This is a genomic window from Croceicoccus estronivorus, from assembly GCF_001625325.1.
In the GTDB taxonomy this organism is placed as follows: domain Bacteria; phylum Pseudomonadota; class Alphaproteobacteria; order Sphingomonadales; family Sphingomonadaceae; genus Caenibius; species Caenibius estronivorus.
Map to the genome: position 1 here is coordinate 1 of NZ_JRQQ01000001.1, position 57671 is coordinate 57671.

The 57671-nt window shown below is 59.2% G+C and carries 54 protein-coding genes (1 of these 54 running past the window's edge); 34 read left to right on the forward strand and 20 right to left on the reverse strand.

Annotation, left to right across the window (positions count from 1 at the left end; genetic code table 11):
• Positions 1–123: 123 nt before the first annotated feature.
• The 4 genes from MB02_RS00005 to MB02_RS00020 all read left to right on the forward strand — a co-directional run bounded on the left by MB02_RS00005 (position 124) and on the right by MB02_RS00020 (position 3420).
• Positions 124–537: a nuclear transport factor 2 family protein gene (locus tag MB02_RS00005; protein WP_067531063.1), complete on the forward strand. Its 414-nt coding sequence runs from the start codon at positions 124–126 to the stop codon at positions 535–537.
• A gap of 72 nt (positions 538–609) precedes the next feature.
• The gene (locus MB02_RS00010; protein ID WP_067531065.1) at positions 610–2070 is read left to right on the forward strand and encodes an FAD-dependent oxidoreductase; all 1461 of its coding nucleotides are present in this window, start codon (positions 610–612) and stop codon (positions 2068–2070) included.
• Between the two features lie 38 nt (positions 2071–2108).
• Positions 2109–2879 carry an SDR family oxidoreductase gene (locus tag MB02_RS00015; protein ID WP_067531067.1) on the forward strand — a complete coding sequence of 257 codons (771 nt, stop codon included), beginning with the start codon at positions 2109–2111 and terminating at the stop codon, positions 2877–2879.
• Positions 2880–2892: 13 nt separating this feature from the next.
• Complete coding sequence (locus tag MB02_RS00020; protein ID WP_235829368.1) at positions 2893–3420, forward strand: SRPBCC domain-containing protein; 528 nt, start codon at positions 2893–2895, stop codon at positions 3418–3420.
• A gap of 140 nt (positions 3421–3560) precedes the next feature.
• On the opposite strand, the gene MB02_RS00025 is transcribed toward MB02_RS00020, so the two are convergent.
• Positions 3561–4370 (reverse strand): sugar phosphate isomerase/epimerase family protein, encoded by an 810-nt coding sequence (locus MB02_RS00025; protein ID WP_067531069.1) that lies wholly within the window; start codon positions 4368–4370, stop codon positions 3561–3563.
• A 176-nt stretch (positions 4371–4546) separates the two neighbouring features.
• Between MB02_RS00025 and MB02_RS00030 the strand changes: the two genes are divergently transcribed.
• Entirely contained in the window at positions 4547–5197 is a 651-nt protein-coding gene (locus MB02_RS00030) for a gamma carbonic anhydrase family protein (protein WP_067531071.1), read from the forward strand.
• A gap of 205 nt (positions 5198–5402) precedes the next feature.
• The gene (locus MB02_RS00035; protein ID WP_067531074.1) at positions 5403–6074 is read left to right on the forward strand and encodes a hypothetical protein; all 672 of its coding nucleotides are present in this window, start codon (positions 5403–5405) and stop codon (positions 6072–6074) included.
• Between the two features lie 240 nt (positions 6075–6314).
• Here MB02_RS00035 and MB02_RS00040 read toward each other — a convergent pair whose 3' ends face one another.
• Both MB02_RS00040 and MB02_RS00045 read right to left on the reverse strand, forming a co-directional pair.
• Positions 6315–7058, reverse strand: coding sequence for an SDR family NAD(P)-dependent oxidoreductase (locus MB02_RS00040; RefSeq protein WP_067531076.1), 744 nt, complete (start codon positions 7056–7058; stop codon positions 6315–6317).
• Between the two features lie 70 nt (positions 7059–7128).
• On the reverse strand, positions 7129–9453 hold the full coding sequence (locus tag MB02_RS00045) for a TonB-dependent receptor (protein ID WP_067531078.1): 2325 nt from the start codon (positions 9451–9453) through the stop codon (positions 7129–7131).
• 184 nt (positions 9454–9637) lie between these two features.
• Between MB02_RS00045 and MB02_RS00050 the strand changes: the two genes are divergently transcribed.
• Together MB02_RS00050 and MB02_RS00055 are read left to right on the forward strand one after the other, a co-directional pair.
• Positions 9638–11404, forward strand: a complete 1767-nt coding sequence (locus MB02_RS00050; protein ID WP_082825867.1) for an FAD-binding protein — start codon at positions 9638–9640, stop codon at positions 11402–11404.
• Between the two features lie 94 nt (positions 11405–11498).
• Positions 11499–12317: an acid phosphatase gene (locus MB02_RS00055; RefSeq protein WP_067531080.1), complete on the forward strand. Its 819-nt coding sequence runs from the start codon at positions 11499–11501 to the stop codon at positions 12315–12317.
• Positions 12318–12321: 4 nt separating this feature from the next.
• On the opposite strand, the gene MB02_RS00060 is transcribed toward MB02_RS00055, so the two are convergent.
• From MB02_RS00060 to MB02_RS00095, 8 genes are all read right to left on the reverse strand, one after another.
• Entirely contained in the window at positions 12322–13290 is a 969-nt protein-coding gene (locus MB02_RS00060) for an alpha/beta fold hydrolase (RefSeq protein WP_067531082.1), read from the reverse strand.
• A gap of 97 nt (positions 13291–13387) precedes the next feature.
• Positions 13388–15631 carry a TonB-dependent receptor gene (locus tag MB02_RS00065; RefSeq protein WP_170304588.1) on the reverse strand — a complete coding sequence of 748 codons (2244 nt, stop codon included), beginning with the start codon at positions 15629–15631 and terminating at the stop codon, positions 13388–13390.
• A 136-nt stretch (positions 15632–15767) separates the two neighbouring features.
• Positions 15768–16238 carry a hotdog family protein gene (locus MB02_RS00070; RefSeq protein WP_067531086.1) on the reverse strand — a complete coding sequence of 157 codons (471 nt, stop codon included), beginning with the start codon at positions 16236–16238 and terminating at the stop codon, positions 15768–15770.
• Complete coding sequence (locus tag MB02_RS00075) at positions 16235–16738, reverse strand: FAS1-like dehydratase domain-containing protein (protein WP_067531088.1); 504 nt, start codon at positions 16736–16738, stop codon at positions 16235–16237. The genes MB02_RS00070 and MB02_RS00075 overlap by 4 nt, the downstream gene beginning before the upstream one ends.
• A 20-nt stretch (positions 16739–16758) precedes the next feature.
• Positions 16759–17946 carry an acyl-CoA dehydrogenase family protein gene (locus tag MB02_RS00080; protein ID WP_067531090.1) on the reverse strand — a complete coding sequence of 396 codons (1188 nt, stop codon included), beginning with the start codon at positions 17944–17946 and terminating at the stop codon, positions 16759–16761.
• A gap of 8 nt (positions 17947–17954) precedes the next feature.
• On the reverse strand, positions 17955–21413 hold the full coding sequence (locus tag MB02_RS00085; protein ID WP_067531092.1) for an indolepyruvate ferredoxin oxidoreductase family protein: 3459 nt from the start codon (positions 21411–21413) through the stop codon (positions 17955–17957).
• Entirely contained in the window at positions 21410–21817 is a 408-nt protein-coding gene (locus tag MB02_RS00090; protein WP_067531094.1) for a VOC family protein, read from the reverse strand. The genes MB02_RS00085 and MB02_RS00090 overlap by 4 nt, the downstream gene beginning before the upstream one ends.
• Positions 21817–22749 carry a VOC family protein gene (locus MB02_RS00095; protein ID WP_067531096.1) on the reverse strand — a complete coding sequence of 311 codons (933 nt, stop codon included), beginning with the start codon at positions 22747–22749 and terminating at the stop codon, positions 21817–21819. The genes MB02_RS00090 and MB02_RS00095 overlap by 1 nt, the downstream gene beginning before the upstream one ends.
• A 189-nt stretch (positions 22750–22938) precedes the next feature.
• On the opposite strand from MB02_RS00095, the gene MB02_RS00100 reads away from it, so the two are divergent.
• Genes MB02_RS00100 through MB02_RS00145 form a run of 10 tightly spaced genes read left to right on the forward strand, consistent with a single transcriptional unit; the run spans position 22939 to position 32261 of the window.
• Positions 22939–24069, forward strand: coding sequence for an acyl-CoA dehydrogenase family protein (locus tag MB02_RS00100; RefSeq protein WP_170304589.1), 1131 nt, complete (start codon positions 22939–22941; stop codon positions 24067–24069).
• Positions 24066–24965, forward strand: a complete 900-nt coding sequence (locus MB02_RS00105; RefSeq protein ID WP_067531100.1) for an SDR family NAD(P)-dependent oxidoreductase — start codon at positions 24066–24068, stop codon at positions 24963–24965. The genes MB02_RS00100 and MB02_RS00105 overlap by 4 nt, the downstream gene beginning before the upstream one ends.
• A 1-nt stretch (position 24966) precedes the next feature.
• Entirely contained in the window at positions 24967–26373 is a 1407-nt protein-coding gene (locus tag MB02_RS00110; RefSeq protein WP_067531102.1) for a 3-oxoacyl-[acyl-carrier-protein] synthase III C-terminal domain-containing protein, read from the forward strand.
• A complete protein-coding gene (locus tag MB02_RS00115; RefSeq protein ID WP_067531104.1) occupies positions 26370–27515 on the forward strand; it encodes an acetyl-CoA acetyltransferase in 1146 nt (381 codons plus the stop codon). The genes MB02_RS00110 and MB02_RS00115 overlap by 4 nt, the downstream gene beginning before the upstream one ends.
• Positions 27512–28318, forward strand: a complete 807-nt coding sequence (locus MB02_RS00120) for an enoyl-CoA hydratase/isomerase family protein (RefSeq protein ID WP_067531105.1) — start codon at positions 27512–27514, stop codon at positions 28316–28318. The genes MB02_RS00115 and MB02_RS00120 overlap by 4 nt, the downstream gene beginning before the upstream one ends.
• Positions 28315–29040 carry an enoyl-CoA hydratase/isomerase family protein gene (locus tag MB02_RS00125; RefSeq protein ID WP_156495361.1) on the forward strand — a complete coding sequence of 242 codons (726 nt, stop codon included), beginning with the start codon at positions 28315–28317 and terminating at the stop codon, positions 29038–29040. Before MB02_RS00120 ends, MB02_RS00125 begins: the two co-directional genes overlap by 4 nt.
• On the forward strand, positions 29037–29471 hold the full coding sequence (locus MB02_RS00130) for a hotdog family protein (protein ID WP_067531109.1): 435 nt from the start codon (positions 29037–29039) through the stop codon (positions 29469–29471). The genes MB02_RS00125 and MB02_RS00130 overlap by 4 nt, the downstream gene beginning before the upstream one ends.
• The gene (locus tag MB02_RS00135; protein ID WP_067531111.1) at positions 29468–30622 is read left to right on the forward strand and encodes a thiolase C-terminal domain-containing protein; all 1155 of its coding nucleotides are present in this window, start codon (positions 29468–29470) and stop codon (positions 30620–30622) included. Before MB02_RS00130 ends, MB02_RS00135 begins: the two co-directional genes overlap by 4 nt.
• Positions 30619–31047 (forward strand): Zn-ribbon domain-containing OB-fold protein, encoded by a 429-nt coding sequence (locus MB02_RS00140; protein ID WP_067531113.1) that lies wholly within the window; start codon positions 30619–30621, stop codon positions 31045–31047. The genes MB02_RS00135 and MB02_RS00140 overlap by 4 nt, the downstream gene beginning before the upstream one ends.
• Positions 31048–31070: 23 nt before the next feature.
• Positions 31071–32261: a cytochrome P450 gene (locus tag MB02_RS00145; RefSeq protein ID WP_082825869.1), complete on the forward strand. Its 1191-nt coding sequence runs from the start codon at positions 31071–31073 to the stop codon at positions 32259–32261.
• On the opposite strand, the gene MB02_RS00150 is transcribed toward MB02_RS00145, so the two are convergent.
• Positions 32242–32865 carry a TetR/AcrR family transcriptional regulator gene (locus tag MB02_RS00150; RefSeq protein WP_170304590.1) on the reverse strand — a complete coding sequence of 208 codons (624 nt, stop codon included), beginning with the start codon at positions 32863–32865 and terminating at the stop codon, positions 32242–32244. The two genes, MB02_RS00145 and MB02_RS00150, sit on opposite strands and share 20 nt — an antisense overlap.
• Before the next feature lie 259 nt (positions 32866–33124).
• Here MB02_RS00150 and MB02_RS00155 point away from each other — a divergent pair, with 259 nt between their 5' ends.
• A complete protein-coding gene (locus MB02_RS00155; protein WP_067532101.1) occupies positions 33125–34747 on the forward strand; it encodes a GMC family oxidoreductase in 1623 nt (540 codons plus the stop codon).
• A gap of 120 nt (positions 34748–34867) precedes the next feature.
• Here MB02_RS00155 and MB02_RS00160 read toward each other — a convergent pair whose 3' ends face one another.
• A complete protein-coding gene (locus MB02_RS00160; RefSeq protein WP_067531117.1) occupies positions 34868–36562 on the reverse strand; it encodes an FAD-dependent oxidoreductase in 1695 nt (564 codons plus the stop codon).
• The gene (locus MB02_RS00165) at positions 36559–37356 is read right to left on the reverse strand and encodes an SDR family oxidoreductase (RefSeq protein ID WP_067531119.1); all 798 of its coding nucleotides are present in this window, start codon (positions 37354–37356) and stop codon (positions 36559–36561) included. The genes MB02_RS00160 and MB02_RS00165 overlap by 4 nt, the downstream gene beginning before the upstream one ends.
• 207 nt (positions 37357–37563) lie before the next feature.
• On the opposite strand from MB02_RS00165, the gene MB02_RS00170 reads away from it, so the two are divergent.
• From MB02_RS00170 to MB02_RS00200, 7 genes are all read left to right on the forward strand, one after another.
• Positions 37564–38325 (forward strand): SDR family NAD(P)-dependent oxidoreductase, encoded by a 762-nt coding sequence (locus MB02_RS00170; RefSeq protein ID WP_067531121.1) that lies wholly within the window; start codon positions 37564–37566, stop codon positions 38323–38325.
• Between the two features lie 14 nt (positions 38326–38339).
• Positions 38340–39047 carry an EthD domain-containing protein gene (locus MB02_RS00175; RefSeq protein ID WP_067531123.1) on the forward strand — a complete coding sequence of 236 codons (708 nt, stop codon included), beginning with the start codon at positions 38340–38342 and terminating at the stop codon, positions 39045–39047.
• A 21-nt stretch (positions 39048–39068) separates the two neighbouring features.
• The gene (locus MB02_RS00180; protein ID WP_067531125.1) at positions 39069–39926 is read left to right on the forward strand and encodes a helix-turn-helix domain-containing protein; all 858 of its coding nucleotides are present in this window, start codon (positions 39069–39071) and stop codon (positions 39924–39926) included.
• 49 nt (positions 39927–39975) lie between these two features.
• On the forward strand, positions 39976–40848 hold the full coding sequence (locus MB02_RS00185) for an SDR family NAD(P)-dependent oxidoreductase (protein ID WP_067531127.1): 873 nt from the start codon (positions 39976–39978) through the stop codon (positions 40846–40848).
• 31 nt (positions 40849–40879) lie between these two features.
• A complete protein-coding gene (locus tag MB02_RS00190) occupies positions 40880–41170 on the forward strand; it encodes a putative quinol monooxygenase (RefSeq protein WP_067531129.1) in 291 nt (96 codons plus the stop codon).
• Between the two features lie 162 nt (positions 41171–41332).
• Positions 41333–42733 (forward strand): cytochrome P450, encoded by a 1401-nt coding sequence (locus MB02_RS00195; protein ID WP_067531131.1) that lies wholly within the window; start codon positions 41333–41335, stop codon positions 42731–42733.
• Between the two features lie 25 nt (positions 42734–42758).
• Positions 42759–43091 (forward strand): 2Fe-2S iron-sulfur cluster-binding protein, encoded by a 333-nt coding sequence (locus MB02_RS00200; RefSeq protein ID WP_067531133.1) that lies wholly within the window; start codon positions 42759–42761, stop codon positions 43089–43091.
• Positions 43092–43103: 12 nt separating this feature from the next.
• On the opposite strand, the gene MB02_RS00205 is transcribed toward MB02_RS00200, so the two are convergent.
• On the reverse strand, positions 43104–44030 hold the full coding sequence (locus MB02_RS00205; RefSeq protein ID WP_067531135.1) for a sugar phosphate isomerase/epimerase family protein: 927 nt from the start codon (positions 44028–44030) through the stop codon (positions 43104–43106).
• A 168-nt stretch (positions 44031–44198) separates the two neighbouring features.
• On the opposite strand from MB02_RS00205, the gene MB02_RS00210 reads away from it, so the two are divergent.
• The 4 genes from MB02_RS00210 to MB02_RS00225 all read left to right on the forward strand — a co-directional run bounded on the left by MB02_RS00210 (position 44199) and on the right by MB02_RS00225 (position 48055).
• A complete protein-coding gene (locus MB02_RS00210; RefSeq protein ID WP_067531137.1) occupies positions 44199–45944 on the forward strand; it encodes an N-acyl-D-amino-acid deacylase family protein in 1746 nt (581 codons plus the stop codon).
• 5 nt (positions 45945–45949) lie between these two features.
• Positions 45950–46837 (forward strand): Coq4 family protein, encoded by an 888-nt coding sequence (locus MB02_RS00215; RefSeq protein WP_067531139.1) that lies wholly within the window; start codon positions 45950–45952, stop codon positions 46835–46837.
• A gap of 248 nt (positions 46838–47085) precedes the next feature.
• The gene (locus MB02_RS00220; RefSeq protein ID WP_067531141.1) at positions 47086–47553 is read left to right on the forward strand and encodes an Lrp/AsnC family transcriptional regulator; all 468 of its coding nucleotides are present in this window, start codon (positions 47086–47088) and stop codon (positions 47551–47553) included.
• 10 nt (positions 47554–47563) lie between these two features.
• The gene (locus MB02_RS00225) at positions 47564–48055 is read left to right on the forward strand and encodes an Lrp/AsnC family transcriptional regulator (RefSeq protein ID WP_067531143.1); all 492 of its coding nucleotides are present in this window, start codon (positions 47564–47566) and stop codon (positions 48053–48055) included.
• Between the two features lie 61 nt (positions 48056–48116).
• Here the strand turns inward: MB02_RS00225 and MB02_RS00230 are convergent, their stop codons facing one another.
• On the reverse strand, positions 48117–48872 hold the full coding sequence (locus tag MB02_RS00230; RefSeq protein ID WP_067531145.1) for an SDR family oxidoreductase: 756 nt from the start codon (positions 48870–48872) through the stop codon (positions 48117–48119).
• Positions 48873–48957: 85 nt separating this feature from the next.
• Here MB02_RS00230 and MB02_RS00235 point away from each other — a divergent pair, with 85 nt between their 5' ends.
• Positions 48958–50028, forward strand: coding sequence for an alkene reductase (locus MB02_RS00235; protein WP_067531147.1), 1071 nt, complete (start codon positions 48958–48960; stop codon positions 50026–50028).
• A 61-nt stretch (positions 50029–50089) separates the two neighbouring features.
• Here the strand turns inward: MB02_RS00235 and MB02_RS00240 are convergent, their stop codons facing one another.
• The 4 genes from MB02_RS00240 to MB02_RS00255 all read right to left on the reverse strand — a co-directional run bounded on the left by MB02_RS00240 (position 50090) and on the right by MB02_RS00255 (position 54876).
• Positions 50090–51172, reverse strand: coding sequence for a Rieske 2Fe-2S domain-containing protein (locus MB02_RS00240; protein ID WP_067531149.1), 1083 nt, complete (start codon positions 51170–51172; stop codon positions 50090–50092).
• 23 nt (positions 51173–51195) lie between these two features.
• The gene (locus MB02_RS00245) at positions 51196–52389 is read right to left on the reverse strand and encodes a flavin-dependent monooxygenase (RefSeq protein WP_082825870.1); all 1194 of its coding nucleotides are present in this window, start codon (positions 52387–52389) and stop codon (positions 51196–51198) included.
• A 15-nt stretch (positions 52390–52404) separates the two neighbouring features.
• Complete coding sequence (locus MB02_RS00250; RefSeq protein WP_206598554.1) at positions 52405–53325, reverse strand: VOC family protein; 921 nt, start codon at positions 53323–53325, stop codon at positions 52405–52407.
• Positions 53326–53592: 267 nt separating this feature from the next.
• Positions 53593–54876 (reverse strand): TetR/AcrR family transcriptional regulator, encoded by a 1284-nt coding sequence (locus tag MB02_RS00255; protein ID WP_067531153.1) that lies wholly within the window; start codon positions 54874–54876, stop codon positions 53593–53595.
• Positions 54877–54987: 111 nt separating this feature from the next.
• Between MB02_RS00255 and MB02_RS00260 the strand changes: the two genes are divergently transcribed.
• The 3 genes in view from MB02_RS00260 to MB02_RS00270 are tightly spaced (at most 12 nt apart) and all read left to right on the forward strand, a layout consistent with a single transcriptional unit that may run on beyond the window.
• A complete protein-coding gene (locus tag MB02_RS00260) occupies positions 54988–55851 on the forward strand; it encodes a TauD/TfdA dioxygenase family protein (RefSeq protein ID WP_067531155.1) in 864 nt (287 codons plus the stop codon).
• A gap of 12 nt (positions 55852–55863) precedes the next feature.
• A complete protein-coding gene (locus tag MB02_RS00265; protein WP_067531156.1) occupies positions 55864–56715 on the forward strand; it encodes a Coq4 family protein in 852 nt (283 codons plus the stop codon).
• A protein-coding gene (locus MB02_RS00270) for an N-acyl-D-amino-acid deacylase family protein (RefSeq protein ID WP_170304613.1) crosses the window boundary here: on the forward strand, positions 56715–57671 show its 5' portion. 801 nt of this gene lie beyond the right edge of the window; the window shows 957 of its 1758 coding nt (coding positions 1–957); it begins with the start codon at positions 56715–56717; its stop codon lies beyond the right edge, outside the window. The genes MB02_RS00265 and MB02_RS00270 overlap by 1 nt, the downstream gene beginning before the upstream one ends.

The following is a 57671-nucleotide window of genomic DNA, read 5'->3' on the forward strand; positions in this document are numbered from 1 at the left end:
GTCGCACTCGATATGATCAAAGAAAAAGAATCGCAGTAAGGACGCGGAAATCTTGCGGCGGGCGGACACCTTCATAACGAAGGGCGGCCTGCCGCCTGAAAGCCAATCAGGGAGAGGTGCGAAATGAGCATCGAAGAAAACATCGCCGCTGTCGAACGTTTCCTCGCAGCGACCAACGCCGCCGATGTTCCTGCGATTATCGATTCCTATGCGCCCGACGGCACATTGACAACGATGGGCAGCACATTGATTTCCGGAACCTTCGACAAGGCCGCAATCTCCGCCGCGGCAGGCCGGATTTTCGAAGCCTTTCCCAACGGAATCCGTTTTACCGTCCACGCTATCACAGCACAGGATGACAGAGTCGCGGTGGAAGCGTCTTCGCAAGGAATGCACGTTTCAGGCCGCGAATATCGCAACCAGTATCACTTTCTTGCCCGGCTTCGGGACGGAAAAATCGTGTCCTGGAAGGAATACTGCGACACCGAAGCGATAACCGACGTGTTATGCGGCGGACAGAGGCCGGAACCCGGCTGAACTGTCGCCCAAGGATCAGCAATGACATTACCCCATCCCTTCCAGGCCGGCAGGGAGACGAAAGAGGATTGAATGACCGAGGTTTCCCTGCACAAGCCCTACCCCGCCGCAGAAGTGTCGCAGTGGGATTTCGAAACCGATGTCGCGGTAGTCGGGTTCGGCGCTGCCGGAGCCTGTGCCGCGGTCGAAGCCGCAGCGTCCGGAGCGAAAGTCATGCTGTGCGAACGCAATTCGGGCAGCGGCGGGGCATCCGCCCTCTCGGGTGGTGAAATCTACATCGGCGGCAATGGTGGCACCGATGCGCAACGGGCGGCCGGTTTCGAGGATTCCACCGAAGACTTCGAAGCCTATCTCAAGGCCGCAGGCGGCCCCTATGCCGATCACGCCAAGTGTGAACTCTATGCTCGCGAAGCGCTCAATCACTACGATTGGCTCAAAGCGCAAGGCGTTCCCTATCGAGGCAACTACCTGGCCGGCAAGCACATCGAACCGACCGACGATTCCACATTGATCTTTTCCGGTAGCGAACAGGCCTACCCATTCTGCGAAATCGCCAAGCCTGCGCCCCGCGGCCATGTGATCCAGCACATGGGATGGGGCGGCGGGCGGCCGCTGGTCGATATTCTGGAACAGAAAGCTCGCGATCTGGGCGTTCAGGTAGTGGTCGATGCACGGGCTGTGGCGTTGATCCGTGATGAAGAACGGATCTGCGGCGTTATCATGCGGATCGACAATCAGAACCGGTTCATAAAGGCCAGCAAGGGAGTGGTTCTTGCAACTGGCGGCTTTGTCATGAACGAAGACATGCGCCACCGTTATTGCCCCGACACTTTCAAGATCAAGAACCCGATCGGCGACAAGGACGACGGCGTCGGGATAGAACTCGGCGTTGGCGCAGGCGGCGATGCGATCCACATGGAACAGTGGTTTACGACCTGTCCGTGGACCATGCCGGAACCGCAAGCCTACGGCGTGTTCGTCAATGAAACGGGCCAACGCTTCATCAACGAGGATTGTTATCACGGCCGCGTAAGCCGCTTCGCCGTGGATCAACTTGGTCGCCGCGTATTCCTGCTGCTCGACGTCGCGCATTTCGATCAGCCGCTTGAACTGGCAGGAATCTCTATCGCCGGAACCGGGGAAACCTGGGAAGAAGTGGAACGTGAGCTGGAGATGCCCGAAGGCACACTCAGCAAAACGATGGAATTCTACAATCGTCATGCACGCGAGGGGAACGATCCCCTGTTCGGCAAACGCACCCCGATTCTGACGCCGTTGGACCAGGGACCGTTCGTGGCGCTGGAACTCAATTTTGAACACTCCTATTTCAGTTTCTTCACACTGGGTGGTCTCCGGACTTCAACGGACGGCGAGGTACTCGACCGGACCGGCGCGCCAGTTGCAGGCCTTTTCGCAGCAGGCCGTTGTACATCCGGGCTGCCTGCCTGGGGACATGGATACAGCTCCGGGATGAGCCTTGCCGACTGCACATTCTTTGGGCGTCAGGCAGGGAGAAAGGCCGCCGCGGGATAGAGCGGAGAGCCGGATATGCGCACGGGGAGAGACGATAAGTGCTGCTGAAGGACAAGGTTGTTATCATTACCGGCACCGGCCCTGGAATGGGACAAGCCATGTGCCGGGGCGCGGCGCGCGAAGGGGCGAAAGTCGTCATCTCCGCACGCTCGGTCGATGCAATCAATGCCATCCGGAACGATATCGAAGATCAGGGAGGCGAAGCGATTGCCATACCCTGCGACGTGTCCGCCATGGACCAGTGCCGCAACCTTGCCGACCAGGCCCTGGCAAAATGGGGGCGGATCGATGGTCTCGTCAATTCCGCCTACTATCATCCGCCCTGGGGTCCCCTCCACGAAGCCGACATGGGGCGATTGGCCAAAGTGATGGACGTCATTGCCCTGGGCGGATTGCGCATGGCACAATGCGTCATCCCGACGATGAAGAAACAAGGGGCAGGAGCGATCGTCAACATTTCGACACTCGCCACTCGCCGGCCCAGTCAGGGTGAAGGCGGTTACGCCATGGGTAAGTCTGCCCTCAACCAGATGACGCGCCAACTTGCCAGCGAACTCGCGGGCACAGGAATCCGGGTCAATACAGCCCTGATGGGCTGGCTCGATGGCGTTCCCCTCGACAGTTTCTTCGCCTCAATGGGTAAAGACGGCGAAGCCCTTCGCAAACAACGTGCCTCGGAAATTCCGATCGGGCATATTCCCGTGGACGCGGATTGCGCGAAAGCCGTTTATTTTCTGCTGTCCGATTATGCGAGCGAGATCACAGGCGCTTCGCTCGACGTCAATGGCGGCGACTACATAGCGCCTTAGAGGAGATTACCTGATGGAAATGCTCGACTGGATGAAACAGTCCAAGACCCTGGCCGAAGATCCCGTCAATGGTTTCGATCCCAATGCGGTGACCGAAAGTGCGACAGTGGACATAGCTGCCCCTGCCCGGATCGTGTGGGATATCCTGTGCGATATGCCGCGCTATAACGAATGGAACCCGTTCTGCATTCGCGCGGTATCCGAGCTCAAGATGGGCTCGGCTGTTGATATGACGCTGATAAACTATGCAGCGCCTGGGCCGACGGTGCCGAACTGCGAATACATTTGCGCACTGGAGCCGGAACGGATGATCTCATGGGAGATGAAATATACTCCCGAATGGCCGTACCCCGCACGGCGTGATCAGGTCATTACGCCGACCGGTCCGGATTCCTGCCGCTATTATTCGACCGATGCCTTCCTCGGTGAAACAGGCATTCACGTTTTCCGTTTCGCAGGCCCATGGGTCAAGAGGGCTTTCGATCACAGCGCGCTGGCCCTGAAGGCCCGCGCCGAAGCCTTCTTCGCTGCCGAAAGCTAAGACACATAGGAAGCCCGGCGAAACGGCCGGGCTTCACCTTTTACGGGTAACTCTGGGCATACGCCTTGCCTGCGGCTCAAATGCTGCGCGAAAAGCCGTTGCAGCAGTTGGGCTTCCAATCGGACAGTCGCTTGATAAAGTCAGGCTTCCAGTGCCTGACGGACACTTTCGATTGCCAGACGCACACGTTCAGACACCGGAACACCTGCCTCCAGCGCCGCATTGCGTGGCAGTTCGACACTCATCGGACATCCCTCGGGCAAGGCCTCAGCAAAGCCCTTCAGATCGAATACCCCTTCCCCCGCCAGAAGGCGTTCGGACGATGCCTCGTAATCGCGTTTATCTTCCGGGCAACTTTCCGCACCGTCGCACAACTGACCATAGAGGATGTAACCTTCAGGAGCCGCTGCCAGTTCTTCAATGGTCCCTCCCGACCTCATCAGGTGCAGCAAGTCGGCATTGATACCAACTTCGCCCGGACGGCCAATCTGCTGCACCAGTTCCAGTGCCTCGGCCAGCGACCTGACCTGCGATACAGGGTAGAATTCCACGCCGACCCTTAGCCCGAAGCTTCGGGCAAGATCACAAAACTGTCCGAATGTATCAAGCTTCCGTTCCGGATTGCGGTCATACATCAGGGCATTGAGCAGTTGCGCATCCAGTTCGGCCGCACATTCCATCGCCCGCTTGAAGCCATCCACCTCGGTGCGGCCCGCAAGCGTGAAGGGGTAAGCCAGATCCAGCGCAATGCCGAGATCCTTCATTCGCTGGCCGAATTCCCTTCGCTGTCCCAAATCGCCATAAATGTCGAACTGCGGCAAATGCGGCAGAACTTCCATCGGTTCCATGAACAGGCAAATGCCGCGGCATTCTGCTGCATGAGCGGCTTCGGCAAGCTGGACGGGGGTGGTGTCAACAGCGGTGATATGATCGAGTGAAAGTGACAGCATAACAGCGCTGCCCCTATCGGAAGTTACAGCCAGTTGCCATAATGTAACGGCAGCAATTCCGCGGCGGTCCATAGCACTTGCCTTGCCGGACCAATCAATGCATCGGTCGCTCGACTGACAGACTGCCCGGCCAGTCTTCGCCGGCATCATTACATCCAGACAGGAGAACTCCCGCCATGCCTTGTTATGCTTTTCAGGGGATCGTTCCTGTGGTCGATCCGACCAGCTATGTTCACCCTCTTGCTTCGCTGATTGGCGATGTCATTGTTGGCCCAGGCTGCTTCATTGCTCCAGGCGCATCCCTCCGGGGAGATTTCGGGCGAATTGTGGTGGAAGGCGATACAAGCATTCAGGACTCGACCACGGTCCATGTCTCTTCCTTGCGCGACACAATAATCCGGCGCGGCGCGACTATCGCTCACGGCGCAATCATCCACGGTTGCGAAATCGGTGAAAACGCTTTGGTAGGAATGAACGCTGTCGTTCTGGATAATGCGATAGTGGGGGATGAGTGTCTGGTCGCGGCTTTATCACTCGTCAAATCGGACATGGTCATCCCACCACGCAGTCTTGTCGCGGGTAACCCCGCCAAGATCGTGCGAACGTTCGAACCTCATCAGGTGACGTGGAAAAATGACGGTATGGGCGAATATCAGCGACTGGCCCGCGAATCCTTGACCGACCTCATCCCAGCCGAACCGTTAAGCAAGGTGGAAGCTGATCGCCCGAGAGTCAAAGCCAAGGCCATCGCCGTGCGCATCAGTGGCGAGATCGCCCGGGAACGGGAACGGCTGATGGCAGAGAATGGCGGCAAAGGCGCAGGGTGACACGCTCGGTCCAGTAACGCCGATCACGTCTCTGGAATCGGGCATTCAATTGCACGAATTATCGTGAGAAATCCTTGGTAAGTGGCAGCTTACAACTTGCCGCCACCATGGCCGGCTGCTATTCATAATTCGCATGTTTGAGCACCGATGCAAAGGTGCTGAACCAATATCAAGCCTTCCCGAAACAAGAGAGAGGTGCATTGTTATGGCAACCGCAGCCAAGGAAACCCCCGGCCGCAGCATGGGCCATCTGGCCCTGCATTACGGCAATGCCGAAGATGGTCCGAAGGCCGCAAAATTGCTGGCCCTTCTGGGCTTGGTGGAAACGCAGGTGCTGCCCTTCCCCAACGGCAACTTTTACCGCTTCGTCGTCGATGACCAGCATTTCGCGCGTGGCGACGGGATTATGTACCTTTCCGCCTTGCCCGAACCACAGTTGAAGCTGATCGAAACCATCCATGAGGCGTTGCGCGTTGGCACCAGCGACGAACACGAAGCCGTAAAGGGTATGCGGCAGATGATGGACAACGATTTCGAGGCGAGTTTCCACTTCGGCTTCCTGCTGAATTCGCTGGAAGACCTTGAACGCATCATTCTGGATCTCAAAGATCGCGCGGAAAACGACCCTGATCTCAAGGGCCGGATCAAGATCGGGCTTAACCGCGCACGCAAAGGCAATCCGGAAATCGACGCCCGGCTTGATGCCTCCCCTCTTTATGGCGATGTCACCCGCTTCGCCTATGGCAGCAACGGGGTGCAGGCTTTCGTCGAAACAGACTTGCTCAAGGCAGGACAACTGGGCGACGCCATGGTGATCGAACTCGACTACGTTTTCCCCGGCTATGACCAACACGTCCTTTCCGTCGTGGAGATGTAAATGAATTCCCCCCTTCCCTTTCGCGTGGAGGGAAGAGGTGCTTTGAGTATCGCAAATTACAAGGAGCCCGCGCCATCCTTCAGGACAGCGCGGGCTCCTTCGTATCCAACATCCGGGAAATAGCAGACCCCAGCTTCAGATCTGTCATTTTCGATGAGTTACCTGCCCAGCCGTTATAGACAGGCGAAAATTGCACCTGTCATTGATCGGCACGTGCAGGTCAGCCGCCTGGCCTGTTCGCTATCCCGCCACTTGACCGCCATCGATGGAGAAGAGAGCTCCGGTAACTTTCCTGGCCCTGTCGCTTGCCAGGAAGGCAAACATTTCGGCCACATCGGCAGGATCGCACATCCCATCAAGCAGCTTGGGCGAATTGCGCATTACCAAAGACCAATCGACATCATCGTTTTGGGGTGGTGGCGTCGCCGCCAGCGGTGTGTCCACATGGCCCGGGCAAATCGCATTGATGCGCACACCCTTGGCGGCAAATTCAATGGCCAGCCCTTTGGTGATCGCGGCAACCGCATGCTTCGACGCGGAATAGGCAATCGTATAAGCGATACCTTGCAAAGCAGCCGCGGAGGCGGTGTTGACTATGTTACCCTTGCTTTCGATCAGATGAGGCAATGCAGCCTGGCAGAGGACGAAGATGCTGGTCGTATTGACCTTCATCACCTGCTCGAAATCCTCCACCGAAAAATCGAGCGACGGCCCCCATTTCATCATCCCTGAAATGTTGCACAGCACATCCAGCCCGTCTGTTGCAGCAGCCGCCACCAATGCCCGGCATGAATCAAAATCGCTGGCATCGTAAGGAACGACATTCGGACTGGCGGCCATCATTCCAGCTGTCTCTTCAAGCCCAGCCGCGTTGATGTCACCAATAGTGACTTGTGCCCCCGCCGCTGCAAAATGAATGGCAGTCGCCCGCCCGATACCCGAAGCAGCCCCCGTTATCAGGACCTTCTTGCCGTCGAATTCCACCACCCTCTCCAATCTTTTTCTAGCAATAGGTAAGCGGGACGGGGCTTCCCCCATCCCGCTAACACACTAACTAGAATTTCACGCCGACGGTCATGCCGTAAGTACGCGGATCCGGAAAGTAACCAACAGTCAAACCGTTAAAGCCTGCACCGAAGTCGATGAAGTTGGTCGCATCATCTTCCTTGGTGAGATTACGGACCCAGAAAGAAACCTCTCCGCTGATGTTACCGAGCGGAATTTCGGTTACATTGGCGCGAAGGTTGACGATCGTGCGTCCCTTGGATTGCGTGTCGTATGCATCCTGCTGGCCCACGTACTCGTTGGGATCAAGTGCATAGGGATAGGTGAAATACTTCGACACATAGCTCAGGTCCCCGTTAAGGTTGAGCTTGCCCCAATTCCCTTCAGCAACGCGCAAGTCCGCACCCAAGGATGCCGTGTAATGCGGCGTGTGCGGGAAAGCGCGGTTCTTGGAAACATCCGTGTCGACGCCATTCACAGCCTCAATGAAGCTCTTGTACTTGGCATCGAGGTAGGCGAACGAACCGTTGATGGTCAGCGCGTCAACCGGGCGGATGACGGTTTCCACTTCGATGCCGCGGATGCGAGCCTTGGCAGCATTGCGGACGACCGACGACGCAGCGTTATCGGCAGTGAACACCGAAAGCTGGATGTCCTTGTGTTCATCCCAGAACGCCGCAACATTGAAAATCACCTTGCCATCGAAAAGACGGGTCTTGGCACCGATTTCGTAACTGTCGACCTTTTCCGGACGATAGGGCGCGCACAGCTCGACAAGAGGGGTCGCACACTGAGCAGTCGGAGCTCCGAATGTGCCCGTTTCGCCGTTGAACCCGCCTGATTTGAAACCACGTGCCCAACGCGCGTAGAAGTTGAAATTGCGGTTCGCTTCATAGGATAACGTCACCGCAGGGCTGAAATTCTTGTATTTTGCATCCGGAACGTCGCCATAGGCAACATCTGCGGCCACAACCAGCGGAGAACCACTCGTCCCCGTCGCCAGATACCGCATGATATCTTTCTTTTCCTCGGTATACCGGCCACCGAGTGTCAGCTTGAGCGGATCGGCCAACTTAATATCCGCCTGAGCATAAATTGCCCATGCGCGCGTGTGCGAACCATAGTCGGACTGATATACTGCGTCGTTACCCGGCCCATAGGCACCAAAGAAGCGCTGCGGTCCTTTCGTCTCACCCTTTTCCTTGTAGTAGAAAAGACCGGCGACAAAATTGACGCGATCATTCCACGCCGTTCCGGTTGCCTGCAGTTCTTGGCTGAACGAATGGAACTTGGTGTCACGGCCCGTGTAGGCGATATCGAAAGGAGAGCCGTCGAGATCGAGACGGTCGTTCCACTTGAGGTTGCGGTAGGCCGTAATCGACTTGATAGTGACATCACCCACATCGACTGCAGCGGTCAGCGCATGGCCATAGGACCGCGAGCGTTCATAAAGCGGCGAAGCATCCAGGCTCGCTGTCGATTGACGCTTGGAGTTGGCGTAAAGGGAGAGCGGAACACCGTAAAAGTCCTGATCGACACTCACCAGCTGGGCATAATCAGGACGTTGATTGAACTTGGAATAGTCGAAAGTGTAATCGAGCGTCACAGTGTCTGATGGCTCTGCACGAACCTGGATCATCCCACTCTTGCTGTCGATGTCGTTGGTCCGCCCCTCCAACGGTGTCGAGGCCAGCGCCCCATATTCGGGATAGGGATTATCCGTGAGCTTGATGAAACCATCGCGCTTCTGGATCTGACCGGAAAGCTTGACAGAGAATATACCGAATGACGGAAGGTCGAGGATCGCCTTGCCCTTCCATGCATCGAAATTACCGTAGCTGACCTCAGCCGAACCACCGAGTTCTCCACTCGGCTTCTTGACGACGAGGTTCACAGCACCCGCCAACGCATTGCGACCATAGAGAGTGCCTTGTGGGCCACGCAACACTTCCACGCGTTCAAGATCAGCAATATCGAAAATCGACCCTTGCGCCTTCGCGATATAGACCCCGTCGAGATAAAGGCCGACAGCAGGTTCCCAGGTGATAGCGGGATTGATCGTGACCGAGCCCCGGATCGAGATCTGCGAGATCGTCTTGTTGGACGGCGCACGCTCAATCTTCACGTTAGGTGCAATCGCGCCGAGGCTATCAATTGAGGTGATGCCACGCGATTCAAGATAGTCGCCAGACACCGCAGAAATTGCGATTGGCACGTCCTGAATGTTTTCCGCGCGCTTCTGCGCGGTAACGACAATTTCTCCGATACCCGGGCTGGTATTGGTCGTGTTATTGGTCTGGGCGAGAGCAACACCAGGCATCGCCGCAAAAATGCAGGACCCGCACAGTGCCGTAGTAGCCAGAAGCTTTTTCATGACATCCCTCCTCTGAGAATTGCACACTTGCCACACGCGCAAGTTTTATGGCGCTCTGATGCAGATTTCGGCCTTGCTTTGCAATAAGAACTACCATTATCGTTACCAAATCAGGTGTCGATTACGCAGTTGCGTTGCCAAAACGCAACTATCACAAGAATGATCGATATGGGGAGATGAAGGCATGTCAGAAGGTACAGCATACGCGGCCCTCACGTATGATCCGCATAAGAAGCCAGCCCCGCCCGTGCCAAATCCGGGCGAGGCTATTAACGACTGGGGGCTTGCGATCGATGCCCCTCTGCGCCTCGAAGATCCCGATACCCATGCCTGGGACGAAACCGCCGACATGGTCATTGTGGGTCTGGGTGGCGCAGGCATTGCCGCTGCGCTTCAGGGCCTCGAAGACGGGCTAAGCGTTGTTGCCGTCGATCAGTATGACGGCGGCGGATCTTCTGCTGCCAACGGCGGAGTCTATTATGCCGGTGGCGGCACATCGATTCAGCGCGAAGCCGGTGTGGATGACGATCCGGAACGGATGTACGCCTATCTCAAGAACGAGACCGGCGATATTGTATCCGACGAAACGTTGCGTGATTTCTGCGAGACAAGCCCGGCCACGCTCGACTGGTTGCGCGCTCACGGTGCTCCCTTCCAGGCAAGCTATCATCCCGAAAAGACATCGTACCCCCCAATCGACAAGTTCCTCTATCACCCCGACAGCAGCCTGAGCGCACCTTACCGCGACGAGACTGCACCGGCTGCACGTGGCCATCGCGTCCATTTCCGCAATGGCAACAAGCCGTGGGGCGTGGGGGCCGGGATGTATAATCCCCTGCGCGAAGCAGCATTGGCCAAAGGCATGGTATTCCATTCCGGTACGGAGGCCCGGCAGCTTGCTCTGGACAGTACCGGGCGGGTCATCGGCGTACGCGTCGAACGCTTTTCCGATCCAGCATTACGTGCCAAACATTCCAAATATATTGCCAAGGCCAATTCCTGGATATCAATGTTGCCGGGAACTTTTCCCGGATCACGCGTGACTATTGCGATCGGGTATCGCTATCTGGCCAAGGCCCGGGCACTCGAAGGGCGCCAGCGCCAAAGTACGTGGATCCGTGCGAAGCGAGGCTTGGTACTCAGCGCTGGCGGCTTCATCTGCAATCCGCCGATGGTGAAGCATTTCGCGCCCGAATACGCGCCCGGCCTGCCGAACGGGACGCTGGGTGACAATGGCAGCGGGATCATGCTGGGCGTTACCGCTGGCGGCAAGACAGCCTTGATGAGCCGGGTTTCCGCCTGGCGCTTCCTTTCACCGCCAAAGGCATGGGGGCAGGCAATGCTGGTGGATGGCAAGGGCGAACGGTTCGTCAATGAAACTTGGTACGGCGCTCGGATCGGCGACGAGATGGTCGAACGCCACGAAGGGCGCGGCTACATCATCCTTGACCGCAAACTGTTCAAGAAGTCCCTGGGCGATGCTTTCGGGCACGGAGTACTCGGATTTCAGCGCGACATTACTCTGGTCAACTGTCTGTTTGCCGCCACTCGCGGCAAGACTCCCGCCGAATTGGCTCGCAAGATGGGCTTCGATCCCGCGCGCTTCGACGCGACGATCCAGGCCTACAATCGCGCGGCGCGCGGCGATGAACCGGATGCCTTCCACAAGACCCCGGAAGAAATGATACCGCTGCAAGAGGGCCCCTATTACGCCATCGACGCCTCCGTCGATGCGCGAATGTTCCCCATCGCCTGCATGACGGTCGGTGGCCTTATGGTGGACGAAGCAACCGGCGCAGTACAAGGCGAGGCCGGCGGAACGGTGCCCGGCCTTTACGCCGCTGGACGCAACGCAGTGGGGCTTTGTTCCAATCTCTATGTCAGTGGGCTGTCTTACGCCGACTGCATCTATTCCGGGCGGCGGGCAGCCCGCGCGATGGCACGAGCATAAATCCCGCAGCCAGTTTACTGCGTCGACAAGATAGGTTTGTATAAGACAGCTTCGTTCCGACGCCATAATCGGAACAGTGTAGGAGGGGTTTCTGATGAAGGCAGTGTGGTTCGCCGGGTTGCTTGCGTTGGGCAGTGCCGCCGTCTGGGCAGGACAGCCCACCGACAATGCGGCAGCGGAAATCGAAAAGTTCCTCGCCAACGGAGCGCGTATTCCATCGGGCTATCTTGATCCCACGGCGCTGCCCGACAGTATTGCCCTGCTCCCCCCTCCACCTGCTGAGAATTCGGCGGCCCTCGCGCGGGACGAAGAAGCATCCGGCCGCGGCCTTGCCCTTCATGACTCTCCCCGCTGGAAACTGGCCACCAGCGATGCCGATCTGTTCACCCCGGAGGCGACCGAAGCATTTTCCTGCGCGGCAGGCTTTGCCATCAATCCCCAGAGCAGTCCGGCTACCAGCCGTCTGCTGCGCCGTGCCATGGTCGATCTTGGCATGGCGACAGGGGGCGCCAAGAAGAAGTATCAGCGCACCCGCCCCTTCATGGAAAATGGCAATCCGACCTGTTCTCCATCATTCGAAAGCTATCTGCGCAAGGACGGCTCCTATCCATCGGGCCATAGCGCGGTCGGATTTGGCTGGGGCCTGATCATGGCTGAGCTGGTACCTGCGCGTGCAACTGAACTGGTTGCGCGAGGACGCGCCTTTGGCGACAGCCGCCGGGTCTGCAATGTCCATTGGCTGACCGATGTCGAAGAAGGCCGCATGGTCGCGGCAGCCACTCTGGCAAAATTGCATTCGGTTCCGGCTTTTCAGCAGGATCTGAAAGCAGCCCAGGAAGAAATTGCCGCAGGAGATCTGGCTGCTCCGCAACGTGATTGCGCTGCGGAGGCCAGCTCACTGGCTGAAAACTAGACCTTCAGGCCAATTCGGTAAGAAATTCGCGCATCAGCCGGGTAACATCGTCTGATCTTTCAAGCTGGATAAGGTGACCAGCTTTCGGCAGCATCTCGATGCGGCGGACATCGGCATGATGATCGTGAATCGCTGCCAGCGGATCTTCGCCATGCCAGGCTTCCAGATCCACATCCTGCTCGCTACCGATGAAGTAAAATGGGGCCTGCGTCTTCTGATCGCGCCATGGTTTCCTCTGATGCCAGCGGATGTCCATCGCCCGGTACCAATTGAGCCCTCCGGTAAAGCCGGAGCGTTCGTAATCGGCGATGATCACGTCCATCTCCTGCTCTGACAGCCAGGTCCATGGAAATGGCGGCGCCTCAGGCAAAGCATCGATGTATGTCGTTCCGGGAGGGTGCTTCCACACATCCAGATAATGGAAATCACCTGACAACGCATGGAACACGCCTGTCAGAAACCTGCGTGGCGCAGCGGCGAGATCAGCATCGGCCACACCCGGTTCGCGAAAATATTCAATGTGAACGAAGTGCTCTTTCGCCCATTCGGCAGCTTCCTCCAGCGGGGTCACATCCGGGCGGTCCGGATAGTGCGGATTTTCCAGAGCGATAATCGCCCTCACCCGTTCGGGGTGAAGATGCGCAAGGTCATATATCGCGAAGATACCGAAATCGAGCCCGGCGAAAACCGCCTGTTCTTCCCCGAGGTGTTCGACCAGTGCGGCCAGATCGCCTGCGGTTTGAACGCAATCGTACCCCTCGGCATCTTGCGGACCTTCCGTCTGACCCATGCCACGCATGTCGGGCACCACCACCCGCCAACCGGCCTCGGCCAGTGGGCCAATCTGGCGATGCCAGCTGTACCAGGTATGCGGAAAGCCGTGGCACATGACGAGCAAAGGGCCCTGCCCTTGCTCGACATAGTGCATCTCTATGCCGTTGATGACGGCGCGATGGTGTACTGGAGACGTCATATTTCAAACGCCTACCAGACGCAGCCCACCTTCTCAAACCCCGCCAGGACTTCATCGGCCCGGGCACCGAACCCGAGCCGATGATAGTGTCCATTTATCAAAATGCGGCCTTTATTTCGGCGCCGATTACACGCGGTTCAGAATAGGGAGCGGTGCGGGAGAAATATCCTCCGGGGCCCGCGAGAGTGTCGATCTGGCTACCAATCCCGACAACGAATTCACGAGAGCGCCGATCGAGCAGATTGTTGACGAACACTGCGAAAGACACATCCACATCGCCGACCGGCTGTTCCCACACCAAGCGGGCATTCACCACTTTGCGAGCCTGATTTTTCCAGAGCTCACGCCCCGGAATATCGGGCCCCGCGACCGAGGATGTATAGACCGAACCCTGGTAAGCGAATGAAGCGAATGCGGTGAGAGTGCGTTCTCCATCATCGAACGCGACCCAGTCGCCCGACACAGTCAAAGAATGGCGTGGCACGAACGGCAACGTGAAGTAGTTCGTAACATCATCCCCGACCGACACCGGAGAATTGGGGTTCAGCGCGGGATCGAACGTGGTGCCTGTCGGCGCGACAATCGATTTGAGGTTTGGATCGAGATAGGCATAGGATGCGCGCAGGCTCAACCTGCTGGTCGGGCGAATGCCCAGTTCGACTTCCGCGCCCTTTACGGTCGCGCGCCCGGCGTTGACGGTTGCGACCTTCGTCAGATCGACCGGATCGACACCGAAATCGACCTGCAGATCCCTGAACTTGTTGTAGAACAGCGACGCGTTGAAAGTGACCTTCCGATCAAGGAATTCCGACTTGAGGCCCAATTCCCACGCCTCGACTTTTTCAGGCCCGTAAGTGGCCGTGAAATCGAGCCCGCCTTCCGCCGATCCACCTGCCTTGTAGCCTTTGGAATAGCGGACATAAGTCATCACATCCGGCGTCCATTGCATGGCGAGGTTAACCGACGGGCTGAAGTTATGGAACTTCTGGCTGTTCTTGACGTCGGTTTCGAAGTTGTAACCGAAATACCATTGGTTACGGGTCGCGCGGCGCTTGTCCTCGGTATAGCGCCCGCCGACGGTCAGCTTGAGACGTTCCTCAAGGATCGGCGGTGTCAGAGTTGCCTGAAGATAGGCCGCCTTGGATATCGACTTCGCTTCAACCAGCCGCTCGGTATCGACATAGCCACCCACCAGCGTGCCAGTGAGCTGTTGCGCCTGATAGTGTGATCCCGTTTCCTTGAAGTAGTAAAGGCCGCCAGTGTATTCGATCAGGTCTCCGATCGAGCCGATGATCTGGAATTCCTGCGTATACTGCTTCGCCCGGTATTGATGCTGTTGCACTGTCGTCAAATCACCGCCGGGAATCGGATAGGCTTGGCCCACGCCGTAATTGACGTCCTGATAGGCATCCGTCTTGCGGTAGGATGAAAGAGAACGCAGCGTCAGAGCATCCGACACATCCCAGGTCAGCGTCAGTTGATGATCGGTGAAATGCGCTTTGCTCTGCCCGATGTCGAGCGGCGCATAGGTGTGATCCTTGTCCGCGGTATAGCCGGGAATCGTCGCTTCAAGATCTGGATTGATGTAATAGGGTTGGGTCGATGTGACCCGGCCACGGTCGAACGCGTAATCCAGCGTAAAGCTGTCGGACGGGGTCCAGCGTGCGGCCACACGCCCCGCAAGTTGCCCCATTTCGTGATAGTCGTGCAGCGACCCGAAATTTTTCACGTAACCATCCTGGTCGGTGTAGAGGATGGTTCCCTTGACTGCCAGATCACCGAAGGCCGGTAAATTTATGGTGGCAAGACCGCGTACATAGTTACGGCTGCCATATGACAAACTGGCATTTCCGCCCCATTCGCCGGTAGGCTTGCTCGAAATGATATTGACCGCGCCCCCAGTCGTATTCCGGCCATACAGCGTGCCTTGGGGGCCGCGCAGCACCTCGATCCGCTCGGGATCACCAAGATCCAGCAAAGCTGCCTGAGGGCGCGAAATGTAGAAACCATCGACATAGAGGCCCACACCACCGTCCTTGGTGATCTGCCCCGCATCAGCCACGCCCTGGCCGCGCATAGTGAGCGAAACGGTGTCCGAAGAGTTGGGGTAAATCGCAATGTTCAGGCTCGGCGCCAATTGCGAAATACCACGCAGATCGGAGGTACCGTGATTGGCAAGATCCTCCCCACTCGCCGCCGTAATCGCCAGCGGCACTTCCTGCAGCTTTTCCTCGCGCCGCTGAGCGGTGACGACAATTTCGCCGCTGTCGGCAGAGGCTGCGGCAGTTTCCGTATCCTGTGCGAACACGGTAGCCGGAGTGGTCAGGATCGCTCCCCCCATAGAGACTGCAAGCGCGAATCGGGAACACAGACAGGACTGACGGAAACGCATTAGACCCCTCCCAGAGTATGGAATTCTTGAGAATTGCACTGCTGCTTATGCAGCGGGTGCAATTACGATACTAACAGTTTCGATGTTATCGAGCAAGTGGGGGCGGACACCACTTTTCCGTGGGAATATCCCAGCAATCTCCCGTCGCCAGCCTTGGGCGCGCAAGGAGCAGAGCCATCTCGGACAGCCTCTCACCCCCGGTATCGATCACAAGGCCAAGCCACACCCACTCCACATCCGGCCAGTCTATATTGGCTTCCACATGGTCAACTTTGCCGGAAAGGACCACTTCCGCTCCCGGACAGATCGAACGGCGCATCTTCAAGCGCCAGCGCGCAATCCGCCCGCCCGGTCCGGCCCAATCCATGGCATAGGCGTGAAACCAGCCTGTCTGCGTCGGAGCGTTCATAATGATATCGGGAAGGTTCATGCTCCGGGCATAGGCAATGTCGTGATGCTGTCGCTGCCAATCCCTGCTGGCTGCGGCGCCCATAACGATATCACGGGCGGAAACCTTGCGCTTCACGGGCGCGAACCATTCACCTGCACCGTTCATGTATCAGCTTCCCTGCCATAGCCGAAGAAACGCATCGTCTCCGCGCCGAAAAACGCCCCTGTGGCAGCACAGCGATATTCGACCCTGATCGTCCAGTAGCGCCCCTCGCCCAGCCGGGTCGTGCATGGTTCCCCAACGTCCACAAGGACCTGTTCGCACTTTACACGCACGCCGGGCCGGATCGGGTCCGCCAATTCGGTTTCGGTCTCCGCCACGACAGCACGCGGGAGCCCAAGCTTGCGCTTGAGCAGGAAGTGCAGCGCAAGCCCTGACCCTTCCCCTTTTCCTTCAGGCGCCCACATCAGAGAACGGTTCCAGGCCGACAGCAAGGCAGGTGGGGCCAGCATATTATCCGCTTCGTCTGTCCAAAACGCCGGGAAGCCATCCTCCACCGCCGCTGCGAACGACCGGATTGCCCCGGCTTCGACCTGACAGTCGCTGACTTGCGGGAAACAGGGCTTACCGATCAGGTCGACAACATCTTCAGGAATGGCGTTCATCGCTTTGCCGCTCCGTTTCCCTATCGCAACGGCAGGCCGAGCCCGCGCCTGGCAATGATGTTCTTCTGCACTTCAGAGGTTCCCCCGCCGATCGTGTCGAGCGGGGTCGTCTGGTAGAAATGTTCCCACACACCATTGTCCACCGCACCATCAGCACCAGCCCGCAAGAGGCCCGTTGGGCCAAGGTGATCGAGTACGAAATCGGTAAGGACCTGCCCCAGATGGGTGGCGAAAACCTTGTACATCGCGGCCTCAACGGCCGGGACTTCCCCCTTCGCAGCGGCATTGACCACCCTGCGTTGAAGCATCTTGGCAGTTTCAATGTCGGCGCCGAGCCGACCGACCTGCCGCCTCACCCCGACATCTTCAGCCAGCGGAACACCGTTTCGCACTATCGTGCGCAGTGCATCCAGCGCACGTTCGAATTTCTGGAGCAGAGGATTTACGGTGTAGAAAGTGAACCGTTCGAAATCGAGCGCCTCACAAACATAGGTCCATCCCTTGTTGGCTTCTCCGACGAGAGTTTCCGGCCCGACCCGGACATTGTCGAAGAACACTTCGTTGGTGCGGTGATGGCCCATGGTCTCGATCGGACGCACTGTCAGGCCCGGGTGATCCATCGGGATGAGAAAAACGCTGATGCCCTTGTGCTTCGGTGCCTCGGGATCGGTGCGGGCGGCAACCCAGTACCATTCGGCAAAGTTCGCGGAAGTGGTCCAGACTTTCTGCCCGTTAAGTACCCAGCCTTCACCATCCCTTTCGGCCTTGAGCTTCAGGCTGGCAAGGTCGGAACCGGACCCCGGCTCGGAATAGCCAAGCGCGAATTCCACTTCGGCATCGAGGATCAGTGGCAGAAAGCGCTGCTTCATTTCTTCGGAGCCGTGGCGAATGATCGTCTTGCCCACGCAGCCGACCCCCTTGCCGATCAAGGGCGCCCCCCTCAGCGCGAGTTCCTCGTTCAGGAGATACTCGAAAATTCCGGCGATCTCCTGGCCGCCATAGTCCTTGGGCCACGACATACCGAGATACCCCTGCGCGCCCATGCGTTTGCAAAAGGCACGCCGCTCCGGGCTGTTGGCAAGCTGCGAGTGAGCGTCACGGTCCGGCGCCATGAATTCGCCCGCGTCGGGATGATCCGCTTCCTTATCGAGAAATGCACGGACTCCTTCAGCGAATTCCCGTTCTTCGGCGGACAGTTTGAAATCCATTTTCGACCCTATGCCTCTTCCAATGCGGCAACAGCTTCCGCCACTTCGATGCGAACCTGCTCCAGCTTCGCTTCTTTCACCACGCCGTAGCCTTTCACCCCTTGATAGGCCCCGGCAATAGCCGCCACGTTCGCAATGTTTTCCGGTGTAATACGGCCAAGCAATCTTTCGATCAGTGCTTCGTATTCGCCGCCCAGGGCACGTTCCGTCTTTCGGTGCTGGCTGTGCCCAAAGATATCGAACACCGTGCCTCGCAAACCCTTCAAGCGTGCGAGAATACGGTACAGGCCGAGAACCCACGGCCCGAATTCACGTTTCCTTTCCCGCCCGTCCGGGCCGCGTCGTGAAATCAGGGGTGGCGCGAGATTGAACCGGATTTTCAGATCCCCGTCGAACGTCTCCGCCAATCTCCGCTGCAGCGAACCGTCGCTGAACAGCCGGGCTACTTCATATTCGTCCTTGTAATAGAGAGCCTTGGCATAGGCCTGCGCCACTGCCGGAGTCAGCAGATCGAGATTACCGCTCAATCCGCGCTCCGCCTCCGCTACGCGGGCGATCAAAGCACGATACCGGTTTGCCAGATCGTCTCCGTCGAACCGGCTCAACAACCCAGCCCAATCGTCGATCATATCGTCAAGACTGCGCGCTTCCCTGCGCGTTTCCCCTCCGTCAGACACCCACTTTGCCGAAGCCTCAGGATCAATCGCAGCGATCCGGCCTAGCCGGAATGCAGTGAGATTGAGATCGACCGCAGCACCGTTCAGCCGGATGGCCGTTTCGAGCGCATCCAGCGACAGCGGGATAAGGCCTTTTTGCCAGGCGTGCCCCACCATCAGCATATTGGCGCCAATAGCATCGCCTAATTGCGCAACGGCAATCTTCGTCGCGTCGATCCCACTGAGCGCATCATCGCCTACCTTGCTGGCGATTACATCGGCCAACTTGTCCGCGCTGAAATCGAGATCCGGATTGGTCGCGAAGCCCGATGTGGAGGCAACGAAGCTGTTATAGACCACTTTCGTGCGCACACGCGCCATCTTGGAAAGGCTTTCTGCCGAAGCCGAGACGACAAGATCACAGCCCAGCACGACATCGGCCCGCCCCTCCGGAATCCGCGGCACATGGCCAGTGGATTCGCCGCGCGCCAAGCGCACATGGCTGGTTACAGGGCCATTGCGTTGCGCCAGACCCGAAAGGTCGAGCACCGTCACACCCAGTTGATCGATATGCGCCGCCATCCCGAGGATCGCACCGACTGTCACCACACCGTTGCCGCCAATCCCGGCAACGATAATCGAGTGGACACCCTCAATTTCCGGCAGCGTCGGCAGCGGCAGGTCGTCGTCCCGCCCAATCGTTTCCCGCTTGCCGCCCTGCGCCTTACGGGGCGTGCCACCCTCAATCGTAATGAAGCTGGGACACAGGCCTTTGACGCAGCTGAAATCCTTGTTGCAAACGGACTGGTTGATCCGGCGCTTTCGGCCAAACCTTGTTTCCTCCGGTTCGATGGCAACGCAATTCGACTGAATGCCGCAATCCCCGCAACCTTCGCAGACGTCGGGATGGATAAACACCCGCTTGTCGACATCCGGAACCTTCCCGCGTTTGCGCAAGCGCCGCCGCTCTGTCGCGCAGGCCTGATCGTAAATGATCGCCGTCACGCCTTCCACATCGCGCAGCATGCGCTGTACTTCGTCCAGCGTATCGCGATGATGGAACGTGACCCCTTGCGGGAAGTCTCTGGGGTCGTGCCGGGCCGGATCGTCGGCCACGACGGCGATCTGCTTCACACCTTCGGCATGAAGCTGCCCGGCCACGTGCGGTGCCGAGACGCTACCGTCGAAAGCTTCGCCCTCGATCGGCTGTCCCCCGGTCATCGCGATCGCGCCATTGAGCAGGATCTTGTAGGTAATGTTGACGCCAGAGGTCACACACGCGCGGATCGCCAGCAGGCCCGAATGGAAATAGGTTCCATCCCCAAGGTTCTGGAAAATGTGATCCATTTCCATGAAAGGCGCCTGCCCGATCCAGGCCGCCCCTTCTCCACCCATGTGATAGAGCGTGATGGTGTGCCGATCCGGCAACCATGTGGCGAGGCCGTGGCACCCTATTCCGCCCATCGCGAGCGAGCCGTCCGGCACCCGGGTTGACGTGTTGTGTGGGCATCCGGCGCAGAAGCTCGGCATACGCACCAATCCGGCAGCGGCGGCAGTTACCTCTGCTGTCCCGACTTCAGGCTCGTTGGTTGCCAGCAGACGGTTCAACTCTTCATCGAGATCATGCGCCATAAGGCGCTTGCGGACCGCTTCCATGACTGACGCAGGCGCCAGCTCACCCACCTGAGACAGCAACGGCGCGCCAGACGTGTCTCGTTTCCCGGTCAGGATCGGGCGACGATCGGCAGGCAGGTTGTAGAGGATATGCGCCAGTTGCTCTTCAATGACCGGGCGTTTTTCCTCGACTACCATGATTTCATCGCAGCCGTCGGCGAAGCCCCTGATCCCTTCGGGTTCGAGCGGCCAGCTCATTCCGACCTTGTAAACCGCAATACCCGCCGCTTCGGCCCGCCCGGAATCGAGACCCAGTGCTTCGAGTGCCTCCACCACATCGAGTGCGGCCTTGCCGGTCGTCACGATGCCCAGCCGCCGCCTTCCTTGCCCGCCCAGTGTTTGCCGGTCGATCCTATTGGCCCGCGCGAAAGCTTTCACGGCTTCCAGCCGATGCTCGATCTGTTTGACTTCCGCCATCAGCGGCATGAGGCCGAGTTGAATGTTCAGCCCGCCCGCAGGCAGAGCAAAATCGTCAGGTACGCGGAAGGCCAGCCGTTCTGGCGAAACATCGACGCGTGCCGAAGATTCGATGGTGTCGGTAATGCACTTGAACCCGATCCATGCGCCGGACCAGCGCGACATCGCGATACCGGCAAGGCCGAGATCGAGATAGTCCTGCACATGGGCCGGGTTGAACACCGGCATTCCGAAATGGATCAACGCGTGATCGCTTTGATGGGCAATCGTGGAAGAACGGGCCGCATGGTCATCTCCACACAGGGCCAGAACGCCGCCATGCTTCGCCGCGCCGGCAAAGCTGCCGTGCTTCAGCGCATCACCGGAACGATCGACGCCCGGCCCCTTGCCGTACCACAGAGCGAACACGCCATCGTATTTCGATTTGCCGATCAGTCCGGTCTGCTGGGTGCCCCAGATAGCTGTCGCCGCCAGATCCTCGTTGATACCGGGCTGAAAGCGAATATCGTTCGCGTCGAGGAAGTCCCGCGCCTGCCACAGGGCCAGATCGTAGATCCCGAGTGGGGAGCCGCGATAGCCGGAGATGAACCCTGCCGTATTAAGGCCCGCTGCACGATCCCGGATGCGCTGCATGATAGGCAGGCGCACCAAAGCCTGATTTCCGGTCAGATAGACATGACCACGTTCTGCGCGATACTTGTCGTCGAGGCTGACAGTCATGCCGGTGCCGTTTCCATCAGTTCCACGGTTACGCCCTGTCCGTCCAGAATATGGACGGCGCGTACGCCTGGACGGATCTCCCGCGGATCGAAGGGTACAATATAGCCCGATGAACGTGCCGTCTGGACCAGGGCATCGAGATTGGTCACGGTCAGGACCACATATCGCAGCCCGGTCTCCGTTTCGAGGCTGCCGGGACTGGCTTTACGCTCGACCTCTTCGTCAGGAATACACAACCGCAGTATCGCATCGCCTGCCTTGAGCCGCACGATGGTGAGGCCGGGAAAGCTGACTTCCCCCTCTATCGGAAAACCAAACAGCCCGTTCCAGAAGGCCAGAGCGCCTTCGCGATCATTGGTGACGATTCCGACATCAATGTGCGGCAAAGCCAGATCAGCGGCCATTATACTCTCCGTCCCGTTTCCTCGATATTTTCCGCAGTGAGGCCGTGATGCCCCCAGATGTCGCCCGGCCCACGATACCGCGGCGTCCAGTCCGGGCCGACCTTGATCGCGCCCCACCCGATCTCGATTTCCACACCGGATGGCGATGCAACGTAGAAAGACACAATCCGGTCGTTGGAGTGCCGCCCCAAGGAAGCCGTGATCTTGCAGCCAGCGGCCATGACGCGATCCAGCGCCTCGCCCACCATGTCCAGTTCGGTCGTTTCGAACATCAGGTGATGCACGGCGTCGACATCGGCCACTTTCATGATCCCCACCGTGTGATGGCGCGCATTGACGTGGAAGAAATTGACGGTCTGGTCCGGGCCGACATGGTAATAATCGGTGAGCCGAAAACCGAGCATGCGCGTGTAGAAGTCGGCACATTCCTCATACCGGCTGACGAACAGGTTGATATGTCCCATGCCCATATCACCGGTCAGGAATGTCATGCCGCGCGAGTTGCGATAGCCGTTCGTCACCAGCGGACCGTAAAACAGCTCGATCGCATTGCCGGAAGGATCCTGCGTGAAGCCCATCCCCGTTACTGCACGTGCGCCACACTCCGCCGCATTTCCCGCCCGGGCTGGAAAACCTCCAGCCTCCAACTCCGCCAACGCCGCGGCCAGTTCGCGCGGCCCAGCCACTTCGAGACCGATATATCTCACCCCCGGCCTGCCCGTCGCGGGATGGACCGCCAGACGCCAGGACCACTCATCCATCCGAAAATAGGCCGATCCATCCGCCCCCCGCCCTCCGCTGTCGTCGGGAAGATAGGCACCCGCCCCCGGCGCGCGGCCAAGGTCGAGCCCGAGAATATCACGACCGAAGGCCAGCCATGCCTCCGGATCGGGAACATCGAGCCCGACATAGCCCAAACCGAGAATATCCATCCGCCTCTCCCCTCCAGATTTCTTTGCGATACTATTGGTACCGTTATTTGAAGTCAATATGCCCTCTGCCGGGGCAACCACAGGTATGGTAGGGCTAGACAGTCCGCAAAGTTATAGGTAACGATAGTTTCGTTAATGACGGATGCCGAAGTTCGGAAACGATCCGGAATCGGGTGGGAGACGGATAATATGGATTTGAGTCTCACCGGGGAGCAGGAGGCGTTGCAGCATTCCGTGCGCTCTCTGTGCGAAGACCACTTCACGACGGCGATGGTGCGGGCTTGCGAGGATGACGCTGCGCAGGCGGCCGCAATCTACGACCTGCTGTTTGCCATGGGAATTGGCGGGATCGCCATTGACGAAGCAGCCGGTGGCCTTTCGCTCGGCCTGACCGAACTGGTAGTGGCCCAGTCCGAACTCGGTCGCGCGCTGGTGCCCATGCTGTTCACCGAAAGCACTGTCATGGCGGCGCGCATACTCGCCAATAGCGGAAATGACGCAGCCAAGGCCCTGCTTGCCTCTCTGGCAGCGGGTCAGACTTTCGCGAGCTGCGCCTGGCAGGAAGACGGGCGGCCAGCTCTGGATGCACCGCAGGCAGTGGCAGCTTCGGGCCAAGCCAGCTCTCTCGTGCTGAATGGAACGAAAACCTTTGTCCCCGAGGCTTCCCGTGCCGACATCCTGCTCGTCCACGCCAGCGACCCGACGGGTGTGCTGCTTCTCTGCATTGTCGAACGGGACGCGAGAGGCATTTCCTTCACCGAGCTGCCCAACATGGCCGACCTTTCCATGGCCAGTGTCACATTCGACAACACACCGGTCATGATTACCGCTGCGAGCGGGCAAGAGGCAATCGGCGCCTGGGAAGCCGGGCTCACCGCGATGAAGATCGCAATCGCCGCGCAGGCGGTGGGCGGTGCGCAAAGGATCCTGGAAATGACCCGCGACTATGCCTGCACCCGCCATCAATTTGGCCAACCCATCGGCTCCTTCCAGTCGATCGCTCATTATCTGGCCGACGCGGCTGTCAATGTGGAGGGCGCACGCATGCTGACCTATCGCGCTGCGGCAGCGGCCGATGATGGCGACCCGGCAGCGACCTGGGCCGATCTCGCCAAGATGAAAGCCACACAGGTTTACCGCGACGTCTCCGCACTTGGCATTCAGGTCCATGGCGGCATCGGCTTTACGCTCGAGGCCGATCCGCAGCTGTTCTATCGTCGGGCCAAGCATCTCCAGCTGATGTACGGCGAACCGCTCGATTTGCAGGAACGGGCAGGTGCGGCCCTGATCGCCGGGACACACAAGGTGCTGGAAGCATGAGCGCGCGCCTGCTGGAAGGCCGCCCGGCAATCGTCACCGGTGCCGCAGGAGGTATTGGACGAGGCCATATCCTCCACCTCGCCGCCGCCGGAGCGCCGGTGGTGGTAAACGACATCAATGGCGAAGCTGCTGCTGCTCTTGCAGACGAAGTCACGGCAACGGGTGGCAAGGCACTGGTTTCCACGCACGATATCGGCACCCGCAAAGGGGCGGAAGGACTGATAAAGGCCTGTATCGACGCCTTCGGCAGCATCCGCATCATGGTGAACAATGCCGGGAACCTGCGCGACCGCACTCTTCTGAAAATGTCGGACGACGATCTCGATGCGATCCTGACCGTGCATGTCAAAGGCACCTTCTGGTGCGCTCAGGCCGCAGCCGCCGCGATGGTCGAGCATGGCCGGGGCGGCGTGATAATCAATACCACCTCAGGGGGGCATTTCGGCAGCTTCGGCCAGACCGCCTATTCCGCGGCCAAGGGTGCCATCGCCTCCATGACATATACCTGGGCGCTCGAACTGGCCCGTTATGGCATCCGCGTGAATGCGATCGGCCCGCTCGGCACCACGGCGATGTCCAAGACATACCGCGATGCGGACGGCAACCCCGGCCCCGAATTCGACCCGACATTCAACGGGCCTGCCGTAGTCTATCTGTGCAGCGACGAGACCGAAAACGTGTCGGGCCAGATTTTCGGCACCGGGGGACAACGGCTCTCGCACATGGTCCAGCCGCACTATGGCAAGACTCTCGTCAAGGCCGATGGCTGGGATATCGATTCCATCCGTCAGCACTTCCAGACGCAGATGCCCGGTGAATTCGGCGCGTTCGGCATCCTCGGCAAGCCTTACCCGTTCCATGCCGGCGTGCGTGCGCCGGAAGCGAAGGGCGATTGATATGACCATTGGTGCCGACGCCGGCATTGTCGATTGGGGAGTCTATATCGCCACCCATCGGCTGCCCACCTCAGTTCTGGCAGGCCGCAAGGCCAAGGGGGGACCGGAACGGGCGATCGCCTGGGCGGATGAAGACAGTGTAACGATGGCAGTCGATGCCGCGCGCCGCTGTCTCAAGGACCGGCCACGGGACAACATCGACCTCGTGATCTTCGCCACAACCACTTACGCGTTCGATGAAAAGCAGGGTGCCGCCCTTATTTCCGCAGTGCTTGGCTTGCCGAAGAGCTCACGCACTGCCGACATCGGCCATTCGTTACGTGCCGGAGCCGATGCCTTGATGCTCGCCAACGATGCAGTGGCCAGCGGCAATGCCCGCAATGCACTGGTCATGATCGCGGACTGCCGCCTTGGCGCACCGGGCAGCGAATTGGAGCGCAGTGGCGGAGATGCCGCGGTTGCGTTTCTGATTGGCCGGGAAGACGTGGCCGCGCGACTGACCGCCCAAGCAGTACATTCAGAAGAGATTGTCGATGTCTGGCGGCGTAATGGCGACCGCTTCACCCATGGTTGGGAAGACCGCTTTATCTCGCAATACGGGTTTCAGGAGCCTTCAGCCGCCGTAGCAGCCAAGCTTCCCTCCGCAGCCGAAAGCATGAGCCGTACGTGGGCCCTGAGCGCACCGAACAGGCGTGCTCTCGGCGGGCTGGCCAGGACACTGGGCATAACACCGGACCAATTGATCACCAATCCATACGACACGGTCGGCTATTGCGGGGCCGCCCATGCCCCCCTGCTGTTGGCCGCTGCGCTCGACAATGCCCGCATCGGGCACGAGATCGCCATGGTCGCCCATGGGGATGGCGCTTCCGCCCTGCTCTACACCGTTGCTGAAGAACGCGGGTCCCGCGCCTTTGCCGACGCGGTTGCCGATCGGATAGAAGTCACTTCACAGGCAGCCTATCGCCGGGCCCGGCGGCTCGATCCGGTCGAATACGAGCCTGCCGACGATCAGGGCATATCAGCCACAATCCACTTCCGCGAACGGGCCGAAGACCTGCGTTTGCAGGGGCAACGCTGCCAGTGCGGTGAGCCGCAATTCCCCAAACAGCGGGTCTGCATCCGCTGTGGTGCCAGGGACTGTTTCATTGCCGAAGATTTCGCGGACCAGGCCGGTGCGCTCGTCACCTATACGCTGGATGCGTTTTTCCCTTCCCCCACACCGCCAACGGCTGTCGGCGTGGTCCAGGTCGAAAACGGGCCGCGCATCTACATGCAAATTGCCGGATTGGCCAAAGGCAATCCCACACTGGGCATGAAACTGCGTTTTGCATTTCGCCGCATTCACGATGCCGGGCGGCGGCCCAACTATTTCTGGAAAGCCCTCCCTGAAAGGAGCCGCTCATGAGCCTCAAGGACAAGGTCGCCGTTGTCGGCGTCGGCTGCTCCCAGTTCATGGAAAACTGGACAAGCAGCGCAGACGATATGATCGTCGATGCGGTGTTCGAGGCATATGCGGACGCCGGGATCGAAGATCCCAACCGCCAGATCGACGCCATTTATTGTGGATCGCTCTATTCGGCGATGGGCCCTGTCGACGTCTCGGAAGCGCTCAAACTCTATAAGCCACTCACCTCGGTCTATAATTATTGCGCAACTGGCACGGAAGTAGTGCGTGCGGCCTGCATGGCCATCGCCGCCGGAGTGTACGACACGGTTCTGGCTGTCGGATACGACAAGCCAAAGGACCGGGGCGTATCGGGGCCACCGGTGGCTTTCCGGGGCGTGCGCGATTTACCGGCCACACCCGCCGGCTGGTTTGCGCTTGCCGCAGCACCCTATTTCGAAAAGTTCGGCGCCGGACGTGAAGATCTGGCGCGGATCGCGGTCAAGAACCATCACAATGGGACGCTGGCGCCCAAATCCTTCCTCAAAAAGGAAATCACCATCGAGGACGTGCTCAACGCCCGGGTGATTTCCTGGCCCTTCGGTCTTTACGATTGCGCCGCGCAGACGGATGGAGCCGCTGCTGTAATCGTTACACGCGCCGATCTTGCAAGCGATTTTCCGAAGCAACCGGTCCTGGTGAAGGCGATCACTTCGCACTGTTCGCCCAATCCGCATACCGATCCGGACCATGACTTTCTGCGGTGGAAAGCAACCGAATATGCCGCACGCGATGCCTATCGGATGGCCGGGATCGACGATCCCTTCAATCAGATCGACGTCGCCCAGGTGCATGATTGCTTCACGATGACCGAACTGGTTTCCTACGAGGATCTCGGCTTCATCGAGAAAGGCGCCGCCAAGGATCATATTGCCAGCGGAACCTTCGAACTGGGTGGCCATCTACCAGTGAATACCGACGGCGGGCTCAAGAGTTTCGGCCATCCCACCGGAGCCACCGGCGCGCGGATGATCGTGGAGAACGTCCTGCAATTGCGCGGCGAGGCAGGCCCTCGTCAGGTGAAGGACGCGAAGCTGGCATTGAGCCACAATATCGGCGGCTACCCCACCGGCTGTGCCGTCAGCATTCTGGGGGTCGAATGAGCGGGGCCTACGAAACGCTGGAGATCACGGTCGCCGGCCATGTCGCGGTGCTGACGCTCTCCCGCGAAGCGCGCCACAATGCCATTTCCAGTCGGATGAACGTGGAACTGCCCGTGGCATGGCGACAACTGGAAGACGATCCTGCCATCCGCGTTGTCGTGGTCACCGGCGCAGGGGTGAAGGCTTTCTGCACCGGTGCAGATCTTGCCGATCTCCCGCGAACGGAAGACCCCGAATTCGCGCAGCAACTTGCTTCGATAGGCTGGACCGGTCGCCAGTGCGGCGTCACCAAACCGGTAATCGCCGCCATCAACGGCCTGACTGTTGGCGCGGGACTTCATTATGCGGCCGATTCCGACATCGTCCTGGCCGCCGACCATGCCCGGTTCGTCGACAGCCACGTCGCAGTCGGCCTGATCGCCGCTCTCGAACCTGTCAGCCTGGTACGCAGAATACCGCTTGGCGCAGTCATGAAACTGGCGCTGACCGGCGGCGATGAAAAGATGACCGCGCAAGAGGCTTATCGTATCGGGATGGTCGACGAGATCATGCCACTGGACCAGTTGATGCCCCGCGCAATGGAACTGGCTGCCAGCATTGCGCGGCATTCCCCGACCGCCGTGGCCCGCACCCGCGCTTCCATCTGGGCCGCAAAGGAAATGGGTCTGGGCGATGCTCTCGAAAAAGGGTGGCATTACATTCTGGCCCAGACCCAGCACCCGGATGTCGAGGAAGGCGTGGCCGCGTTTCTGGAAAAGCGCCCGCCCGCATGGCGCGACCGTGAACCGGGAGATCTCGATTGAGCTACGGCACTCTCGCGATGACCCGGCAAGGGCACGTCCAGTTGATCAAACTGATCAGCGATGATGGCATGAACTGCTACACGCCGGAAATGGGCGAAGATCTGGTCGAGGCCCTGCGCGCGGCCGCGTCTGACGATGATGTGGCTGCCATCGTTCTGACCGGCAGAGGCCGTGCGTTCTGCGCCGGGGCACATCGTAGCGTGTTGACCGGCAAGACAGGCCCGTCCGGCCTGACGATCGGGCAGGAGCATTTCATTGCCGGGTTCGCTCCCGAATTTGCCGCTATCCCGAAACTGACCATCACCGCATTCAATGGGTCCGCCGCCGGGATCGGCGTCACCATGAGCCTGCTTTGCGATCTGCGGCTCGCCGTGCCCGGCGCGCGGTTGCGCCCCAATTTTGCGGAGCTGGGGATCATGCCCGGCCTCGGTTCTACCAAGACGCTGGTCGATATCGTGGGGCTGCCAGCCGCGAAGAAGCTGCTGCTGTGCGATCGCATGATTGCAAGTGAGGAAGCCGCCCAAATAGGATTGGTGGATGAAATCGTCGCGGCAGAGGACCTGTTGCCCCGCACCGTCGCGTTGGGCGAAGCAGTGGCAGGCGGCCATGCGAAAGTCATCGGCGAAATCAAGGCCGCCCTCAACGCGGCACACGAAGGCACTGTCGCAGATGCTCTGGTGCGCGAAGCGGAAGCAGCCGCCCGGCTGCGAGGCGCCCCATGAGCCAGGACATCAGCTACGACGACTTCGACGCACTGGCGGCAATCGAAGCACGCGGTTTCACCCCTTGGGGGCCACCGCTCACGATCGGGCTGGAGGCCGTGAAGGCATTCCAGGATGTGACCGGAGCGCAATCCGAAAACGGGCATATCCCCGGCGTGATGTTACAGGCAATGTTGCCACGACTGGTTCCGGCACTCGACTGGTCCGTGACCGGCCATAGCGGCGCAATCAACCTCGGCAGCCCCTCCATCCGGTATCCTGTAAGAATCCAATGCGGCGCCCAATTGTGCGGGCGTAGCCGACTGGCATCTGCCAAAGCCCATCCCAAGGGGACGCTGATCGCGCTCGAGTTCGAAGTGCGCGGGCAGGACACGCAGAAGCCTTGTCTCAAGTCGACAATCGAGTTGCTCTACCTCGAGGCAAAACGATGACCATCGCAGGCAAGGTCGCGATTGCCGGGATCGGGCAAACGCAGTTCGGGCGCGGGCTGGCGGAGTCCGAACGCGAGCTGGCCTACATGGCCATTGACATGGCTCTCAAGGATGCCGGGATCGAACCGTCGGAAATCGACGCGCTAAGCAGCTATACGATGGAGGCCACCCCGGATTTCGAGATCGTCCGCAATCTCGGCCTCGGTCCGCTCAGCTATTTCTCTCAGGCACCGCACGGTGGAGGCGCGGGGCCCGCAGCGATCGGCCATGCAGCGATGGCATTGGCCACCGGCCAGGCAAAGGCGGCCGTCGTCTGGCGCGCACGCAAACGGTCCGCTGCCGGCACACGCGTCTGGGCGCAATCCGTGCCTGTGCTGAACGATCACTGGAAGTGGTCCCGCCCGTCTGGCCTGCTGCGCCCGGTGGATGAAGTGGCCATGATCGCGCGCCGATATGCCCACCAATATGGGGACATCGCCCCCGCGCTTGCGGAAATCGCGGTAACCTTGCGCCGCTACGCCTGCGCCAATCCGGCAGCCACCATGTATGGCAAACCCATGGACGAGGCAGATTACCACGCCTCACGCATGGTGGCCGATCCGTTGCGCCTGTTCGATAATTGTCTCGAAACGGATGGAGCGGTGGCATTGGTCCTGCTGCCCGCAACCAGAGCGCGCGATGCCCGCCAGCCCCCGGTGCTGATAGAAGCTTTTGCCCAGGGTCTGGTGCCCGGTCATCAATCGATGGCCGATTTCCATCGCGCTGACGCATTGACGGGCAGCAGCGCCGTTACAGCGGAGCATCTCTGGCAAAGGACGGCCTTCACGGCGGCTGATGTCGATGTTGCGCAATTCTACGACGCGTTTTCGCCCATGATCCTCTTCTCCCTTGAGGCATATGGATTCGCCCCGCGCGGAGAAGGCGCACGTATGATCGTGGAGGGCGCACTGCGGCCCGATGGCGCTTTGCCCACCAACACCGCTGGCGGAGGTCTGTCGGAAGCATACCTGCACGGCATGAATCTGGCGACCGAGGCAGTACGGCAATTGCGCGGTACGGCGACGACGCAGATTGCCGATGCCCGCCTCGCGCTCGTTACCGGTTGCGACGCCACGCCAAACGGGGCGCTGCTTCTGAGGAGGGACGGATGATCGACGGCATTCCCCTGCCCGCTCGCGACGGACCGTTCGAAGCCGGTTTCTGGCGGGCGCTGGAACGCGGCGAACTGGCCCATCAAAATTGCGCTGACTGCGGGGTATGGCATTTCCCCCCCCGCTGGCGCTGCCATTGTGGCCAGCCGCTTGCCTATCGCGCGGTATCCGGCAACGCGCGTTTGTGGTCATGGACAGTAATTCACCCGCCTGTCCTTCCGGCCTTCGCACCGTTCGCCCCCTACCCTGTAGCCATCGCGGAACTGGCCGAAGCGCCTGGCCTGCGCATGGTGGGCCCGCTCGTACAAACGGCGGGCGATCCGATAAACCATGTCGATCCCTCGCGGTTGACGATCGGCATGCCACTGCAAGCCTGCATCGTTGAACTGGCCGAAGGCACGCCCTGGCCTGCCTGGAAAATCTGAACGCGTACTGTGGAGAATGCCAAGTGGCAGCCGATTACGATCCCTTTTCGACCGAAGCCATGAGCGATCCACATCCGTTGTATCGCGAACTGCGAGCTGAAGGATGCCCGCACTTTGTCGAGGCGCGCCGGGCATGGGCGCTGACATTGTATGATGATCTGAGAAAGGCCAGCCTGACTCCCAAATGGCTGGACTTCCGCGCGGGCCAGACGCCAGCGCAACTCATGCTGGGCGAGCCCGTGCCGCACACTTTCATGACAATGAACGCACCGGAAAACCGCAAATGGCGTGGATTGCTTGAACCGTTCTACGCCGCCAGTGCCGTAAACAGGGAAGTGCCCCGCCTGAAAGGTATCGTAGACAGCGAACTCGCTGCGTTGAAAGGGCTCGAAACATTCGACGCCTATCACGATTTCGCCAATCAGGTGATGTGTATCAATGCAGGATACAACCTTGGCATCCCGCGCGCCCAGGCCATCCATGCCCGCGATCTGATTGATCGGATGATCCTCAATCGCGTTCCCGGACAAGTCGGCGCTTCCACCCCGGACAGTCAGCAGGCCGCAGGCGAACTGATGCAGTTGCTTGCCGCCCACGTACAACAGATGCGTGCCGATCCCGAAGCAGGCGGCCCGCATGGGCGGCGTCTGCGCGATGCGGAAGTGGATGGCCAGCGCCTGACCGACGAGAACCTGCTATCCTATCTGTTCAGCCTGCTGGTGGTCGGATCGGAAACCACTCCGATGGCAGTCGCAGGCACGCTCTATTACCTGGCACGGCATCCAGATCAGAAAGCCATGGTTCTCGCCGATCATGGCTTGCTGCACGATGCCTTTCGCGAAACCTGTCGCTACGATCAGCCCACAAACATGCTTGCCCGGCGTGCCGCGATGGACTTCGAGCTCAATGGGGCCAACGTGAAACAGGGGGACAACCTGCTGTTCATCTACGCCTCTGCCAATCGGGACGACGCACGCTTCCCCGACCCCGATCGCTATGACATCACCCGCCCCAACGAAGGCGATCTCAGCTTCGGCGTCGGTTCACATTTCTGCCTCGGTGCCTACCTCGCGCAAACGGCGGCAGGCCTGATGCTCAACGCGATCTTCGATGCGATAGAGGATTATGAGGTGATCGAGGACGCTTGCGAGCGTGCCTATGGCGAGCACCTGAATGGCTTCATCCGGATGACTGTCAGTCCCCGCTGGAAGTAGCCGGGCCCATCGTCTTCAGCCCGGCGATGATGATTTTCGCCATCAGGCTGAAATCCTCGTGCTTGAAGTTATCCGGCTCGAAAAAAGACCGCTGGACCATGGGGCCAACCATCAGTTCGTGCGCCAATGCGGGGTCCGTGCCTTCGGGCAGTTCACCCCGGTCGATTGCCCGCTGGATCATCGCGATGCCGGATGCCCGGCGGCGATCGACCGTTTCATGCAAACGCTCGGCCAGTGCCTCGTTATGCATGGCTTCACTGACCAGAGCAGGCAATACGCTTGGTAGCGGCGTCGTCCGCAGGAATTCGTAATATTGATCGATATAGCCCAGAATCTCGCTTTCGAGATTGCCGGTCTCCGGAACCTCGATCAGGGGCAGCAGGTCGAAGGCCGCGATTGCCAATTCTTCCTTGGTCGCCCAGCGACGATAAATCGTCGCCTTGCTGACTTTCGCCCGTGCGACGACCGCATCGACTGTCAGGCCGGAAAAGCCAAGCTCGCCCAGCAAGGCCAGCGTTTCGACCAGGATGGCCTTTTCACGGCTTGCGTCGCGCGGTCTGCCCGGCGAGCGGCGGGGGGCGGTCGTAGTTCTTTCAGTCGTCAATAATCGGGCCTTTGCAGGATCACACAAAACCTTGCGCTCCTTCAACGGATAGGCGGGGGTCTTCGCATGTTCAAGCCCACCGTCCCGCGGTGGCAAGCTGTCAGATCGGGCGCGATCGGATCATACGAATTCTCCTTAATGGACAAAGAGAACCCGATTGGACCAGAAGCACAAAATTCCGGGCTGAGGACATTGCGAACTGGTGCATCTTGCCCAAGCAGCGGAAACGAAAATGGATGCTTTGGGCAGAGGCCGGATAATGACCGCAACCGAATTTGATTATGTAATTGTTGGCGCAGGGGTCGCGGGGTGCATCCTTGCGAACCGGCTTTCAGCCGATTCCGGAAACTCGGTGCTGCTGCTGGAGGCAGGCGGCAAGGATTCCAGCCCGCTAATCGCCGCGCCCGGCGGGCTTTTGCCGATCATGATGTCAGGCAGCCACGCATGGCCTTACATGTCCGCGCCGCAGAAACATCTCGACGACCGGGTGCTGTATCTCCCGCGAGGCAAAGTGCTGGGCGGCGGCTCGTCAATCAATGGCATGGCCTACGACCGCGGAATGCACAGCGACTATGACCGTTGGGCGCAGGCCGGCAACACAGGCTGGTCGTTTGCCGAAGTCCTGCCGTACTTCCGCAAGCTGGAAAACTATCTCCCTCACGACGATATCTGGCATGGTAAGGGAGGCCCGATACAGGTCACTCGGGCCGACCAGACCCATCCATTCGCCCAGGCATTCATCGAAGCAGGGCAACAGGCTGGATACCCGCACAACCCGGATCTGAATGGTGCATCGCGCGAAGGCTTCGGTGCGGTTGATCTTACGGTTGGCCGAGGGAAACGCTCCAGCGCTTCCGCAGCCTATCTGCGCCCGGCAATGAACAGGTCCAATCTGACAGTCCTGACCGGGGCACAAAGCCGAAAGGTCTTGTTCGAGGGCAAACGGGCAACAGGCGTGGCTTATCGCCATCAAGGAGAAGATCGCGTCGCCCACGCCAGACGCGAAACAATCCTGAGCGCGGGCGCGATCAACACGCCCCAGCTGCTGATGCTGTCCGGTGTGGGGCCTGCCGCGCACCTTGCAGAACATGGCATCTCGCTGGTCCACGACATGCCCGGCGTCGGCCAGAACCTGCAGGATCACCTCGCCGTGCATGTAAAATACAAGGCGACAAAACCCCTATCCATGCTGCGTTATCTCAATCCGCTGCGTGGTGCGCTGGCTCTGGGGCAGTATCTGCTGTTCAGGAGTGGTCCTCTCTCTCAGACCGGGATGTCAGTGGCCTGTTTCATGAAATCCGATCCGGCACTGGAAGAACCCGACATCAAGATGCTGCTGGTGATGGCACTGATGGGGCACAACGGTCAGAAATTGGTGCCGATGCACGGGTTCTATGCCCATACCAACGTCGCTCGGCCGGAAGCCACCGGATCGGTCACTTTGGCAAGCGCCGATCCAGACGCAGCCCCGGTGATTGACCAGAACTACCTTGGCACGGAAAACGACCGGCGTGTTGCCCGCGCAGCCGTGCGGGCCGCCCGCGAGATATTCTCCCAGCCAGCGTTCGATCCCTATCGCGGCGAAGAGCTGGCCCCCGGCGCCAGTGTCCAGAGCGACGAGGAAATTGACGCCTATATCCGCGCCAAGGCGGAAGCAGACTACCACTCCGTCGGCACGGCAAGGATGGGCAATGATCCGATGGCCGTGGTCGACGCGCAGCTACGTGTGCATGGAATGGGAGCGCTGCGCGTGGTCGATGCGTCCATCATGCCGCATTTACCCGGCGCCAATACCGGTATTCCCGTCGCCATGATCGCAGAGAAGGCGGCCGATGCCATCCTTGGCAATCCTCCGCCGCCGCCTGTCCAGCTGCCCGGATAGAGGCGAGCCCCCTCCCGGTCGGATCAGTTGCATTGCTGTGGCCCGCACTGACCCACGCAAGAGAACCAGTGGCACCCTCTCACAGTCGGGAAGGTGCCACCAGCTCGCCGATACCGCGAGTTACGCGTTACTGCCGGTCATGTCGCGCGCGGCGATATAGCCGAAGGTCATGGCAGGACCGATCGTTACACCCGCACCAGGGTAGCTTTCACCCATGGCCGAAGCGGCATTGTTGCCGATTGCATAGAGGCCCGAGATCGGTTTGCCGTCTTCGGCGAGCACCTGGGCCTTGGCATTGGTCAGCAAGCCGCCGTTCGTACCGATGTCGCCCGGATAGATCGGCATTGCATAAAACGGCGCCTGGGTAATCGGCCGCAGGCAGGGATTCGGCGTGTTCCGCGGGTCGCCATACATCTTGTCGTAAGCGGCCTGGCCGCGATGAAAATCTGGGTCCTCGCCCTTGCTCGCATGTTCGTTGAAATGAGCGATCGTGGCGGAAAGACCCGCCGGATCGACACCCATCTGCTCTGCAAGTTCCTCGATCGTCCTGGCTTTCTTGAGGATCAGCTTGACCTGTCCGCTCTGCGCCCAATCGGGAATCAGCGGATAGAGCGGGCCCATCGGGAACTGATGGCGATAACGGAAATCGAAGACCATCCAGCTGGGGCTCGCGTCGCCATGTTCCGCCTCACGCTTCGCCATAAGCTGGCCAGTGACGTGATAGGAAGCCGCTTCGTTGAGGTAGCGCTCGCCCTTCTGGTTGACCATGATGCAACCGGGCAGCGCCCGCTCAATGGTACAAAGCCGCCCGCGATCCTCACCCGGCACGTAGAATACCGGTGCGGCCCACGCCGACTGCATATTCATCGTCTTGGCACCGATCGTTTCGCCAGCCTGGATTGCATCGCCTGTATTGCTGGAGACGCCCCCGGAAATCTGTGCGGTCGGGTAGAGCGGCGAATTCTTGTCGCGCATGCCCTGGTTCTTGTCGAAGCCGCCCGCAGCAAGGACGACACCTTTGCGCACACCGATCCGCATCGGTTTGCCTGCGTGCTCGATCACCGCACCGGTCACACGATCTCCGTCGCGGACCAGATCCTTCAGAGGACTTTCCAGCCAGAGCGGGACATTCTGCTCATTGAGCGCCAGGCGCAGGCCACCGGTCAGCGCATTGCCCAATGTCAGGCGACGATCCTTGCGCGATGTGAACCGGAACGGCCAGTCCAGCCAATAGCGGGCCATGTTGATGCAAAGATGCGTGAACCAGCCCTTGGTCCGATAAAGCAGTTCCGTCGTTTCCGCGAAAGTCCATTGAAGGAACCCGAACAGGCTTGCCGCCGGTGACGGAAACCGCTGCGTCCTGATATCGGACGTGGGCAGTTGCCTGCCATCGAACTCCAGCGGCAGGTGTGTGCGGAACCCCTGCGGAGAGCCGCCCGGATTTTCCGCATGGTAATCGGGATACGGGGCAGCGATGTAATTGATCTGCGTATTCTCCGTCACCCAACGCAGCATAGGCGCCGCATTGTCGACGTAGGCACGGATATTCTCATCCGGCACATTGTCCGCCGAAAGTCCCCGCAAATAGGTGAAGGCATCGTCGAGATTGTCTTCAAAGCCCGATGCGCGCGCCTGGTCGCTCCCCGGAATCCAGATCCCGCCACCGGACGTTGCGGAGGTGCCTCCCCACAGCTTGTCCTTCTCGACGATCAGCACATCGGCGTTGTTCCTGGCCGCGACCAGCGCGCTGAGCATACCGCCCGCGCCCGAACCGACTACGAGAACATCGACTTCCTTATCCCACTTTTCGCTCATACATCCTGATCCACGAGAAAGAATTGAGGCGCTTTCCGCTCCAGAATCTGCTGGTTTCTGGCGGAGAATGCCGGTTCCAGTACCTCCGGCTGCGGGAAAATCCAGTATTCGCCACGCTCAACCGCGTCGAGGACGAGCGGTGCGAATTCGTCACCGGTCAGACCGTGTTCCTCCAGCATGTTGGTCATAACCGTATGGAACTGCGTCGCCTGTTCCGGCGGTTCCTCCCGGAAAATGCCCGATTTCACCGGGCCGGGAGCCAGCAAAGACACCGCGATGGAAGTACCCAGCGCCTGCAACTCCCCAGCGAGGCTTTCCGTAAGCGCAACCACTGCAAATTTGGTCGCAGAATAGGGCGCCATCAGCGGAGATGGCAGAAAACCACCGACTGACGCGGTGTTGATAATGCGCGCAGGCCGCTCGGCAGCAATCAGCCGCGGCACGAAAGCCCGCAAGCCGTTCAACACGCCGTCGACATTAACCGCCCAGGACTGACGCCATTTTTCCGGCGGAATTTCCCAGCTGTTCCCGGTTGCCAGAACGCCGGCATTGTTGAACAGCAAATCGACTTGGCCGTGCGCGTTGTAAGCCTTCTCCGCCAGAGCTTCACAAGCATCAGCATCCGTTACGTCGGTTGGAACGGCATAGGCGGCGTTACCGATACCGCGCGCGACTTCGCGCAGCGCGTCCTCGTCCCGATCGGCCAGCACAACCTGCATTCCACGACGAGCAGCCTCGCGCGCCAACCCGGCGCCGATTCCACCCGCGGCGCCTGTAATCACGGCGACGGTCATCCTCTCAACTCTCCTTTGTTCGGAAGATATGGCGGCAAGGATTTGCCGCCGTCAACGAAGAGCATTCCCCGCTCTGGATGCCCGCCTCCACAACGGGATACCTCTCCGTCAATCCGATAACGCAACTGTGGACGCGCTTGCCAATTTGTCAACTCCATGCGTAGAATACCCCGCAATTATCTACGAATAAACGAAGGATGGGAACGGATGACCGATCTTGGCGGAAAAGTTGCACTTATCACTGGCGCTGGCCAGGGCGTTGGGCAGGGAATCGCCTTCGCTCTGTCGGCTGCGGGTGCCAGTGTCGCGCTGGCCGGGCGCACACTTGAAAAGGTGGAAAAAACGGCAACGGAAATCACCAATCGCGGCGGCAAGGCCATCGCGATGGCATGCAACGTAAAATCCGCGGACGATCTGGCCAAGGCCGTCGAAACGACCGTCAAGGAGCTCGGCGGACTGGATATCCTCGTGAACAATGCTCAGGAAGTTCCTCTCGGCAAACTTGAGGATGTGACTGACGAAGCGTTTCTCGCCGGGTTCGAATCGGGCCCCCTCGCCAGCATGCGGTTGATGAAGCTTGCGCGTCCTCACATGCAGGCGCGCGGTGGCGGGACGATTTTCAACTTCGCATCTTCCGCTGGTATCCGCTGGGACATGACTGGCTATGGTGCATATGGCGCAGTCAAGCAGGCGATCCGTTGCATCACCCGCGCCGGTGCCGCGGAATGGGGTGGCGACAACATTCGCGTACTGACCATTGCACCTCACGCGGAATCTCCGGGCCTCAAGGCCTGGTTCGAGGCCAACCCCGAGGAAGCGGAAGCATTTTTCCGCACAATTCCGCTGGGCCGGATCGGTCGGCTTGAAGAAGACATTGGCCGCGCCATCGTCGCCTTGTGCGGTGCTGATCTCAACTATCTTACCGGCGCGACAATCCCGCTCGACGGCGGGCAGGCCAATTTCGACTAAGGATTTATCCCAGCATGGAAAAGATCATCTACGCCCTGTGGGCTGCCGAAGGTGAAAGCCGCGAAAGTTTCAACACGCGCCTTCTCTCCAGCCTGCCCGAAGCCCTTAAGAAGACCGGCGCGACCCGGATCCGTTTGAACGTGCGCGACGACACTGTGGGTCCGGCCGCCCCGCTCATCCAGCAGTGGCAGGAGCCGCAACAGGATGCCGTCGTACAATTGTGGCTGCCTTCGTCGAATGCGATGTTTCGGGGTGATACGGATGCGGCAATCGCCAGTCATTGCGACCGTTTCGCCGCATGGTTGGTCGCGGAATCGGCAATCATTCCCAACACGGAACATCCCCCAGTTGACGGGCAGCGTACCTGGGGCTGGTCTCAAGCCAGCTTCATCTCGTTTCACGCGGACATGCCATGGGAAAAAGCCATTGCGCACTGGCATAAGCATCATGCCCGGGTTGCAATCGATACGCAGTCCAATTTCGAGTACATCCAGAACCTGATCGTCAAACCGCTGACAGACGATGCGCCGGGTTACGGTGCGTTCGTGGAGGAGTGCTTCCCGCTCGAAGCGATGACCGATCCCAATGTATTCTTCGACGCAGTGGGAGACGACGCGAAATTACAGGCCAATGCCAAGGCCATGGCCGACAGTTGCGAAGCCTTCATCGATTTCCATCGGATCGACATCATTCCGACCAGCCAATACGATTTCAACCCGTAACGCTGGCTCTGCGCACACCCGATGGATTTCACGCCGACAGTCCTCAACCAGCAGACGGTCAGAAATGGCCGGATAGAGCTGGTTGAGTGGCTTTGGCCGGATATGATCGATTACCGGCGCAGCGAATCCGAGCTGATGCTGGAAATGTCCGTTCCGCCATTCGCAACGGATGCTTCCAGCTGTTTTCCCGAGATCGCGCCCGATCGATATTGCTTCATGGGCACTCTGTTTTCGCGCTATCCCGGCATCACATTGCAGGGCCGCTCCGAAGGGGGACGCATTCGCGTGATCCGGTGCATTTTCGCCCCGGAGGCCGCGGGGAATATCCTGCGCCACAAACCGGAACCACCACTGGATTTCCTCCAGTCTCTGCTCAACATACGCAATGACACGCTGCGCACCCTGATGCGTCTGGTCCATCGCGAAATCATCAATCAGGTCGATCGGTCGGCAGACGCACTCGACGCGTTGATGAATGTCATCGTCGTGGAGATGGAACGGCTGTTCGAGCGCCAGCGCGACAGCCAGTCCAGCGGAAGATTGGCAGGGTGGCAGTATCGCAGAATTCGCGACCGCTTGATCAATTCCGACGGGCAGCCGACAGTGGCGGAGCTGGCCAGCCTGTGCGGCATCAGCACTCGCCACCTGCATCGGCAATTCCTCGCTCTCACAGGAAAAACGATCTCCAAATACATCGAAAATTTCTGGATCGAACAGGCAAAGGAAATGCTGGCGCGGCAGGACAAGTCGATCAAGGAGATCGCCCTGACATGCGGCTTTTCGCATGCCAACAGCTTCTCTCGCGCATTTCGCCGCGTAACCGGCCTGTCGCCTCAGAAATTTCGACAGCGGACGGGCGACGGCTCCAGCGGTATCTGACCCCTGCTCTGGCATGGGCGCCGAAGCAATCGAGAGGAAAGGCATAATTATGACGGACAGAAAAGTAGCTCTGGTCACCGGTGCAAGCCGCGGAGCGGGCGCTGGTATTGCAAGGGGCTTCGGTGAACTGGGCTATACCGTCTATGTCACCGGCCGGACCGTGACGCCGGGCGAAGCCAAGGGATGGGACGGCTCCGTCCTGCCGGGCACGGTCGCTGAAACCGCAGCCAAGGTAACCGAACTGGGCGGCCAGGGCATTCCGGTGATTTGCGACCATACCGATGACGCCCAGGTCGCAAAGCTGTTCGAACAGATCGAACAGGAACAGGGGCGGCTCGATATCCTGGTCAACAATGCGGCCTATATCCATCATCAGCTGATCCAGAAGAAGCCGTTCTGGGAAAAGGAGCTAGACGCTCAGAAGATTCTCGATGTCGGGCTGCGCTCCGCCTATGTCGCAAGCTGGCACGCGGCACGCATCATGGTACCGCAAGGCAGCGGCCTGATCGCCATGGTCTCTTCCTTCGGTGCGACCTGTTACATGCATGGCCCCGCCTATGGCGCGCAGAAGGCCGGGCTCGACAAGATGGCCCATGACATGGGGCACGATCTGGAAGGAACAGGCGTGGCAGCCGTGTCGATCTGGCTCGGCCCGCAATTGACCGAACGCGCAAAGATTTCCGCCGAAGTGGAACCTGAACAGTACAAGGATCTGATCGCGATGGCGGAAAACCCGGAATTCACGGCGCACATCCTCGATGCCATAGACCGGGCACCCAATCGGAAAGACCTGTCAGGGCAAACCTTGATCGGTGCCGAAATCGCCAGGGAACTGGGCATAACCGATCGTGGCGTCGACCGCCCTTCGCATCGCGAAATGCTCGGCAGCCCTCGCCCCAAGAACCCAGCGGCAATCTACTGATTCCGCCGACGGAATTACCAAGGAGAGATTTATGGCAATCCGGGTCATCTACGAAATGACTGCCCAAACGGACCAGGGCGATGCGTTCACTGCGGTCCTCGCCGATCTGGCCACCACGATCCGCGGACTTCCCGGATGCGAAGGGGTCGATGTGCTTCGTCGGCAAGACAATCCAGACCAGTTCCTCTTCATGGAGAAATGGCCTTCCGGCGAAGTCTATGACGAAGCTGCCAAGATGGTGCCAAAGACAGCCTTCGCGCCGCTCAAACCCCTGCTTGGCGGTCCGCCAGCGCGATCCGTACACGAACTGCTGGAAAGCTAACGCTCTTTGCAGGGACGGAAGGGTCACCTTTCAATACAAAACGCATCACTTTTCGATACTCCGGCAATCGTTGGATCTGGCGCAGTATCGAAGCAAGAGTAGTATCCGCTCAAAGAACAAAGGCGCGGCAAGAACCGCGGCCTGATCTGCGGAGAATGCGTCATGGCAACTGCAACCCTTCCGCCTCTTGAGGGCGGTGCCCCGTTCATCGGCCACCTTGCCCAATTCTTCAGGGATCCTGTCGCAGTTCTGAAACAGGGTTACCGCACCAAGGGAAAGCTCTTTTCTTTCAAGATCATGGGCCGCCGCATGAATGTCATGCTCGGGCCGGAAAACAACAAGTTCTTTTTCGAGGAAACGGACAAGCTGCTCTCCATCCGGGAGTCGATGCCATTCTTCCTCAAGATGTTCTCGCCCGACTTCTATTCCTTCGCCGAATCGGAAGAATATCTGCGCCAGCGCGCCATCATCATGCCGCGTTTCAAGGCCGCCTCGATGAAGCAGTATGTCTCCATCATGGCGGAAGAAAGCCTCAACCTCGTCAACCAACTGGGGGACGAAGGGGAATTCGATCTGATCCCGACACTCGGCCCCGTGGTAATGGACATTGCCGCGCACAGCTTCATGGGGCGGGAATTCCACGAAAAGCTGGGGCACGAATTCTTTGATCTGTTCCGCGATTTTTCCGGCGGGCTCGAATTCGTTCTGCCCTTGTGGCTGCCGACGGGAAAACAGATCCGCAGTCAGCGGGCAAAGCGCAAGCTCCACGCCATTCTACAAGGCTGGATAGACAAGCGCCGCGCCGAGCCCCTTGAAGAACCGGATTTTTTCCAGACGCTCATCGAAACCACCTACCCGGATGGCAGCCCGGTGCCGGACGAAATCATTCGGCACCTCATCCTGTTGCTGGTCTGGGCAGGCCACGAAACCACCGCAGGCCAGGTCAGTTGGGCTTTGGCCGACCTCTTGCAGAATCCGGATTATCTTGCCGTGATCCGTGGCGAACTGGCCAGCGTGATGGGTGGTTCGGACGGACACGACCTGAGTTGGGAACAAGCCGTCGCGATGCAGAAGATGGATCTCGCGCTGCGTGAAACGGAACGACTGCACCCCGTGGCCTACATGCTGTCACGCAAGGCCAATGCCGATATCGAACGCGACGGCTATCGCATCCGCAAGGGTGACTTCGTATTGCTTGCCCCAGCCGTCACTCACCGGCTGGATGAGACCTTTACCGATCCGGACCGCTATAACCCGGAACGCTTCAACGCCGAACGGGAAGACGCGCAGATTCAATCCAACAGCCTGGTGGGCTTTGGCGGTGGCATGCACCGCTGTGCGGGGGTCAACTTCGCGCGAATGGAAATGAAGATCCTGCTGGCCGTTCTGCTGCAACACTATGATATGCAGCTTCTGGACGAGGTTCGCCCGATAGCAGGGGCCAGCACCTACTGGCCTGCTCAACCTTGCCGCGTGCATTATCGCAAGCGTGAACGAGGCAATGCAGCGGGGGCCAATGTCGCCGCGTTGGCGAAGGCCGCAGGTTGCCCCGCACACGGCTGAATTCCTCCGACACGACAGGAAGCGCATGGCAAAGATCACTTATATCCAGCCTGACGGCACGGCGCGGACCTGTGTCAACTTCGAGGGTATGACCCTGATGCAGCTCGCCATCGGCAACCTTGTCGATGGCATCGATGCCTTGTGCGGAGGCATGCGGCAATGCGGCACCTGTCACGTCTATATTCCGCCCGAATGGGTCGACAAGACCGGACCCGCCGGTGAAGAGGAGCAGGTGATGCTGGAAGCGCTGGAAGGCGTCGAAGTGCGCCCTACCAGCCGCCTGTCATGCCAGATCCAGTTGAGCGAGGAACTGGACGGTCTGGTGGTTGAAATTCCCGCGGACCAGCCGGGCGTATAGCAGGTTTGCCCTCTAACTGCGCCCGGTGCGAGCGAGCAAGGCGCGGGTTGCCGTCATCAATATTGCACCGCGTTCCTTTGGCGACAGCCTCTCATCCGCCACGGAAGGTGCCTCTACTGCAATTCGCGCGGTTGCAGGAAGAATGGGGACAAGCGTATCGAGGTCAAATTGCCCCTGTCCCGGAGGAAGCCGCCCTCCGACCGCCTCTTCGCTGAGATCGGCAGGAGCGCACACCGGGCCGTCACTCAGCTGGACATGAAAAATGCGTTCGGGCGGCAAAGCGGCAATATCGGACCAGCGCCCACCGGTACGCATGACATGCAGCGTGTCGATCGTTAAACCGACATCGTCTCCACTCGCTTGCGCCAGTGCCAAGGCGTCCGCCGGCGTCCGAATACTGGACATCGAAAAAGCCTCGATAGTCATCCGCGTTCCGGCCTCGCGAGAGATTTCCGCCAGGCGAGCCATGGAATCCTGCTGACGCGACGGTTCGCTGTCGAATGCCAGAGCATTGACGTCCCCGCCCAATTCCGCAGCCAGTGCCGCAGTACGCTCCATTATGCTCCAGTCAGGCGACGCGTCGAGCATGAAGGGCTCGACGACCCCGACCTTCAATCCATTCGCCCGAAGCGCAGCGATTACCTCCTGCCGTGCGGGCAGATCATTCACCAGATCGCGATAGGGTCCAAGCGGCAAAGGCAGCACAAACAAACTGACGGCCTCGCAATCAAGACTGCTGGCCACATCGATAAGGTCGAGAGCGGATATATCGCAGAGCGAAAGATGGTCGAAGCAGATACCTGTCATCTCCTCTGCTTCAGCCCTCCCACTGCTCGCGTCAACACCCTGTCCCCACAAAATCGAGTCGCGCGCCAGCCCATCATTTTCATTGTGCAACGCGGCAACGGGCGCCCCGGATAACGCATAGCGTTCGCTCATTCCGCCAGCTTTACGAAGGCATCATTATCTGACCCTTTGAGTATCACTTTTCGCTACAATTCATGGTTCCGATTTTGCCGAATACAGAGGCGGAGGTTACTCTCCGCGCACTGGCTGGGGCATGCCAACAGGGCAGCCCGGCCCGAATATATTTTGGGAGAGTTTTGAATGAACGACATGCTGATCAGGAACGGTACCGTTGTGGACGGCACTGGTGCCCCAGCTTTCAAGTCGGATGTGCGTATCCGCGACGGCGTTATTGCCGAAGTGGGCGAAGGCCTAGAACAACATAAGGGCGAACGCGTTTTCGATGCGACGGATTGCTACGTCACGCCCGGCTTCATCGAAAGCCACACGCACTATGACGCCAGCATGTGGTGGCAGCCCGACCTCGATCCCCTGCCCGGCTACGGCGCTACGACCATGATCCTGGGCAACTGCGGCTTCACCATGGCCCCGCTTCATCCGACGCAGGAAGCCAAGGACGAAGTAATCGGGATCTTCTCGTTCTTCGAAGACATTCCGCTTGAACCATTCAAGCAGAACGTGAGCTGGGACTGGAGCACCTGGTCCGAATATCGCCAATCGTTCGAAAAGAATGTCCACGTGCCGCTCAACTATGCCAGCTTCGTCGGCCACATTCCGCTGCGCATTGCGGCGATGGGCCTCGATGCATGGAACCGCGCAGCAACGCCGGAAGAAATCGCCAAGATGGCCGAATTGCTCGACGACGCTCTGGCCGCCGGTGCCCTGGGCCTGTCGGACAACATGCACGACCATGACGGCAACGATCGTCCCGTCCCCTCGCTGATGGCCGACGATGCCGAATTCACTGCTCTGTTTGACGTAATGGATCGCTATCCCAACACCTGCTATCAGGTAATCGTCGATACCTTCATGCGGATGACCGGACCGGCCAATCTCAAGCGGCTGGAAAAATTGCTCGCAGGACGCAATATCCGCGTCCAGATTGCCGGGGCTATCCCGACACTCGAATTCCAGAAGCAGATCCTTCCTGCCATGCAGGAAAGCGTGAAGTCCATGCGTGACGCCGGCATCGACGTGTGGCCCGGCTATGCCCACGTTTCCCCCACATCGACGCTCAGCCTCGTGAAATCGCTGATCTTCGCCCAGTCGAACGACTACGTCTGGCACGAAGTGGTGCTGGCCGATTCACATGACGAGAAGCGTCGCCTGCTGGCTGACCCCGAATGGCGCGCGCGCGCTCGTGACAGCTGGGACAACCAGGCCTGGGATCACTCGCCGATGAAGAACCCGCAGGAACTCTTCCTGCTCGATAGCGAGAACGGCACCGGCCCGACCAACATCACGCTCAAGGAATATGCCGACAGCCGTGGCCTGCACCGTAGCGATGCCATGGCCGACTGGATCCTCGAAAACGGCACATTGTCGACCGTTCATATGGCACCGTTCCCCAAGGACGAAGAACTGACTGTCGAACTGATGCGCGACCGGAAGACGGTCGGCAACGTTTCGGACGCCGGCGCGCACCTGCAGATGCTGTGCGGCGGCGGCGAAAACGCCTTGCTGCTGACGAAATACGTTCGCGAAGAAAAGAAGATCACGCTGGAAGAAGCTATTCACGTGATGACGGGCAAGCTCGCCCAGCACTTCTTCCTCAACGATCGCGGCGTGATCGCGCCCGGCAAGCGGGCCGACATCGCCGTGTTCAACTTCGACGAGATCGAACGTGCCCAGATGGAGAAGGCCTGGGATATGCCGGATGGCAAGGGTGGCACCATGTGGCGCTTCACCCGCAAGCCGATGCCGACCCGGCTGACGCTGGTGAACGGCGTGCCGACGTTCGAGAATGGAGCCTACACCGGCACCAAGCCGGGCCAGTTCCTCTCACCTGCAAATGAAAATGCCGCAGTTGCGGTTGCCGCGGAGTAAAATCGATGGACACGCAAGCACAAGTTGGTGAAGGTGAACGCGCCTATTTCAACGGCGCCATCCGCAAGATCGAAACGGATAGTTCGGTCCTTATCAGTTCGTCCAAATACCTGAACAACCCGGAACTTCGTGCGCTGATCGCGCAGGAAATGCTCCGGCGGAACGGTGGTGATCTGCCCAACACAGCGTATATCCCGGAAGTGGTACAGATCCTCCAGAACTTGGAAGACATGCCTGCGATCATGCAGCTGTTCGAAGAAGAAAAGGCTCGTTTGCCTGAATTCCGCGAATGGTTGGGAAACCGCAATCTGGCCAATTTCACCAAGGATGAAGTGAAGGATTGCGCACCGGGCACGCTCGGCGCGATGCTGCACCATTTCATGGTGGAAAGCGGTTACGAACTCGACATCTTCTATCGCGAAGTTCAGGTGGTGAACGATTTCACCTTCTACCTGCGCCAGACCGCTCTGACCCACGATATCGAGCACATGATTACAGGGTTTGGTCCGAACCATGGCGGGGAAATTGCCTTGCTCAATGCCAATCTGCATGCGCGGATGCGGTATTTCCGGCCTGAGCTGGCATCATACTTCAACCGCGTGCAGACCTACCTCAAGGCCAAGACGATCATGAAGGACGGCCTGCACTATCCTGTATCCTCGGCTCTCAATCTGGAAGCCGAATATCAGGGTGCGGTTCAGGGACGGAACTGGAAAGTGCCGCTGATGATTGTCGACTGGCGCAAGTATGTCGATTGGAAGATCGAGGACATCCGCGAAGAACTCGGCATCTTCCCCGTCATTCCGGAAGGTATGTGGGACGATACGAACAAGCTGTGTGACGAGGGTAACCCGGACTTCGAACAGCCGGCCATGATGGTTGCGGCCGAATAACACCGCACAAGAGCCGTACGAAATGAAAGGGCGGGCCGCCGGTTCGCCCTTTTTTCGCGGGCTGCACGCAAAAATTCCCGCACCTGGGAGCAGCGATCCAGAACCAGCGCCTGCAACGTCCTTGACGAACATGGGGATATTGCGTTTGTCTGACTGGTCGCGAAACCCAACAGTGCATAGTTTATAGCCGACTCAGGTTTGCCGCTGTGCAGGTCTCTAACTGAAAACAGCCAGGCATACGGAGGGGCATGACACAGAAGTTTAATTTCGACGCGACTGACCGGTCAATCGTGGAACTGCTGCGCCACAACGGGCGCGCTACGAACCAGCAGATCGCGGAAAAACTTGGCCTTACCGCAACCACTGTTTCATCGCGCATAAAGCGGATGGAAGACGCCAATCAGTTGCGCGTCGTCGCCGTGTCGGATTTCGCAGCGCACGGGTTCAGCTTCCTCATGGAGGTGGCGATCGAGGTTGATGGCCGCCCGGCGTCCGAAGTCGCGCAGGAACTTGCCGCATTTCCCGAAGTCTTTGCCGTACACCTCGTAACGGGGCGGTACGAAATAGACATGCTCGTCGCACTGAGAGATTTTGACGATCTGTCCCATCTCCTGCTGGACAAGTTTTCGCAAATCCATGGGATACGCTCCATGACCCCGGCAATTGTCGTCGATATCATCAAGTATCAGTTCGACATCGCTCCCATCGAGGCTTGAGAGGCGGCATATGGCAACGATTCAACTCGACGACCTGGACCGCCAGCTGATCGAACAGCTGGGCCGCGATGCACGGGTGTCCAATCGCAAGATTGCGGCCGAACTCGGCGTGACAGAAGGCACCGTTCGCGGACGGATCAAACGGCTGCAGCAGGAAAGACTGATTGCTTTCACTGCGATCACAGGCCTGGAAATGGAAGCGAAATCACGGCTCGCTTTCCTCAGCATTCAGGCTGATGTCGATAACGTGCGCGCTATCGGGCGGCAGATTTCGGAGTTACCCCTCATCAATGGGGTCATGATCACTATGGGCCAGTTCAACATTCTGGCTATTTGCCTGTTCGACGAACTGGATTGCCTGGTAAATGTGGCATCTGACAAGATCTTGTCCCTGCCCGGCGTCCATCACGTGGAAACCTCAATTGCGGTCAAGACCTTCAAATACAACACACGCGTCGCCCGCATTACGGAGGACGGCCTGATAACCGGCCTCAACCGCTGATCCCTGCTTTGGCCTGTCCGAAGGGCAGGAGTGAAAGCGCACTCCCGCCCTTCCGCTCCGATCAGAATACAGTCGCACCGCCATCGACAACCAGAGGCAGGCCAGTGACAAAGCTTGCTTCATTCGAACATAGCCAGACAACCGCGGCTGCGATTTCGCTCGCTTCCCCCATCCGGCCCATCGGCGTCATTCCCTCGATAATCTGCCTGACGGCCGGGTCGGCCGCGGCCTCTGCGCTCATCGGTGTGTCGATCACACCGGGGCAAACCGCATTGACCCGAATACCATTCTTGGCCCACCGCAAGGCCCCATGGCGGGTCAGCCCGACGACGCCATGCTTGGACGCCGTGTAAGCAGGTTGACCGCCGTTTCCGACCAAGCCGTTGATTGAGGCCGTATTCACAATGGCCCCGCCACCGTTTTGTAGCATGACCTCAGCCTCTTCACGCATGCACAACATCACACCAGTCAGGTTGATCCCAATACTGAGATCCCAGTTTTCATCTTCGTATTCATCTGCCCCAGGGCGATTGATCCCGGCATTGTTGAACGCATAATCCAGGCGTCCAAAAGTCTTCAAAGCCGCTGCAACCATGGCTTTGACCTGATCTCCGTCGCTCACGTCGCAATGCTGGAACGCCGCTTTGCCACCCTGCGCCTCAATCAAGGCGACCGTCTCCGTCCCATTGCCGTCATGGACGTCACTGACCAGCACAGCAGCCCCGGAATGGGCGAAGGCCAATGCAGTCGCGCGGCCGATCCCGCCGCCGCCGCCAGTCACGAGCGCAACCTTGCCATCCATTCCATAATTGATCATGCATTCTCTCCAGTGAATCGCGAAGAACCGGGATTAATCCGGTGCGCAAATTGCGGCAATTGGCAAAATTTTCTTGGGAATACGGATGACAGATAAACTTTTCTCTCCGACCTCATTCGGCGCGTTAACGCTTTCCAATCGTATCGTCATGTCACCCATGACACGCGATAGAGCGGGGCCGGGCGATGTACCGACGGCCACGATGGCGGAATATTACCGGCAAAGAGCCACTGCCGGGCTGATTGTCACCGAAGGGACGCAACCCTGCCCCGAAGGTAAGGGCTATTGGCGCACGCCGGGCATCCACAGCGCGGAACAAGTGGATGGCTGGGGCCGCGTGGCCGAAGCCGTCCATGCCGAAGGCGGGCTGATCTCAATGCAATTGATGCATTGCGGGCGTGCTGTTGTCGCGGACAATCGCGGTTTTAAGGCAGATGTCGTCGCACCGTCAGCGCTTCCCTGCCCATCCTTGATTCCCGGGCCGGATGGCGTGCCCGTCACCCCTTCGATGCCGCGCGCCCTCCGCACGGAGGAGCTACCCGCCGTAGCGGAACAATATGCACAAGCGGCCCGTAACGCTCGCGCTGCAGGCATAGATGCTGTGGAACTCCATTGTTCGAGCGGTTACCTGATAAATACGTTTCTAAATCCCGCCAGCAATCACCGGGAGGACGAATTCGGCGGCAGTCCGGAAAACCGTGCCCGCTTCCCGATAATGGTCGTGAAGGCCATGGCTGAGGCCATTGGTGCCGATCGTGTAGGTGTCCGCATATCCCCAGGGAACCCATATAATGGAATGGATCCATCCGATCCGGCGCCGGTCTTTGCCGCCCTGCTCGATGGAATAGACGGGCTTGGCTGTGCCTATCTCCATGTGCTCGACATGCAATCGCCCGATTTCGACACACTGCAATTCGTGCGCCGCCATTGGTCGGGGCCGATCGCGGTAAACAACATGCTCACGCTGGAAAAAGCCCGCACATTATTGGCAGGCGGCCAGGCGGATGCCGTGTCATTTGGCCGTGCCTTCATTGCGAACCCCGACCTGGTCGCGCGTTTTCAGGCAGGCGCACCACTCGCGCAGGCTTCCCTAGAACACTACTATGTCGGGGAAGAAAAAGGCTACACTGACTATCCCACTTACACAGCGGCCTGAGCGGCCCCCAGCAGGAAAAGGGATGCGTGGCCCCGGCACGCATCCCACCCCCCTGCCCCAATCAAGCAGCCTTTGCAGGAATCTTCCGCCGATCGGCGGTTACATGCACGCCGTTGACGCGTTTCTGGAACTCGTGTGCCCGCTCACGAGGGTTGTAGAACTGTTTGTACCAGATGCGCTCCTTGTGGAACGGGCCATCATCTGGAACCTGCAGGATGGAAATTGCGGGCTCCTTGTATTTCCACAGTTCGAAATCCTGCGCGAAGGCTGCAAGTCCCGCTTCATGATAGGCGCGCGCGATTGCCTCTTCTTCACGTGTCGGCTCGTGATTGTCGGCAGTCTTCGCCATTACGGCGAACCACACACGCACTTCGCCATCCTCGACCGGGGTATTGCAGATCATCATGAGGGATGGATGTTTGCCGGCCATGCGCGACAACAGAATACCGGGGCCGGTATACCACGTGTCGGTTTCAAGCATCACATCCGCATCGACCAGCGTACGGTGCCCTGATCCGAAACGCTGACGCATGATCGGCCCTTCGAATTCATTTTCGAAATAGGCATTGCCAGTGCTGCCATGAACCGGCGTGAAGTGGGCATAGTCGGTCATGTTGTCGACAATTTCCTGAGGATGGATCGGCAATGTGCCGAGATGGTCCACCTTCCATCGCACCCAGCCCTCAACGGTCTGACCGTATTCGGCGAATTCGGGCAAATCGTATTCGGGATCGCCGCCTTCCATGTCATGCCACATCCAGATGCAGCCCGCCTTTTCGACCACTTTATGCGACTTGATGCACGCCGCCTTTGGTATGCCGTGGGTCGAATAGGGAATATCGTCGCACTGACCTTCGGGCGTGAAACGCCAGCCGTGCGCCGGACACCGAATGGAGTCACCTTCGATCCGCGTCCCATCCTTCACGACGTAAGAGGTCGTGTTGCGCGCGATGTTCACCCGCATATGGGGGCAATAGGCATCGAGCAGCACCACACGCCCGCTCTTGCCCCGGTAAAGAGCCATTTCCTTGCCGAAGAAGCGCACCGCCTGCGGCTCTTGCGTTACTTCGTCAGCAATTGCGATCATGAACCAGCCGCGGGGAAAAGCCAGTTCGCCCAAACCATATTCGGCAGTCGTTGCCATGATACCTCTCCTTGCAGTCTGGATCAGATGAAACTGTCGGTGTTCGGAGCGCCAAGCATGACACCGCCGAAGTTGCGACCAACGGAATTGGGGTTGTTGGCGACGTGCGTCCGGCCTGTGTGAATGTCGCAGAACGTGCGCGCGATCTGATTGCCGCGATAGATGCCGTCAGCACCGCTGAGATAGAACATCCGGCTGATCAGTTCGCAGCAGCGGCCGGAAATCTGCGCCGATTGATAGCGGAACCGCAGACGGGTTTCGAGATCCGCAGCCTCCCCGCGTCGTGCAAATTCATTGAGGACGCCGAAGTTTCGGAAAAGAACGGTCTTCATTTCATCGATTGCGGATTGCGTCTCGGCAATCAGCACCTGCACATCCGGATCGCCCGAAACGCTGGCCAGCGTATTGTTGCTCTTGCGCTTCGCACCCGTCTCGAGAAACGTGTTGAGCGCACCCTGCAAGGCCCCGATGGAAGACGATGAAACTGCACGCACAAACACCTGGCCGAACGGCAGCTTGTACAGCGGCGCCGGATTGACCTTCGCGCCCGGATTGGTCGATGCGAACCCGTCCTTCGAGCGGTGCGTACGATAGGCCGGAACATAGGCATCCTCGACAGTCACGTCGTGACTACCGGTTCCGCCCAGCCCGATCGTGTTCCAGATGTGCAGGACCCTGAAATCTTTCCGCGGGACCAGGAAGGTCCAGAAATCGGGCACGCCCGTTTCGGGATCTTTGACCAGACCACCAAGAAACGCCCAGTCGCAGTGATCGACACCACTGGAGAAGCCCCAGCGACCGCTTATTCGATAACCGCCCTCGACCGGGGTGACGTCTGCGCGCGGCATATAAGAGGATGAGATCAACGTCGTCGGATCCTGCCCCCAGACGTCTTCCTGAGCCTGCGGGTCGAACAGGGCGAGCTGCCAGTTGTGGACGGCCACCACACCCAGCACCCAGGCAGAGGACATGCACCCTTCCGCAACCTTCATCTGCACTTCATAGAAGGTTTCCGGATCCATCTCGTACCCGCCGTAACGCTTCGGCTGGAGTATTTTGAAAAAACCCGCCGCCTGAAAATCCGCGATGGTCGCGTCAGGAACCTTGTTTTCCGCTTCGCACTGATCGGCCCGTTCACGCAGCGTCGGGATCAGAGCCTCCGCCCGTGCGACCAGATCTTCTGTCGTGGGTGCCATGATTGCTTCCGCAAGAGTCATTATCCGTCTCCTGATTCAGGCCGCATTGGCCATTTGCTGTTTCTCGTCAGCTCCAAACCCGACACTGAAATCGTGTCCCCACAGGCTGACCGAGGTGCTTTCAAAGACGGTGTGACGGTCCCAATCGACGGTCCTTCCGCCAAAGCCGTATTCCAAAGCAAAGCCACCGGGCGTGGCCATGTAGAAGCTGGTCATGCGATCGTTGGTATGCTTGCCCAGCGTTGCCATCAGGCGCGTGTCCGTCGCCAGCATGCGATCATAGGCATGGCCGACTTCATCCATCGTCGGCACTTCCACCATCAGGTGAACGCAGCCGGACGGGACTTCGCCTTCGAACAGGGCAATGCTGTGGTGACGACCGTTGGCACAGTGCATGAAATCGATGCGCTGCTCCGGCCCATCCGGCCCCATCGGCCGATGCATCATGAAATCCGCCACCCCGAAACCCAGTACATCCATCATGAATGCGCGGGTTTCCACGATCTTCGGCGCGGGCAACACCATATGGCCATAGCCGAGGTTTCCGGTCACGAACGACTGGACGCCCACCGGCGAAACGAAGCGATCGAAATGGGAGGTATATCCGCAGGCGAGTTCATGCCGATTGCCGGAAGGGTCATGGAACCAGACCATGTCGACGACATGGCGTAATGCCCGTTCCTCTGCCGTGGCACGATGAAACTCAACACCGTGGCGCTGCAGTTCTTCCAATGCCATGGCGAACTGGGCTTCCGACCGAATTTCCCATCCACTTGCGAAATAGCAGTCCCTGCCGCTTTTCTCGATGAAGAGCCGACCGGCACGCTCATCCATACGAAGGGCAATACCGCCGGGAGCCTGATGCGCCGAAAAGCCGGCCACATCCTCACCGAACCGAACCCATTGGTCAGGCTCGGTCGAATGGATGACACTGTAAGCCAACGCCGCGATGTCCATTATGGACTCCTTTCCCTAGACTTCGCAGCTATCTTGCAGCGCGCGGCGGCGGCTGAAATTGACCTACGTCAAACTTCCCCTGGATATATCGTTAGGAATCCCCCTATTATTGCCGCGATTTTGCCACAGGATTCAATTTCTGGATGATTTTGCGTATTTTTATGGCGTAAATAATACGCATTTCTGAATTTCTGTGTTGATTCGAGAGAACGTTTGAGCCCCGCGACGGAGCGCAGATATGCAGGACTGCCGGAGCATAGGCTCCGCTCAAAGAGCGGCAGCGAACCCCTTGAGGAAAATTGCTGCGGCATGTGCGGCGGCCTGCCGCGCTTCATCGGAAGAAAGGGCCTCTCCTCCGGCGATCACCCGATTGCCACGAAGGGACAGGACCAAAGCCTGACGAGCATACCAAGAGGTATCGCCAACCCGCACTCTATCTGCCGAGCGGAGGCTTTCCAGCCAGATGATGAGCGCATCCAACCAGGGTTTGCGCAGAATTGCATAGACATCGCGTGCCAGCGCCGGATCCCGGCGGGATTCAGCAATGACCGTCCGATGCAATGCAATCGACCGTCTTCCGCCCAGAACCAGCAGGCAAGACTCCAGAAAGTGTGCCAAAGCCGCCTGAGACGCATCCCCGGCGGGCAACGACGGAGGAGCCACTCTGGCCAACTCCCACGCCAGATCGCGCATTGTCGCCGCGAACAGCCCCGCCTTGCTGCCGAAATGACGATAAAGAGTGCCGCGTCCAACGGCCGCCTCCGCGCCGATCACATCCAGACTCGCCCTCTGGTAACCGCTTTCCAGAAAATGGGCAGCGGCGACATCGAGCAGGTTCCGGATGTGGGTAGGAGGATCGAAAGGTGCCTGCGGAACAATGACCCTCGATGAGACTTCAGCCGCGCTTTCATCTTCAAACGCCAGAATGCCGTATTCAAACAGCCCGGCCACTCGACACGCAATGACATCACGTTCCGCCGGTGCCGGACTTTTGAAGCCCATCAGAAGCGCAGGACTCTCCGCCGAAAGAGAGCCGAAGTCCACCGCAAGGCCGAGCGGCACCGGAGCCTTCACGCCTTTGGAACCTGCGATCTCCTCCAGAAGAATGCGCACCGGTTCGAGGCGCTCCCACTGGCCATTCCGCAGGTTATTCACGAAATCCGGCATGATGCGCGCGACGCCGATGGCGACCCAGACCTCATTCAGCAGTCCGCCGTCGACTGTGGAATCCAGAATAGCCCTCGAAAGGCCGATAAGCTCATTTTCGGGAGATGTATTGCTGAGATGCAACGCCGTCACCCTTGCGCTGAACTCCGAACCCATTGCATCGGCCGCGGCACGAAAGAGCGCTTCCTTGTCAGGGTAATAGCGGTAGATTGTTTCCTTGCTGACACCCGACGCACGCGCGATGGCGTCAATGCTCACTGCCTCGAAGCCGGCCGCAACGAACTGTTCCCGCGCCACTGCCAGCAGATGCCGCACACGTGCAGAGCGTGGCTGCGTCGATGCAGCGCCTTGGAGCCGTTCATCCGAAGCTGAGGAATGCACCATCCGAGAGGCTATAGCAGGCAACCCGACCATTGCACCCCGGTTGCAGGCCTTGACTCAAATCGAACGGGTGAATACCGTTGCTGCATAAGGAAGTTCGGGAGACGGCGTGCAGTGAATGGCAAGTCCTGGGTCGAGCGGCCGATCGAACCGTTTGGCATGGAAATAGAGGCACGGCTGGAATGGCCGCTTGCCGAAGACGTCCAGCAGCGGATGATCGCGCTGTTCGACGAACATAAGCTGCTCGTATTTCGCAACCAGAAACTCAATGAAGCCGATCAGGTCAGAGTGCTGGAAAATTTCGGCAGCGTCCTGAGCTCCCATGGCGAATATCGTGAGATTTCATCGGATGGCGCACTCGGCGCGGGTCCTCTCACCTGGCACAGCGATCTCGCCTTTACCGAAGAACCTTACAAGATCATCTCTCTGCACGCCGTGGAGGTCAACGACGGCCAAAGCTGGACGCAGTTTGCCAATGGCGCCATTGCCGCCCGCGATCTTCCCGGGGAATTGATAGAAAGACTGGAAGGCCTGCAGGCTGTGACCTCCATCGCTTCGATCCAGTCACATCGCGTGGTCGGCTACGACACACCTTCCGATATTCCGCATCAGGTCAGACCGATCCTGATGCCGCACCCCCGCACCGGAGAACCGATCCTCTATATCAGCTGGATGCAGACCTGCCGGATCGAAGGCATGGGCCGGGAAGAGAGCGATGCGCCGCTCCAGCAATTGTTCGATGAGCTCTACCGCCAGGATCGTATCTATCGGCACGAGTGGAACAACGGCGACTTCGTGATCTGGGACAACATCGCCCTGCAACATTCCCGCTGCGATCTCGAAGGCATGCTCCCCCGGCGCCTCCAGCGGATCGTCATTGCAGACAAGAGCTTTTTCGACCTTCTGCCACAGTTCAAGGTTGGCGACGAAAAAATCAGCGCCTGGGGCTCAGGCGCCAAGGAACTCACACTCAATTAGAGGAAGCCGATCATGGCCGAAGACATTCCCTATCTCTTTCGTGGCGTCATGCCGGTGGAAACGCACAGCAGCGTCCTCGTTTCGTCATCCAAATACCTGAACAACGCCCGCCTGCGGGATTGGCTGGCGATGATCCTGTTGCGCAAGAATGGCACCGACATTCCACCACCGGCCGAAATGTATGAATTCCTCGGCATTCTGGATGAACTGCGCGACTTCGATCAGGTGGAGGAGATGCTGACTGAAGAGCGCAAGGTGAACCCGGAACTCGATGCCTGGTTCAACGAAGGGTTCTATTCCACCTATGCAATCGACGATTTCAAGCAATACGATCCAGGTTCTCTCGGTGGAATCTTCTATTCCTGGATCAAGGAAGGCAATTACGAAATCCAGATCACTCCGTGGCAGGAGCCCAAGAGCCAGCTGGAATTCTATAACCTTCGTTCCGGCCAGACACATGATTTCGAACATATCCTGTGTGGCGGCGGCTTCAATTTCATGGGGGAGCTGGTCCCCTATTGGTATCGTTTGACCAACGTTTTCAAATTCATCCACAATCCGGAACTGGCAGCAGAACTGAGCCTGATCCAGATATTCGGATCGCTGCGTTATACCGTCCGGACCATGCTCCATTATCCGCAAGTCTGGCCGACCTGCGTGAATGCGATCCAGCGTGGCATGAAAGTCGGCCAGGAAAGCGACGCCCTGTTCATGAAGAAGCTGGAAGATGCCTTCCACCTGCCGCTGGAAGAGGCACGAGCATTTCTGGGCGTGCGCGGCGCGGTCGATGTGGACACTCATAACGAAGGTGCCTTCTGGGCTTCGGATGGCAAGGTCGAATTATTTCGCGAGGCGGCCGAATGATGTCTGGATGTGATCTGCTTATTCGTGGCGGCACGATCGTTGACGGCAGCGGCGACCAGCCCTTCGTCGGTGACATTGCAATCGTCGACGATCGCATCGTCTGGGTTGGCGCCCACTACGATGGTGACGCCCGTGAGGTGATCGATGCCAGTGGGCTGACTGTCACGCCCGGCTTTGTCGACATCCACACCCATTACGATGGGCAAGCCATCTGGTCGGAAGAGCTTTCCCCCTCCTCATCCCATGGCGTGACGACAGTGGTGACAGGCAATTGCGGGGTCGGCTTTGCACCTTGCCGTGCCGAAGACCACGACATGCTGATCCGTGTGATGGAAGGGGTCGAGGATATTCCCGGCGTAGTGATGGCCGAAGGGCTGGCCTGGGATTGGGAAACCTTCCCCCAATATCTCGATGCGCTGAAGGCACGCCGTCGCGATATCGACGTCGCCGCATTTCTTCCGCACAGCCCGCTACGTGTTTACGCGATGGGCGAACGCGGTGCGAAGCGCGAGCCAGCGACCGAGGAAGACCTTGAACGGATGCGCGATCTTGCGCGCGAGGCAATTGAGGCCGGGGCTATCGGCTTTGCCACTTCCCGCCTGCTGATCCACCGGACAAAGGCGGGTGAAAACATCCCCACCTATGCTGCCGACGATGCGGAATTGAAGGCGATTGCCTCGGCAATGCGCGATGCCGGTACAGGCGTCCTCCAGATGGTGCTCGATTCCCCGTTCCAGAGCTGGGAAGACGAACTGCGACACTTGATCGCAGTGGCCGAGAGTTGCGGCCGCCCGGCCACTTTCACGCTGGGCACATCGAACGGCGGAGAACCGGTTTTCCGCGAAGCCCTGCGGATCGCAGAAGAGGCGAACGCACGCGGGCTTTCCATTACCCCGCAGATTCTGCCCCGGCCCGTCGGAATGGTTTGCGGGTTTGAATTGTCGACCCATCCATTC

Excerpts from the sequence above, each read along its gene's own strand:
- MB02_RS00005 (WP_067531063.1), top strand. The coding sequence starts at position 124 with ATGAGCATCGAAGAAAACATCGCCGCTGTCGAACGTTTCCTCGCAGCG.
- MB02_RS00010 (WP_067531065.1), top strand. The coding sequence starts at position 610 with ATGACCGAGGTTTCCCTGCACAAGCCCTACCCCGCCGCAGAAGTGTCG.
- MB02_RS00020 (WP_235829368.1), top strand. The coding sequence starts at position 2,893 with ATGGAAATGCTCGACTGGATGAAACAGTCCAAGACCCTGGCCGAAGAT.
- MB02_RS00025 (WP_067531069.1), bottom strand. The coding sequence starts at position 4,370 with ATGCTGTCACTTTCACTCGATCATATCACCGCTGTTGACACCACCCCC.
- MB02_RS00030 (WP_067531071.1), top strand. The coding sequence starts at position 4,547 with ATGCCTTGTTATGCTTTTCAGGGGATCGTTCCTGTGGTCGATCCGACC.
- MB02_RS00035 (WP_067531074.1), top strand. The coding sequence starts at position 5,403 with ATGGCAACCGCAGCCAAGGAAACCCCCGGCCGCAGCATGGGCCATCTG.
- MB02_RS00045 (WP_067531078.1), bottom strand. The coding sequence starts at position 9,453 with ATGAAAAAGCTTCTGGCTACTACGGCACTGTGCGGGTCCTGCATTTTT.
- MB02_RS00050 (WP_082825867.1), top strand. The coding sequence starts at position 9,638 with ATGTCAGAAGGTACAGCATACGCGGCCCTCACGTATGATCCGCATAAG.
- MB02_RS00055 (WP_067531080.1), top strand. The coding sequence starts at position 11,499 with ATGAAGGCAGTGTGGTTCGCCGGGTTGCTTGCGTTGGGCAGTGCCGCC.
- MB02_RS00060 (WP_067531082.1), bottom strand. The coding sequence starts at position 13,290 with ATGACGTCTCCAGTACACCATCGCGCCGTCATCAACGGCATAGAGATG.
- MB02_RS00065 (WP_170304588.1), bottom strand. The coding sequence starts at position 15,631 with ATGGGGGGAGCGATCCTGACCACTCCGGCTACCGTGTTCGCACAGGAT.
- MB02_RS00070 (WP_067531086.1), bottom strand. The coding sequence starts at position 16,238 with ATGAACGGTGCAGGTGAATGGTTCGCGCCCGTGAAGCGCAAGGTTTCC.
- MB02_RS00075 (WP_067531088.1), bottom strand. The coding sequence starts at position 16,738 with ATGAACGCCATTCCTGAAGATGTTGTCGACCTGATCGGTAAGCCCTGT.
- MB02_RS00080 (WP_067531090.1), bottom strand. The coding sequence starts at position 17,946 with ATGGATTTCAAACTGTCCGCCGAAGAACGGGAATTCGCTGAAGGAGTC.
- MB02_RS00085 (WP_067531092.1), bottom strand. The coding sequence starts at position 21,413 with ATGACTGTCAGCCTCGACGACAAGTATCGCGCAGAACGTGGTCATGTC.
- MB02_RS00090 (WP_067531094.1), bottom strand. The coding sequence starts at position 21,817 with ATGGCCGCTGATCTGGCTTTGCCGCACATTGATGTCGGAATCGTCACC.
- MB02_RS00095 (WP_067531096.1), bottom strand. The coding sequence starts at position 22,749 with ATGGATATTCTCGGTTTGGGCTATGTCGGGCTCGATGTTCCCGATCCG.
- MB02_RS00100 (WP_170304589.1), top strand. The coding sequence starts at position 22,939 with ATGGATTTGAGTCTCACCGGGGAGCAGGAGGCGTTGCAGCATTCCGTG.
- MB02_RS00105 (WP_067531100.1), top strand. The coding sequence starts at position 24,066 with ATGAGCGCGCGCCTGCTGGAAGGCCGCCCGGCAATCGTCACCGGTGCC.
- MB02_RS00110 (WP_067531102.1), top strand. The coding sequence starts at position 24,967 with ATGACCATTGGTGCCGACGCCGGCATTGTCGATTGGGGAGTCTATATC.
- MB02_RS00115 (WP_067531104.1), top strand. The coding sequence starts at position 26,370 with ATGAGCCTCAAGGACAAGGTCGCCGTTGTCGGCGTCGGCTGCTCCCAG.
- MB02_RS00120 (WP_067531105.1), top strand. The coding sequence starts at position 27,512 with ATGAGCGGGGCCTACGAAACGCTGGAGATCACGGTCGCCGGCCATGTC.
- MB02_RS00130 (WP_067531109.1), top strand. The coding sequence starts at position 29,037 with ATGAGCCAGGACATCAGCTACGACGACTTCGACGCACTGGCGGCAATC.
- MB02_RS00135 (WP_067531111.1), top strand. The coding sequence starts at position 29,468 with ATGACCATCGCAGGCAAGGTCGCGATTGCCGGGATCGGGCAAACGCAG.
- MB02_RS00140 (WP_067531113.1), top strand. The coding sequence starts at position 30,619 with ATGATCGACGGCATTCCCCTGCCCGCTCGCGACGGACCGTTCGAAGCC.
- MB02_RS00155 (WP_067532101.1), top strand. The coding sequence starts at position 33,125 with ATGACCGCAACCGAATTTGATTATGTAATTGTTGGCGCAGGGGTCGCG.
- MB02_RS00160 (WP_067531117.1), bottom strand. The coding sequence starts at position 36,562 with ATGAGCGAAAAGTGGGATAAGGAAGTCGATGTTCTCGTAGTCGGTTCG.
- MB02_RS00165 (WP_067531119.1), bottom strand. The coding sequence starts at position 37,356 with ATGACCGTCGCCGTGATTACAGGCGCCGCGGGTGGAATCGGCGCCGGG.
- MB02_RS00170 (WP_067531121.1), top strand. The coding sequence starts at position 37,564 with ATGACCGATCTTGGCGGAAAAGTTGCACTTATCACTGGCGCTGGCCAG.
- MB02_RS00175 (WP_067531123.1), top strand. The coding sequence starts at position 38,340 with ATGGAAAAGATCATCTACGCCCTGTGGGCTGCCGAAGGTGAAAGCCGC.
- MB02_RS00180 (WP_067531125.1), top strand. The coding sequence starts at position 39,069 with ATGGATTTCACGCCGACAGTCCTCAACCAGCAGACGGTCAGAAATGGC.
- MB02_RS00185 (WP_067531127.1), top strand. The coding sequence starts at position 39,976 with ATGACGGACAGAAAAGTAGCTCTGGTCACCGGTGCAAGCCGCGGAGCG.
- MB02_RS00190 (WP_067531129.1), top strand. The coding sequence starts at position 40,880 with ATGGCAATCCGGGTCATCTACGAAATGACTGCCCAAACGGACCAGGGC.
- MB02_RS00195 (WP_067531131.1), top strand. The coding sequence starts at position 41,333 with ATGGCAACTGCAACCCTTCCGCCTCTTGAGGGCGGTGCCCCGTTCATC.
- MB02_RS00200 (WP_067531133.1), top strand. The coding sequence starts at position 42,759 with ATGGCAAAGATCACTTATATCCAGCCTGACGGCACGGCGCGGACCTGT.
- MB02_RS00205 (WP_067531135.1), bottom strand. The coding sequence starts at position 44,030 with ATGAGCGAACGCTATGCGTTATCCGGGGCGCCCGTTGCCGCGTTGCAC.
- MB02_RS00210 (WP_067531137.1), top strand. The coding sequence starts at position 44,199 with ATGAACGACATGCTGATCAGGAACGGTACCGTTGTGGACGGCACTGGT.
- MB02_RS00215 (WP_067531139.1), top strand. The coding sequence starts at position 45,950 with ATGGACACGCAAGCACAAGTTGGTGAAGGTGAACGCGCCTATTTCAAC.
- MB02_RS00220 (WP_067531141.1), top strand. The coding sequence starts at position 47,086 with ATGACACAGAAGTTTAATTTCGACGCGACTGACCGGTCAATCGTGGAA.
- MB02_RS00225 (WP_067531143.1), top strand. The coding sequence starts at position 47,564 with ATGGCAACGATTCAACTCGACGACCTGGACCGCCAGCTGATCGAACAG.
- MB02_RS00230 (WP_067531145.1), bottom strand. The coding sequence starts at position 48,872 with ATGATCAATTATGGAATGGATGGCAAGGTTGCGCTCGTGACTGGCGGC.
- MB02_RS00235 (WP_067531147.1), top strand. The coding sequence starts at position 48,958 with ATGACAGATAAACTTTTCTCTCCGACCTCATTCGGCGCGTTAACGCTT.
- MB02_RS00240 (WP_067531149.1), bottom strand. The coding sequence starts at position 51,172 with ATGGCAACGACTGCCGAATATGGTTTGGGCGAACTGGCTTTTCCCCGC.
- MB02_RS00245 (WP_082825870.1), bottom strand. The coding sequence starts at position 52,389 with ATGACTCTTGCGGAAGCAATCATGGCACCCACGACAGAAGATCTGGTC.
- MB02_RS00250 (WP_206598554.1), bottom strand. The coding sequence starts at position 53,325 with ATGGACATCGCGGCGTTGGCTTACAGTGTCATCCATTCGACCGAGCCT.
- MB02_RS00255 (WP_067531153.1), bottom strand. The coding sequence starts at position 54,876 with ATGGTGCATTCCTCAGCTTCGGATGAACGGCTCCAAGGCGCTGCATCG.
- MB02_RS00265 (WP_067531156.1), top strand. The coding sequence starts at position 55,864 with ATGGCCGAAGACATTCCCTATCTCTTTCGTGGCGTCATGCCGGTGGAA.